Annotated in this window: 53 protein-coding genes and 1 pseudogene (2 of these 54 cut by a window edge); 27 read left to right on the top strand and 27 right to left on the bottom strand. The window is 70.3% G+C overall.

Going from position 1 to position 56,680, the window contains the following annotated elements; genetic code table 11:
* Window positions 1–1,173 carry the 3' portion of a ricin-type beta-trefoil lectin domain protein gene (locus IE277_RS17680; protein WP_189953496.1) on the top strand. The gene continues 333 nt to the left of window position 1, outside the view, so 1,173 of the gene's 1,506 nt are visible here — the last part of the coding sequence; its start codon lies off the left edge, out of view; its stop codon occupies window positions 1,171–1,173.
* Window positions 1,174–1,254: 81 nt separating this feature from the next.
* Here the strand turns inward: IE277_RS17680 and IE277_RS17685 are convergent, their stop codons facing one another.
* A complete protein-coding gene (locus IE277_RS17685) occupies window positions 1,255–2,925 on the bottom strand; it encodes a fumarate hydratase (RefSeq protein ID WP_189953499.1) in 1,671 nt (556 codons plus the stop codon).
* A 167-nt stretch (window positions 2,926–3,092) separates the two neighbouring features.
* On the opposite strand from IE277_RS17685, the gene IE277_RS17690 reads away from it, so the two are divergent.
* Window positions 3,093–3,827, top strand: coding sequence for a DUF1707 SHOCT-like domain-containing protein (locus IE277_RS17690; RefSeq protein WP_189953501.1), 735 nt, complete (start codon window positions 3,093–3,095; stop codon window positions 3,825–3,827).
* Window positions 3,828–4,001: 174 nt separating this feature from the next.
* A complete protein-coding gene (locus IE277_RS17695; RefSeq protein ID WP_189953503.1) occupies window positions 4,002–4,376 on the top strand; it encodes a WhiB family transcriptional regulator in 375 nt (124 codons plus the stop codon).
* 114 nt (window positions 4,377–4,490) lie between these two features.
* On the opposite strand, the gene glpX is transcribed toward IE277_RS17695, so the two are convergent.
* A complete protein-coding gene (gene glpX / locus IE277_RS17700; protein ID WP_189953505.1) occupies window positions 4,491–5,525 on the bottom strand; it encodes a class II fructose-bisphosphatase in 1,035 nt (344 codons plus the stop codon).
* 127 nt (window positions 5,526–5,652) lie between these two features.
* Here glpX and IE277_RS17705 point away from each other — a divergent pair, with 127 nt between their 5' ends.
* Window positions 5,653–6,180: a DUF4245 domain-containing protein gene (locus IE277_RS17705; protein WP_189953507.1), complete on the top strand. Its 528-nt coding sequence runs from the start codon at window positions 5,653–5,655 to the stop codon at window positions 6,178–6,180.
* Window positions 6,181–6,291: 111 nt separating this feature from the next.
* On the opposite strand, the gene IE277_RS17710 is transcribed toward IE277_RS17705, so the two are convergent.
* The 4 genes from IE277_RS17710 to IE277_RS17725 all read right to left on the bottom strand — a co-directional run bounded on the left by IE277_RS17710 (window position 6,292) and on the right by IE277_RS17725 (window position 10,076).
* Window positions 6,292–6,882: a malonic semialdehyde reductase gene (locus IE277_RS17710; protein WP_189953509.1), complete on the bottom strand. Its 591-nt coding sequence runs from the start codon at window positions 6,880–6,882 to the stop codon at window positions 6,292–6,294.
* A gap of 143 nt (window positions 6,883–7,025) precedes the next feature.
* Window positions 7,026–7,250 carry an exodeoxyribonuclease VII small subunit gene (locus IE277_RS17715; protein WP_189953511.1) on the bottom strand — a complete coding sequence of 75 codons (225 nt, stop codon included), beginning with the start codon at window positions 7,248–7,250 and terminating at the stop codon, window positions 7,026–7,028.
* Complete coding sequence (gene xseA, locus IE277_RS17720) at window positions 7,247–8,455, bottom strand: exodeoxyribonuclease VII large subunit (protein WP_189953512.1); 1,209 nt, start codon at window positions 8,453–8,455, stop codon at window positions 7,247–7,249. The genes IE277_RS17715 and xseA overlap by 4 nt, the downstream gene beginning before the upstream one ends.
* A gap of 253 nt (window positions 8,456–8,708) precedes the next feature.
* On the bottom strand, window positions 8,709–10,076 hold the full coding sequence (locus tag IE277_RS17725) for an APC family permease (protein WP_189953514.1): 1,368 nt from the start codon (window positions 10,074–10,076) through the stop codon (window positions 8,709–8,711).
* Between the two features lie 65 nt (window positions 10,077–10,141).
* Between IE277_RS17725 and IE277_RS17730 the strand changes: the two genes are divergently transcribed.
* Both IE277_RS17730 and ppgK read left to right on the top strand, forming a co-directional pair.
* Window positions 10,142–11,158, top strand: a complete 1,017-nt coding sequence (locus IE277_RS17730) for a 4-hydroxy-3-methylbut-2-enyl diphosphate reductase (protein WP_189953516.1) — start codon at window positions 10,142–10,144, stop codon at window positions 11,156–11,158.
* Window positions 11,159–11,187: 29 nt separating this feature from the next.
* Complete coding sequence (gene ppgK / locus IE277_RS17735; RefSeq protein ID WP_189953517.1) at window positions 11,188–11,934, top strand: polyphosphate--glucose phosphotransferase; 747 nt, start codon at window positions 11,188–11,190, stop codon at window positions 11,932–11,934.
* Window positions 11,935–11,985: 51 nt separating this feature from the next.
* On the opposite strand, the gene IE277_RS17740 is transcribed toward ppgK, so the two are convergent.
* On the bottom strand, window positions 11,986–12,312 hold the full coding sequence (locus IE277_RS17740) for a DUF6542 domain-containing protein (protein ID WP_373310816.1): 327 nt from the start codon (window positions 12,310–12,312) through the stop codon (window positions 11,986–11,988).
* Window positions 12,313–12,732: 420 nt separating this feature from the next.
* On the opposite strand from IE277_RS17740, the gene ychF reads away from it, so the two are divergent.
* The gene (gene ychF, locus IE277_RS17745) at window positions 12,733–13,821 is read left to right on the top strand and encodes a redox-regulated ATPase YchF (protein WP_189953521.1); all 1,089 of its coding nucleotides are present in this window, start codon (window positions 12,733–12,735) and stop codon (window positions 13,819–13,821) included.
* Window positions 13,822–13,927: 106 nt separating this feature from the next.
* On the opposite strand, the gene IE277_RS17750 is transcribed toward ychF, so the two are convergent.
* Both IE277_RS17750 and IE277_RS17755 read right to left on the bottom strand, forming a co-directional pair.
* Window positions 13,928–15,052, bottom strand: a complete 1,125-nt coding sequence (locus tag IE277_RS17750; protein WP_189953523.1) for a sensor histidine kinase — start codon at window positions 15,050–15,052, stop codon at window positions 13,928–13,930.
* Complete coding sequence (locus tag IE277_RS17755) at window positions 15,049–15,711, bottom strand: response regulator (RefSeq protein WP_189953889.1); 663 nt, start codon at window positions 15,709–15,711, stop codon at window positions 15,049–15,051. The genes IE277_RS17750 and IE277_RS17755 overlap by 4 nt, the downstream gene beginning before the upstream one ends.
* Window positions 15,712–16,124: 413 nt before the next feature.
* Between IE277_RS17755 and IE277_RS17760 the strand changes: the two genes are divergently transcribed.
* Together IE277_RS17760 and IE277_RS17765 are read left to right on the top strand one after the other, a co-directional pair.
* On the top strand, window positions 16,125–17,561 hold the full coding sequence (locus IE277_RS17760; protein WP_308433392.1) for a DUF418 domain-containing protein: 1,437 nt from the start codon (window positions 16,125–16,127) through the stop codon (window positions 17,559–17,561).
* Window positions 17,558–17,698 carry a hypothetical protein gene (locus IE277_RS17765; protein WP_189953525.1) on the top strand — a complete coding sequence of 47 codons (141 nt, stop codon included), beginning with the start codon at window positions 17,558–17,560 and terminating at the stop codon, window positions 17,696–17,698. Before IE277_RS17760 ends, IE277_RS17765 begins: the two co-directional genes overlap by 4 nt.
* Before the next feature lie 79 nt (window positions 17,699–17,777).
* On the opposite strand, the gene IE277_RS17770 is transcribed toward IE277_RS17765, so the two are convergent.
* From IE277_RS17770 to IE277_RS17780, 3 genes are all read right to left on the bottom strand, one after another.
* The gene (locus tag IE277_RS17770) at window positions 17,778–19,007 is read right to left on the bottom strand and encodes a cysteine desulfurase (protein ID WP_189953527.1); all 1,230 of its coding nucleotides are present in this window, start codon (window positions 19,005–19,007) and stop codon (window positions 17,778–17,780) included.
* On the bottom strand, window positions 18,994–20,376 hold the full coding sequence (locus IE277_RS17775) for a family 2B encapsulin nanocompartment shell protein (protein WP_189953529.1): 1,383 nt from the start codon (window positions 20,374–20,376) through the stop codon (window positions 18,994–18,996). Before IE277_RS17775 ends, IE277_RS17770 begins: the two co-directional genes overlap by 14 nt.
* A 313-nt stretch (window positions 20,377–20,689) precedes the next feature.
* Complete coding sequence (locus IE277_RS17780; protein ID WP_189953532.1) at window positions 20,690–21,673, bottom strand: SMP-30/gluconolactonase/LRE family protein; 984 nt, start codon at window positions 21,671–21,673, stop codon at window positions 20,690–20,692.
* Between the two features lie 188 nt (window positions 21,674–21,861).
* Between IE277_RS17780 and IE277_RS17785 the strand changes: the two genes are divergently transcribed.
* Window positions 21,862–22,302 carry a MarR family winged helix-turn-helix transcriptional regulator gene (locus tag IE277_RS17785; RefSeq protein ID WP_189953893.1) on the top strand — a complete coding sequence of 147 codons (441 nt, stop codon included), beginning with the start codon at window positions 21,862–21,864 and terminating at the stop codon, window positions 22,300–22,302.
* Here the strand turns inward: IE277_RS17785 and IE277_RS17790 are convergent.
* Window positions 22,265–23,491 carry a serpin family protein gene (locus IE277_RS17790; RefSeq protein ID WP_229881715.1) on the bottom strand — a complete coding sequence of 409 codons (1,227 nt, stop codon included), beginning with the start codon at window positions 23,489–23,491 and terminating at the stop codon, window positions 22,265–22,267. The two genes, IE277_RS17785 and IE277_RS17790, sit on opposite strands and share 38 nt — an antisense overlap.
* Before the next feature lie 279 nt (window positions 23,492–23,770).
* On the opposite strand from IE277_RS17790, the gene IE277_RS17795 reads away from it, so the two are divergent.
* The 5 genes from IE277_RS17795 to IE277_RS17815 all read left to right on the top strand — a co-directional run bounded on the left by IE277_RS17795 (window position 23,771) and on the right by IE277_RS17815 (window position 29,016).
* Complete coding sequence (locus tag IE277_RS17795; protein WP_189953534.1) at window positions 23,771–24,523, top strand: GntR family transcriptional regulator; 753 nt, start codon at window positions 23,771–23,773, stop codon at window positions 24,521–24,523.
* A 415-nt stretch (window positions 24,524–24,938) separates the two neighbouring features.
* Window positions 24,939–25,163, top strand: a complete 225-nt coding sequence (locus tag IE277_RS17800; RefSeq protein WP_268252578.1) for an SPOR domain-containing protein — start codon at window positions 24,939–24,941, stop codon at window positions 25,161–25,163.
* A 58-nt stretch (window positions 25,164–25,221) separates the two neighbouring features.
* A complete protein-coding gene (locus IE277_RS17805) occupies window positions 25,222–25,632 on the top strand; it encodes a (deoxy)nucleoside triphosphate pyrophosphohydrolase (RefSeq protein WP_189953897.1) in 411 nt (136 codons plus the stop codon).
* A gap of 99 nt (window positions 25,633–25,731) precedes the next feature.
* Window positions 25,732–26,160: an ATP-binding protein gene (locus IE277_RS17810; protein WP_189953538.1), complete on the top strand. Its 429-nt coding sequence runs from the start codon at window positions 25,732–25,734 to the stop codon at window positions 26,158–26,160.
* A 270-nt stretch (window positions 26,161–26,430) separates the two neighbouring features.
* On the top strand, window positions 26,431–29,016 hold the full coding sequence (locus IE277_RS17815) for a SpoIIE family protein phosphatase (protein WP_189953539.1): 2,586 nt from the start codon (window positions 26,431–26,433) through the stop codon (window positions 29,014–29,016).
* Window positions 29,017–29,092: 76 nt separating this feature from the next.
* Here IE277_RS17815 and IE277_RS17820 read toward each other — a convergent pair whose 3' ends face one another.
* Complete coding sequence (locus IE277_RS17820; protein ID WP_229881717.1) at window positions 29,093–30,679, bottom strand: hypothetical protein; 1,587 nt, start codon at window positions 30,677–30,679, stop codon at window positions 29,093–29,095.
* A gap of 175 nt (window positions 30,680–30,854) precedes the next feature.
* On the opposite strand from IE277_RS17820, the gene IE277_RS17825 reads away from it, so the two are divergent.
* Window positions 30,855–32,270, top strand: a complete 1,416-nt coding sequence (locus IE277_RS17825) for a hypothetical protein (RefSeq protein ID WP_189953541.1) — start codon at window positions 30,855–30,857, stop codon at window positions 32,268–32,270.
* Between the two features lie 109 nt (window positions 32,271–32,379).
* On the opposite strand, the gene IE277_RS17830 is transcribed toward IE277_RS17825, so the two are convergent.
* The 4 genes from IE277_RS17830 to IE277_RS17845 are packed head-to-tail and all read right to left on the bottom strand — an operon-like array spanning window position 32,380 to window position 36,281.
* Entirely contained in the window at window positions 32,380–33,150 is a 771-nt protein-coding gene (locus tag IE277_RS17830; protein ID WP_189953543.1) for a succinate dehydrogenase/fumarate reductase iron-sulfur subunit, read from the bottom strand.
* The gene (locus IE277_RS17835) at window positions 33,147–35,126 is read right to left on the bottom strand and encodes a fumarate reductase/succinate dehydrogenase flavoprotein subunit (RefSeq protein ID WP_189953545.1); all 1,980 of its coding nucleotides are present in this window, start codon (window positions 35,124–35,126) and stop codon (window positions 33,147–33,149) included. Before IE277_RS17835 ends, IE277_RS17830 begins: the two co-directional genes overlap by 4 nt.
* Window positions 35,127–35,140: 14 nt before the next feature.
* Entirely contained in the window at window positions 35,141–35,962 is an 822-nt protein-coding gene (sdhC, locus tag IE277_RS17840) for a succinate dehydrogenase subunit SdhC (protein WP_189953547.1), read from the bottom strand.
* Between the two features lie 28 nt (window positions 35,963–35,990).
* Window positions 35,991–36,281 carry an Rv0250c family protein gene (locus tag IE277_RS17845; RefSeq protein WP_189953548.1) on the bottom strand — a complete coding sequence of 97 codons (291 nt, stop codon included), beginning with the start codon at window positions 36,279–36,281 and terminating at the stop codon, window positions 35,991–35,993.
* Window positions 36,282–36,570: 289 nt separating this feature from the next.
* On the opposite strand from IE277_RS17845, the gene IE277_RS17850 reads away from it, so the two are divergent.
* The 7 genes from IE277_RS17850 to IE277_RS17880 all read left to right on the top strand — a co-directional run bounded on the left by IE277_RS17850 (window position 36,571) and on the right by IE277_RS17880 (window position 47,602).
* Window positions 36,571–38,874 carry an ABC transporter family substrate-binding protein gene (locus tag IE277_RS17850; RefSeq protein ID WP_189953550.1) on the top strand — a complete coding sequence of 768 codons (2,304 nt, stop codon included), beginning with the start codon at window positions 36,571–36,573 and terminating at the stop codon, window positions 38,872–38,874.
* A gap of 142 nt (window positions 38,875–39,016) precedes the next feature.
* Window positions 39,017–40,924 carry a translational GTPase TypA gene (gene typA / locus IE277_RS17855; RefSeq protein ID WP_189953552.1) on the top strand — a complete coding sequence of 636 codons (1,908 nt, stop codon included), beginning with the start codon at window positions 39,017–39,019 and terminating at the stop codon, window positions 40,922–40,924.
* A gap of 405 nt (window positions 40,925–41,329) precedes the next feature.
* Window positions 41,330–42,364, top strand: a complete 1,035-nt coding sequence (locus IE277_RS17860; protein WP_189953554.1) for an ABC transporter permease — start codon at window positions 41,330–41,332, stop codon at window positions 42,362–42,364.
* Between the two features lie 152 nt (window positions 42,365–42,516).
* Window positions 42,517–44,325: an ABC transporter substrate-binding protein gene (locus tag IE277_RS17865; protein ID WP_189953556.1), complete on the top strand. Its 1,809-nt coding sequence runs from the start codon at window positions 42,517–42,519 to the stop codon at window positions 44,323–44,325.
* Window positions 44,326–44,412: 87 nt separating this feature from the next.
* On the top strand, window positions 44,413–45,393 hold the full coding sequence (locus IE277_RS17870) for an ABC transporter permease (protein WP_189953558.1): 981 nt from the start codon (window positions 44,413–44,415) through the stop codon (window positions 45,391–45,393).
* 10 nt (window positions 45,394–45,403) lie between these two features.
* Window positions 45,404–46,468, top strand: a complete 1,065-nt coding sequence (locus tag IE277_RS17875; RefSeq protein WP_189953560.1) for an ABC transporter ATP-binding protein — start codon at window positions 45,404–45,406, stop codon at window positions 46,466–46,468.
* A gap of 12 nt (window positions 46,469–46,480) precedes the next feature.
* A complete protein-coding gene (locus IE277_RS17880; protein ID WP_189953562.1) occupies window positions 46,481–47,602 on the top strand; it encodes an ABC transporter ATP-binding protein in 1,122 nt (373 codons plus the stop codon).
* Between the two features lie 40 nt (window positions 47,603–47,642).
* Here IE277_RS17880 and IE277_RS17885 read toward each other — a convergent pair whose 3' ends face one another.
* Window positions 47,643–49,085, bottom strand: coding sequence for a glycosyltransferase family protein (locus IE277_RS17885; RefSeq protein WP_189953564.1), 1,443 nt, complete (start codon window positions 49,083–49,085; stop codon window positions 47,643–47,645).
* A 76-nt stretch (window positions 49,086–49,161) separates the two neighbouring features.
* Window positions 49,162–49,332, bottom strand: a complete 171-nt coding sequence (locus IE277_RS17890; RefSeq protein WP_189953566.1) for a hypothetical protein — start codon at window positions 49,330–49,332, stop codon at window positions 49,162–49,164.
* 152 nt (window positions 49,333–49,484) lie between these two features.
* Here IE277_RS17890 and IE277_RS17895 point away from each other — a divergent pair, with 152 nt between their 5' ends.
* Together IE277_RS17895 and IE277_RS17900 are read left to right on the top strand one after the other, a co-directional pair.
* Window positions 49,485–49,913 (top strand): hypothetical protein, encoded by a 429-nt coding sequence (locus tag IE277_RS17895; protein WP_189953568.1) that lies wholly within the window; start codon window positions 49,485–49,487, stop codon window positions 49,911–49,913.
* 14 nt (window positions 49,914–49,927) lie between these two features.
* Window positions 49,928–50,574 (top strand): annotated as a pseudogene (locus IE277_RS17900) (IS5 family transposase).
* Here IE277_RS17900 and IE277_RS17905 read toward each other — a convergent pair.
* The 5 genes from IE277_RS17905 to IE277_RS17925 all read right to left on the bottom strand — a co-directional run bounded on the left by IE277_RS17905 (window position 50,575) and on the right by IE277_RS17925 (window position 53,352).
* Window positions 50,575–50,895: a transcriptional regulator gene (locus IE277_RS17905; protein ID WP_229881719.1), complete on the bottom strand. Its 321-nt coding sequence runs from the start codon at window positions 50,893–50,895 to the stop codon at window positions 50,575–50,577.
* A complete protein-coding gene (locus IE277_RS17910; RefSeq protein WP_189953571.1) occupies window positions 50,892–51,383 on the bottom strand; it encodes a hypothetical protein in 492 nt (163 codons plus the stop codon). Before IE277_RS17910 ends, IE277_RS17905 begins: the two co-directional genes overlap by 4 nt.
* A 116-nt stretch (window positions 51,384–51,499) precedes the next feature.
* Window positions 51,500–52,237 (bottom strand): class I SAM-dependent methyltransferase, encoded by a 738-nt coding sequence (locus tag IE277_RS17915; RefSeq protein WP_189953574.1) that lies wholly within the window; start codon window positions 52,235–52,237, stop codon window positions 51,500–51,502.
* A 64-nt stretch (window positions 52,238–52,301) separates the two neighbouring features.
* Window positions 52,302–52,493, bottom strand: a complete 192-nt coding sequence (locus IE277_RS17920) for a DUF397 domain-containing protein (protein WP_189953576.1) — start codon at window positions 52,491–52,493, stop codon at window positions 52,302–52,304.
* A 7-nt stretch (window positions 52,494–52,500) separates the two neighbouring features.
* Entirely contained in the window at window positions 52,501–53,352 is an 852-nt protein-coding gene (locus IE277_RS17925; protein ID WP_189953899.1) for a helix-turn-helix domain-containing protein, read from the bottom strand.
* A gap of 205 nt (window positions 53,353–53,557) precedes the next feature.
* Here IE277_RS17925 and IE277_RS17930 point away from each other — a divergent pair, with 205 nt between their 5' ends.
* Together IE277_RS17930 and IE277_RS17935 are read left to right on the top strand one after the other, a co-directional pair.
* Window positions 53,558–53,974, top strand: a complete 417-nt coding sequence (locus IE277_RS17930; RefSeq protein WP_189953577.1) for an ATP-binding protein — start codon at window positions 53,558–53,560, stop codon at window positions 53,972–53,974.
* Window positions 53,975–54,006: 32 nt separating this feature from the next.
* Window positions 54,007–54,915, top strand: coding sequence for an RpnC/YadD family protein (locus IE277_RS17935; protein WP_189953579.1), 909 nt, complete (start codon window positions 54,007–54,009; stop codon window positions 54,913–54,915).
* 568 nt (window positions 54,916–55,483) lie between these two features.
* Here IE277_RS17935 and IE277_RS17940 read toward each other — a convergent pair.
* The gene (locus IE277_RS17940) at window positions 55,484–56,527 is read right to left on the bottom strand and encodes an ABC transporter ATP-binding protein (RefSeq protein WP_189953581.1); all 1,044 of its coding nucleotides are present in this window, start codon (window positions 56,525–56,527) and stop codon (window positions 55,484–55,486) included.
* A 23-nt stretch (window positions 56,528–56,550) separates the two neighbouring features.
* On the bottom strand, window positions 56,551–56,680 hold the 3' end of the coding sequence (locus tag IE277_RS17945) for an ABC transporter ATP-binding protein (protein ID WP_189953583.1). 896 nt of this gene lie beyond the right edge of the window; 130 of the gene's 1,026 nt are visible here — the last part of the coding sequence; the start codon falls outside the window, past its right edge — the gene reads right to left on this strand; its stop codon occupies window positions 56,551–56,553.

The following is a 56,680-nucleotide window of genomic DNA, read 5'->3' on the forward strand; positions in this document are numbered from 1 at the left end:
GCGGACGTCACCTACAACGTCGCCTGTTCGGGTGCCTCCACCGGCAACATCCGCATCGGCGGCAGCAAGCAGTACGCCGACGAACTCGTCCAGAGCGACAGCCTGGCGATCAAGGCCCGCAATACCCGCGTCACGATGATCGTGCTGGTCATCGGCGCCAACGACGACCTCCAGTTCGGGCCCGTCATGACCGACTGCGTCACCCGCTACGTCACCCTCCAGGGCCCCTGCGAACCCAAGTACGCGCCCGGCTGGCAGGCCCGCGTCGACGGCCTGGTGCCGAAGGTGGAGGCGACGGTCGCCGACCTGAAGACGGTCATGCGCGGCGCCGGCTACGGCGACGACGACTACAAACTCGTCCTCATGGGCTACCCGAGCCCCATCGGCCCCGACATCCACGACAACCCGAACTTCCCCGGCAAGCTGCCGGGCGGCTGCATGGGCTACGACTCCGACGCGGCCTGGGGCCGCGACACCGCCGTCCCGCTCTTCGAACGCGGAATGCGCACGGCGGCCGAGCAGAGCGGCGCGTACTACCTCGACGACTCCCGCCTCTTCCAGGGGCACGAGGTCTGCATGGAGGACACCTGGGCGCGCGGCCTGTACGTCGACCTCGGCAACCCCTTCCCGCCCGACTCCAACTCGGTACGGCAGTCCTTCCACCCCAACTACCGGGGCCACGGCGCCTTCGCGTCCTGCCTCACCCAGTTCTACGACTCCGGCTACCGCGAGGCGGGCTGCGCCGACCCGGCGAGCACCGGCAGCCCGAAGCTGTACCCGGGCGCCTGGGACGACGCGTTCCGTCCGCTCACCGACCAGGCCACCGGCAACTGCCTGGACGCGTCCGGGGGTTCGAGCGCGAACGGCACCGAGGTGATCGGCTGGGACTGCCACGGCGGCCGTAACCAGGGCTGGTGGTACGACCCCGCCGAGCGCTCCCTGCACCTGGAACTGACCCACGACCGCTGTCTGGACGTACCGGGCGGCTCCTACACGGCCGGCACCGGCCTGATCGTGTGGAACTGCCACGGCGGCACCAACCAGCAGTTCGTCCGGGACTCGGGGACGATCCGTCCGGCGGCGGCGGAGGGGCTGTGCCTCACGCAGGCCACCGCCAGGGACCGGATCCGGCTGCAGAACTGCGACGGCTCGGCGGCCCAGCGCATCGGCTGAGCCGGCGGCCCGGTCCGCGCCCGCTTCCGCGAACGCTGCGGAAACGCTCCGGAGGTGTCCCGGAAGCGGGCAGGGAGGCGATCAGGCGAGACCCGGGCCCCGTACCGGGATGCTGGTGAACGTCGGCTGCGGAGCCGGGTCCTGGAAGAAGTCGTTGCCCTTGTCGTCGACCACGATGAACGCCGGGAAGTCCTCGACCTCGATCTTCCAGACGGCCTCCATGCCCAGCTCCTCGTACTCCAGGACCTCGACCTTCTTGATGCAGTCCTGGGCGAGGCGCGCGGCGGGGCCGCCGATGGAGCCGAGGTAGAAGCCGCCGTGGGCGTCGCACGCGTCGGTGACCTGCTTGCTGCGGTTGCCCTTGGCCAGCATCACCTTGGAGCCGCCCGCGGCCTGGAACTGCTCCACGTAGGAGTCCATGCGCCCGGCCGTCGTGGGACCGAAGGAACCGGAGGCGTAGCCCTCGGGGGTCTTCGCCGGACCCGCGTAGTACACCGGGTGGTCCTTCAGGTACTGGGGCATCTCCTCGCCCGCGTCCAGCCGCTCCTTGATCTTGGCGTGCGCGATGTCACGCGCCACGACCAGCGGGCCGGTCAGCGACAGCCGGGTCTTGACCGGGTACTTGGTCAGCTCGGCGAGGATGGTGTCCATCGGCTGGTTGAGGTCGATCCGCACCACGTCGGACGACTCGTCGAGGTGCTCGTCCGTGGTCTCGGGCAGGAAGCGCGCCGGGTCCCGCTCCAGCTGCTCCAGGAAGACACCCTCGGCGGTGATCTTCGCGACCGCCTGGCGGTCGGCCGAGCAGGAGACGGCGATGGCGACCGGGCAGGACGCGCCGTGCCGGGGCAGGCGGATCACGCGGACGTCGTGGCAGAAGTACTTGCCGCCGAACTGCGCGCCGATGCCGATCTTCTGGGTCAGCTCGAAGACCTGCTCCTCCAGCTCCTTGTCCCGGAAGCCGTGGCCGAGCGGAGAGCCCTCGGCCGGCGCGTTGTCCAGGTAGTGCGCGGAGGCGTACTTCGCGGTCTTCAGCGCGTACTCGGCGCTCGTGCCGCCGACGACGATCGCCAGGTGGTACGGCGGGCAGGCGGCCGTACCGAGCGAACGGATCTTCTCCTCCAGGAATTTCATCATGGAGGCCTCGTTCAGGACCGCCTTCGTCTCCTGGTAGAGGAAGGACTTGTTGGCGGAGCCGCCGCCCTTGGCCATGAACAGGAACTTGTAGGCGCCGCCGTCGGTGGCGTACAGCTCGATCTGGGCCGGCAGGTTGGAGCCGGTGTTCTTCTCCTCCCACATGGTGAGCGGAGCCATCTGGGAGTACCGCAGGTTCAGCTTGGTGTAGGCGTCGTAGATGCCGTGCGACAGGTGCTTCTCGTCCGCGCCCTCGGTGAGGACGTTCTGCCCGCGCTTGCCCATCACGATCGCCGTGCCGGTGTCCTGGCACATCGGCAGCACGCCGGCCGCCGCGATGTTCGCGTTCTTCAGCAGGTCCAGCGCGACGAACTTGTCGTTGCCCGACGCCTCGGGGTCGTCGATGATGCGCCGCAGCTGCGCGAGGTGCGCGGGCCGCAGGTAGTGCTGGATGTCGTGGATGGCCTCCTCGGCCAGCTTGCGCAGCGCCTCAGGCTCCACCGTGAGGAACGTACGGCCGTCCGGGCCCTCGACGGTCGAGACGCCCTCGGACGTCACCAGCCGGTACGGGGTGGTGTCCTCACCTTGGGGGAGCAGATCGGTGTACGCGAACTCAGGCATCTCAGCCCATTCCTCACTCTGACGGACGGCCGCCCGCCGACGCTGGCGGGCCTCACCAGCCTAGAACCTGCCACCGACACGGAACCTGTGAGGTAAGGCTCAGTTCGACACGCCCCGGTTCTCCACACCCCTAGTCGCGATCTATCGCGTTTGGGTACGCTGATGCCGTGGACCTTCAGAAGCCCGCCCGTACCCAGGACGCCGCACCGGGCGTCACCGAACTGCGCGCCTCGGACGCCGACCGCGACCGGGTCGCCGACATCCTGCGCGAGGCCCTCGCCGAGGGCCGGCTGACCGCCGACGAGCACGCCGAGCGCGTCGAGGCCGTGCTGCACGCCAAGACGGTGGGCGAGCTGGACGTCTTCGTCCGGGACCTGCCCGCCGCCCACCGGGGCTCCGCCGGCCCGGCCTGCACACCGATACCGCCCCGCCCCGCCCCGGGTGAGATCCCGCCCGAGGCCGACGCCAATGTCGTCGCCGTCTTCAGCAGCGCGGTGCGCCGCGGCCGCTGGCGCGCCGGGCGCCGACTGCACGCGTACTCGGTCTTCGGCAGCGTCGAGATCGACCTCAGCGAGGCGATCTTCGAGTATCAACAGGTCGTGATCAAGGCCGTCTCGGTCTTCGGCGACATCCAGATCCGCGTCCCGGAGAACGTGTCGCTGCGCGGCACCGGAGGCGGCGTCCTCGGCAACTTCGAGGTGGACACGCTGGACTCGGTCGAGTCCGACGCGCCGGTCGTCTACATCGACGGCTGGGCGGTGCTCGGCAATGTCGAGGCCCGTCCCAAGCGCGGCAAGCGCGTGTCGGACATCCTGGAGCGGGTGCAGGACAAGGTCGACCGGAAACTGGAGCGGGTCCAGGACAAGGTCGACCGGAAGATGCGCAAACACCTGGGCCGTTGACGGTCGCGAATCCGCCGGTGAACGGAAGGGTCCGCTCCCCCTGGACGGCCACGGCAGGGGCGTGAACCAGCCGCCGCGCGCCCGCGGCTCGGAACGCTGTGCATAGGCGCGCGCACAGCGGGTAGGGCTTGCTGCATCGTCTCTCGCTCGCGAAGCCGTCGTCAGGAGTAGACCGTGCTGCAACCGCCGCATTCGTCTCTGCAGGTAGCCGCCGTTCCGGCCCAGCGGGGGCCAGTGCAGGACAGGGATCAAGACGCTCCCTGGCACACCGAGGCGGTGTGCCGGCGTGACGAGGCTGGCTTGTTCTTCGCGCCGTCAAAAGAGCCGACCGCCGCCCGGCTGTCGCGCGAGGAGGCGGCCAAGCGTGTCTGCGCCCGCTGCCCGGTGATGGTGGAGTGCCGCGAACACGCCCTCCTCCAGCCCGAACCGTACGGCGTCTGGGGCGGCCTCACGGCGGCTGAACGCCGGGTGGTCCTGGCGCGGCGCCGCCGTCGCGAGCTGGAACTGAAGAAGGCGGCACGGGCGACGACGAACCGCATGGCCGGTTAGGGCGACAGACCCTAGGACCCCGAAGCGACCGAAGCAGGGGCGCCCTCTCCGCACCGAGGGCGCCCGCTTCTTCTTGTCTCCTGTTGTCTCCCGGTCTCCTTGGCGGCCGCGTGTCTACTTGGCGCGGTCGAAATCGACCGCGCTGTAGGCCCGCAGCTTGCTGAGCCGGTGCTCGGAGTAGATCTTGCGCACCGTCCCCGACTTCGACCGCATCACGATCGACTCGGTCAGTGCCTTCTCCGACCCGTACTGAACGCCGCGCAGCAGCTCGCCGTCGGTGATCCCGGTGGCGACGAAGAACACGTTCTCGCCCGAGACCAGGTCATCGGTGGTGAGCACCCGGTCCAGATCGTGCCCGGCGTCGATGGCCCGCTGCCGCTCCTCGTCGTTCTTGGGCCACAGCTTGCCCTGGATCGTCCCGCCCAGACACTTCACGGCACAGGCCGAGATGATGCCCTCCGGTGTGCCGCCGACACCGAGCAGCAGGTCGACGCCCGTGCCCTCGCGCAGCGCGTAGATCGAGCCCGCGACATCGCCGTCGGAGATCAGCTTGATGCGCGCACCGGCCTCCCGGACCTCCTCGATCAGGCCCGTGTGGCGGGGCCGGTCGAGGATGACGACGGTGACGTCCTCCGGCGTGGCCTTCTTCGCCTTGGCGATCCGCCGGATGTTCACGGCCACGGGCGCGTCGATGTCGACGAAGTCGGCCGCTTCCGGGCCGGTGACCAGCTTGTCCATGTAGAACACGGCGGACGGGTCGAACATGCCGCCCCGCTCGGCGGCGGCGAGGACGGCGATCGCGTTCGGCATGCCCTTGGCCGTCAGCGTGGTGCCGTCGATCGGGTCGACCGCGATGTCGACCTCCGGACCGGTGCCGTCGCCCACGTGCTCCCCGTTGAAGAGCATCGGGGCCTCGTCCTTCTCGCCCTCGCCGATGACGACGACGCCGTTCATCGACACGGTGGAGACGAGGGTCCGCATGGCGCGCACGGCGGCGCCGTCGGCGCCGTTCTTGTCACCGCGCCCCACCCAGCGCCCCGCGGCCATGGCGGCGGCTTCGGTCACCCGGACGAGTTCCAGGGCAAGGTTGCGGTCGGGAGCCTCGGCGGGAACATCGAGCTCGGACGGCAGATGATGATTTTCGGTCATCGGAGCGCACCTTTCTGATACGACGACGGCCGGATGAGGGTATTGGTCCTGACTCTATCGTTAGGCAGACAAAATGAGCAGGGGGCCCCACGGATGAGCGCCGGGGGCACCTGCGACGATAGAGGGCGTGGCAGGTTCGAACGGCAAGCAGAAGACGGCCCGGGACATGGTGCTCTCCATGGCCCTGATCGGCATCGCGGCGATGGGCATCTGGTTCTTCGCCATCCCGCACGACGATCACGCTCCGAAGCTCGAGCGGAAGGACTACCGCGTCGAGCTGCTCACGGCCCGCCGCGGGGCGAGCTACCCGGTGGCCGCCCCCGAGGGCCTGCCGAGTGCGTGGAAGGCGACCTCCGTGCGCTTCCAGCATGAGAACAGCGACCGCTGGCACCTGGGCTTCCAGACCCCGGACAGCCAGTACGTGCAGATCGAGCAGTCCACGCAGAAGCCGGCCCAGTTCATCGACGACGCCAGTCAGGGCGGGTCCGCGACGCAGCAGACCGAGACGATCGCCGGCCGTACCTGGACCCGCTACTCGGGCGGTCGCTACGACGCCCTCGTCCTGAACGGCACGCAGGGCTCCACCACGGTGGTGGCCGGCACGGCGTCCTTCACGGAACTGACGAGGATGGCGGCGGCGCTGAAGATGCAGTGAGCCCCCGCGCACGCACCCCGCGCATACGGGACGCGCACGCACCCCGCGCATACGAGAAAGGCCCCCGGCGGTGCTGGGGGCCTATTCGCGTCTCCGGAGAATCCGGGCGGCTCAGACGGTCGTGACGACGTCGACGTACGCCAGGCGCGGCGAGCGCGGGTACCAGGCGTCCTGGCCCGGCCTGCCGATGTTGACGATCATCAGCGGGGTGTGGTCGTCGTCCAGGAACTCCTTGCGGACGCCCTCGAAGTCGAAGCCGGTCATCGGGCCGGCGGCGAGGCCCGCGGCGCGGACGCCGACGATGAAGTAGGCGGCCTGCAGTGCGGCGTTCAGCGCGGCGGAGCCCTCGCGGGCCGGGCGCTCGGCGAAGAAGACGTCCTTGGCCTGCGGGAAGGCCGGGAACAGGGCCGGCAGCTCCTCGTGGAACTCGTTGTCCGCGGAGAGGATCGCGACCAGCGGGGCGGTGGCGGTCTTGGGCTGGTTGCCCTCGGCCATGTGCTGGACCAGGCGCTCACGGGCCTCGGGGGAGCGGACCAGGGTGATGCGCAGCGGGGTCTGGTTGAAGGCGGTGGGGCCGTACTTGACCAGGTCGTAGATCGCTTGGACCTGCTCGTCGGTAACCGGCTCGTCGGTGAAGGTGTTCGCGGTGCGGGCCTCGCGGAACAGCAGGTCCTGGGCTGCGGGGTCAAGAACGAGAGACATGCGTGGACTTCCTAGGTGGCGCCTTGATCCGACGTACCGGACCGTGGTCCGGATCGGCTGACAGGGCGACTCTACGTCAGTGAAGTTCAACCTTCAACAAAGACGGGGGTGTGGTGACCCGCTTCACAACCCCGGGCCGACGCCTACTCGGCGTCCTCCTCCTCGGCCTCCTCTGCGAGCGCCGCGTCCAGCCGGGCCCGCGCGCCCTCCAGCCAGCGCCGGCACACCGTGGCCAGCTCCTCGCCGCGCTCCCACAGGGCCAGGGACTCCTCCAGCGTCGTACCGCCCGCCTCCAGGCGTCGTACGACCTCGATCAACTCGTCCCGCGCCTGCTCGTAGGAGAGCGCTTCGTCCACCTTGCTGGTCATTCGCCTACCTTCACCGTGAATTCACCGTCGGCCACGCGGGCCCGCAGGCTCTCGCCGTCGCTCACCTCGTCCGGCCCGCGCACCACATGTCCGTCCGCCTTCTGCAGCACCGCGTATCCGCGTCTGAGGGTGGCCGCGGGGGAGAGCGCCACCACGCGCGCGTGGGTGTGCGTCAGCTCCGAGTCCGCGCGGTCCAGGAGATGCCCGAGGGTGCGCCGGCCGCGCTCGGCGAGCGAGGCGACCTGCTCGGCGCGCTCGTCGACCATCCGGTGCGGATCCTCTATCGAGGGACGGGCCAGCGCGTGCGCGAGCCCCCGCTCCTCGCGCTCCACGAACGCCCGCACACACCGCCGGGCCCGGTCCCGCAGCATCCGCACCCGCTCGAACTCCTCGCCCACGTCCGGTACGACCTTCTTGGCCGCGTCGGTGGGTGTGGAGGCGCGCAGGTCGGCGACGTGGTCCAGCAACGGGTTGTCGGGCTCGTGCCCGATCGCGGAGACGACCGGCGTACGGCAGGCGGCCACGGCGCGCACGAGCTGCTCGTCGGAGAACGGCAGCAGGTCCTCCACGCTGCCGCCGCCGCGCGCGACGATGATGACGTCCACCTCGTCGGTCTCGTCCAGCTCCTTGACGGCCTGCACGACCTGCGGGACGGCATGCACACCCTGCACCGGGACGTTGCGCACCTCGAAGCGGACGGCAGGCCAGCGATGCCGGGCGTTCTCCAGCACGTCCCGCTCCGCGGCGGAGGCCCGGCCGCAGACCAGCCCGATCAGCTGCGGCAGGAACGGCAGAGGCTTCTTCCGCTCCGGCGCGAACAGGCCCTCGGCGGCGAGCGCCTTCTTCAGCCGCTCCAGCCGGGCCAGCAGCTCGCCGACGCCGACGGGTCTGATCTCGGCGGCGCGAAGGGACAGCTGGCCGCGCGGGGCGTACCACTCCGGCTTGGCGAGTACGACGACACGGGCGCCCTCGCCGACCACGTCCGCGACGGTGTCGAAGACCTGCCGATAGCAGGTCACGCTCACGGAGATGTCGTACGACGGATCCCGCAGCGTCAGAAACACGACCCCGGCGCCGGGCCGCCGCGACAACTGCGTGATCTGCCCCTCGACCCACACCGCGCCCAGCCGGTCGATCCACCCGCCGATCAGCCGGGAGACCTCGCCTACGGGGAGGGGCGCCTCGGGGGTCGTGTTCGCAGCCATGCGTCGAGCCTAGCGGCGGCCACTGACAGGGCAGCGCCGTCCGCTTGCCCAGGCCCTGTCGTCAAACTCCCTCCCCCACTGCCTTGAGGGCGTGGGAGGTGCCCCCAGGCCCGCCCTCCGGGCGGACGACCGGAGTTTGGCGACAGTGCCGAGTGCCGCTGGGGCGGCACGGGTGGGCGCCGGGGCCCCTCTGGGGGAGGCACCCGGCCCGGCCCGCGCCGGTAAGCGCCCGCCCGCCACCAGCCGGCCTCGGCTACTCGGAAGCCGTCACCCGCCCCCGCTGCCCCACCAGCACCAGTACCCCCACGGCCAGCCACACCGCCCCCACCACCTGCGCCACACCGCTCGCCGCCACGATCACCGCGACCGTGATCACCGCCCCCGCCCCCGGCACCAGCACATGCCGCCACCAGCTCGGCCGCCCGCCCCGCCGCCGTACCGCGAAATGGCCCACCACGCTCGCGTGCAGCAGCGTGAACGCCGTCAGCGCGCCGATGTCGACGACCGAGACGAGCTTGTCCAGGCCGTCGTCCCGGCGCGCCGCCCACCCCGCCGCGACCAGCGTGATCACCGCCGAGCACAGCAGCGCGACCCGCGGCACGCCCGCATCCGTGCGGGCCAGGGCGCGCGGCAGCCGGCGGCCGCGGCCCATCGCGAACAGCAGCCGCCCCGCCGCCGCCTGACCGGCCAGCGCCGCGAACGCCGCCCCGACCGCCTTGCTCACGGCCACCAGATCGTGCAGCCAGCCCCCGACCGAGACGTCCACGGCGTCGTAGAACGCCGAGCCCTGCTTGCCGGGCTCGGCGGCCAGCCGCGCGGACGTCGTCGGCTCCAGCAGCGCCACCAGATACGTCTGCGCCACGAACAGCGCACCCGCCAGCGCAAGGCAGCACAGCAGCGCCCGCGCCACCTTCGCCGAACCCCCGGTGACCTCCTCGGCGAACGACGCGATCGCGTCGAAGCCCAGATACGACAGCACCGCCACCGACACCGCGCCGAGCACCGCCGCGAGCGCGAAGGGGCCCTGTGTGCGGTCTCCCGACAGCGGCGACCACAGTCCCCGGTGCGCCCCGTCCCGCGCCAGCACCACGAGCGCCGCCACCACGAACACCAGCAGGACGACGATCTCCATGGCCAGGACGAGGAAACCCACGAGCGCCGCCGCCCGTACGCCCCACAGGTTCAGCAGAGTCGTCACGCCGACGGCCAGCGTGGTCCACACCCACCGGGACACCTGCGGGACCAGCGCGTTCATCGCGATCCCGGAGAAGAGATAGGCCACCGCCGGGATCAGGACGTAGTCCAGCATCGCCATCCAGCCCGCGATGAACCCGGCGTCCTCGCCGAGCCCCACGCGCGCGTAGGCGAACACCGAACCGGCCTGCGGTACCACCCGCACCATCTGCGCATAACTGAATGCGGTGAACCCCATGGCGACCGTGGCCACCACGTACACCAGCGCCACCGCGCCGTGCGACGTCGCGTCGAGCGTGCCGAAGACGCCGACCGGCGCCATGGGGGCGATGAAGAGAAGCCCGTAGACCACGAGGTCGCGGAAGCCGAGGTTGCGCCGCAGCCTCTGGTGCTCATCCGTCGAGGCCGTGGTCTCCGTGCCGGACATGACACCCAGTGTTCCCCGCACGGCACCGGGGACGCGATCCCGGCGCCGCCGAACGCACCCTTACGATGGGACGCATGACCGCTTCGCCTGGCCGCCGTGTCCTGCTCGCCGCCCCCCGGGGCTACTGCGCCGGTGTGGACCGCGCCGTCATCGCCGTCGAGAAGGCCCTGGAACAGTACGGGGCCCCGATCTACGTCCGGCACGAGATCGTCCACAACAAGTACGTGGTGCAGACCCTGGAGAAGAAGGGCGCCGTCTTCGTCGAACGGACCGAGGAGGTGCCGCCGGGCAACATCGTCATGTTCTCGGCACACGGCGTCGCCCCGGTCGTGCACGAGGAGGCCGCGCAGGGCCGCCTCGCCACCATCGACGCCACCTGCCCCCTGGTCACCAAGGTCCACAAGGAAGCCGTCCGCTACGCCAAGGAGGACTACGACATCCTCCTGATCGGCCACGAGGGCCACGAGGAGGTCATCGGCACCTCCGGCGAGGCCCCCGAGCACATCCAGCTCGTCGACGGCCCCGAGGACGTCGCCAAGGTCGAGGTCCGCGACCCCTCGAAGGTCGTGTGGCTGTCGCAGACCACCCTGTCCGTCGACGAGACCATGGAGACCGTCGACGCCCTGAAGACGAAGTTCCCCGGTCTCGTCTCCCCGCCCAGCGACGACATCTGCTACGCCACGCAGAACCGCCAGCTCGCCGTGAAGCAGATGGGCGCCGAGGCCGAACTGGTCATCGTCGTCGGCTCGCGCAACTCCTCCAACTCCAAGCGGCTCGTCGAGGTCGCCAAGCTCGCCGGCGCCCGCGAGGCCTACCTCGTGGACTTCGCCGACGAGATCGACGAGGCCTGGCTGGAGGGTGTGACGACCGTCGGCGTCACCTCCGGCGCCTCCGTCCCGGAGGTCCTGGTCGAGCAGGTGCTCCAGTGGCTGGGCGAGCGCGGCTACGGCGACGTGGAGATCGTCAAGGCGGCCGAGGAGTCCATCGTCTTCTCGCTGCCCAAGGAGCTGCGCCGCGATCTGCGCGACGAGGCGGCCGCCCTGGCCGCCGAGCGCGGCGGCAGCGGCCCTTCCGGGGAGTGACTGTCAGTCCCGCGTCGTAACGTAGTGCCATGCAGATCTTCGGCGTGGACATCGGCGGATCCGGGATCAAGGGCGCCCCAGTGGACCTGGACAAGGGCGATCTGGCTCAGGAGCGCTGCAAGGTGCTCACCCCCCACCCGGCGACACCGGACGGTGTGGCCGACGGCGTGAAGCAGGTCGTGGACCACTTCGGCTGGACCGGCCCGGTCGGGCTGACCTTCCCCGGAGTGGTCACGGGCGGCGCCGTGATCCGCACAGCGGCGAACGTCGACCCGAGCTGGGTCGACACGGACGCGCGCGCGTTGTTCACCGGCCGGCTGGGCGGCCTGCCGGTGGTCGTCCTGAACGACGCGGACGCGGCGGGCGTCGCCGAGATGCAGTTCGGCGCCGGCCGGGACCGCAGGGGCACGGTCATCCTGCTCACCTTCGGCACCGGCATCGGAAGCGCCGTCTTCGTGGACGGCGTCCTCGTCCCGAACACGGAACTGGGCCACCTGGAGCTGAACGGCCACGACGCCGAGAAGCGCGCCTCCAGCAAGGCCAAGGAGGACCACGACCTGAGCTGGGAACACTGGGCGCAGCGCGTCCAGAAGTATCTGGCGCATGTGGAGATGCTGTTCTCGCCCGAGCTGTTCATCATCGGCGGCGGCGTCAGCCGCAAGGCCGACAAGTTCCTGCACTTCCTCGACGACATCAAGGCCGAGATCGTCCCCGCGCAGCTGCAGAACAACGCGGGGATCGTGGGAGCGGCGATGAGAGCCGCCCAGCTGGCATAGACCACCAGCCCTCCAGGGCGCGGCCGCCACGCGGGCGCCCGGGTCCGGCGTTCAGGTGCGGCGCCGGCGCGCCCGTACCCACTGCGCCCGGCGTACGAGCCCGATCACTCCGGCGAGCAGCGTCCCGAGGTACAGCCAGCCGGCCTGGGTGGCGAGCCCGGTGAACAGCCCCATCAGCCGGCCGAGCAGCCCGCCCTGGCCGTCCACGGCGGGCACCAGACCCACGGCGAACGCGATCGGTACGACGACGGGGGCGGTCAGCACGTCCCCGGCCCGCACCCACAGCCCGGTCAGCACACACACCGGCAGGAACAGTACGCCGTACACCGTCAGCGCCCCGCCGAACAGCAGCGCGTCCAAGCAGCCGAGCAGGAACATCACGACGGCACAGAACAGTCCGCTGCCGAGCCCGGTGAGCCGAGGGTTCGGCAGCCGGGGGCCCGCCGCCGCCCCGGCGGCCCGCCCCTGCCGTGCACCGCGCTCCCACCGCTGCGCCCGCCGCGCCCCTGACCCCGGTCTGCCCTCCCCGCCCGGCCCACGCTGGGCCTGTGAGGGCAGCTGAGTGCCACGTCGCGGTCCGTCGGGCGAGGGTCGCGATCTGTGTTGCTCCACTGGACCAACTTAGGTCTGCTTATGTGTCGAATCACCCATCAGACACGCCGGTGGGAAGAGCTTGGCCAGCCGTTCGAAGCTCCCGGGAGCCGCCCGGCACAGACGCCGTAAACTGGGGGATCGGTCAGTGTCGGACTCTGGCCCCTGGCACCCCCCTGGCCCACTCATCTACGGGAAGTCGCAAACGTGTCGCTCACGATCGGAATCGTCGGCCTGCCCAATGTCGGCAAGTCGACCCTGTTCAACGCCCTGACCAAGAACGACGTGCTGGCGGCCAACTACCCGTTCGCCACGATCGAGCCGAACGTCGGCGTGGTCGGTGTCCCCGACGCCCGCCTGGCCAAGCTGGCTTCGATCTTCGGCTCGGAGCGCATCCTCCCGGCGACGGTCGACTTCGTCGACATCGCCGGCATCGTGCGCGGCGCCTCCGAGGGCGAGGGCCTCGGCAACAAGTTCCTCGCGAACATCCGTGAGTCCGACGCGATCTGCCAGGTCATCCGCGCCTTCAAGGACGAGAACGTCGTGCACGTCGACGGCAAGGTCTCGCCGAAGGACGACATCGAGACGATCAACACCGAGCTGATCCTCGCGGACCTCCAGACGATCGAGAAGGTCCTCCCGCGCCTCCAGAAGGAGTCGCGCATCAAGAAGGACGTGGCCACCAAGGTCAAGGCGGTCGAGGAGGCCCAGGAGATCCTGGAGAAGGGCGACACGCTCTTCGCGCACGGCATCGTCCAGGGCACCGAGCGCAACGAACTCCTGCACGATCTGCACCTGCTCACGACGAAGCCGTTCCTCTACGTCTTCAACGTCGACGAGGACGAACTGACCGACGAGGACTTCAAGGACGAGCAGCGCGCCCTGGTCGCCCCCGCCGAGGCGATCTTCCTCAACGCCAAGCTGGAGGCGGACCTCGCCGAACTGGACGAGGACGAGGCGCTGGAGTTGCTGGAGTCCGTCGGCCAGCACGAGCCCGGCCTCGCCACCCTCGCCCGCGTCGGCTTCAACACCCTCGGCCTGCAGACCTACCTCACGGCCGGCCCCAAGGAGTCCCGCGCCTGGACGATCAAGAAGGGCGCCACGGCCCCCGAGGCCGCCGGTGTGATCCACACCGACTTCCAGAAGGGCTTCATCAAGGCCGAGGTCATCTCCATCGCGGACCTGGTCGAAACGGGCTCGGTCACGGAGGCCCGCGCGAAGGGCAAGGCGCGGATGGAGGGCAAGGACTACGTCATGCAGGACGGGGATGTAGTCGAGTTCCGGTTCAATGTGTGATCGTTCGCTCGCCAAGCGCTGACCGATTCATCAAGCGCGCAGGTCAAAGGGCCGGGCTCTGCGGAGTCCGGCTCTTTCCGTGTCCCGGGGCTGGGACCGCCGCCCCTCAGTCGGTGTTGGTCGGGATGCGGAGGGTCAGTTCGTAGCCGCCGGTGGGGGTCGGGCCGGAGGTGACCGTCCCGGCGAGGAGTTCGGCGCGTTCCCTGAGGCCGATCAGGCCCTGGTGGGAGCCGGGGAGGGGGAGTGAGGGGCGGGTGGGCGGGGTGTTAGTGACGGTCACGCCGAAAGCGGTGCCGTCGTCGGTGTGCCAGAGCCGCACCGTCGCCGAGGCGCCCGGTGCGTGTTTGCGGACGTTGGTGAGGGCTTCCTGGACGGTGCGGTAGACGGCGCGCTGTGCGGTGGTGCTGATCTCCGGCGGGAGTTCGCCGGTCAGTTCGGTGTCGATCCCGCTGGTCGTGACCAGCTTGTGCAGGTCGGCGAGGGTGGGCTGCGGGGTCAGCTCGGTGGCCCGGCCCCCGGAGGCGCGCAGCAGGGTGACCATGTGGCGCAGTTCGTCGAGGGTGTCCACGCTGAGGGAGCGGATGGTGCGGGCGCCCTCCTTGAAGTCGGGGTCGGTGGCGGCGACTTGGAGGGCACCGGCCTGTACGGCGATCAGGCTGACCTGGTGGGAGACGACGTCGTGCATCTCGCGGGCGAGCTGGGCGCGTTCGCGGGCGAGGACGGCCTGGGAGTGCAGGAGCCGTTCGTGTTCGCGTGCCTCCTCGATCTCGGCGAGGCGGCGGGCCAGGTCCCTGCGGGCCTGGACGAGTTGGCCCAGCAGGACGGGGGCGGCGGCGGTGGCCAGTGTGTAGAAGAAGTAGACCAGGGTCCAGGTGCGCTCGTGCGTGGTGAGGTCGTTCGGCGGCCAGGGGAAGGCCGAGGCCAGGGCGAACAGAACGGCGCATACGACGAGCAGCCGGCGGTTGCGGGAGCGTTCGGCCAGCGTGAACAGTGCGGCGAACGGGGCGAACACGACGTCCAGCACGAGGCTGGCGGGCAGGGTGAGGAGGAAGACCGGGAGCGGGAAGCGCCGTCGGAGGGCGAGCGCGGCGCAGGCGAGCGCCGCCGTGGCCTGCGCCGCGGGGCCCGCCTCGTCCACGCTGAGCAGGACGTCGAGGACGGCGACCGCGACGACCATGGCGTCGACGAGCGGGTCGGGAATCCGCGCCCACCACGCCCCGGGCGCGGTCATCGCCCGGACTCCGGGCGCCGCTCTCCCGCGTCGAGCAGTCCCGCCCGCTGCGCGAGCAGCGCCGCCTGCACCCTGCTGCCGACGCGCAGCTTGGTCAGGATCGCGCTGACGTGATCCTTGACGGTGCCCGCGCTGAGATGGATCCGGGTACCGATCTCGGCGTTGGACAGCCCCTCCGCGATCAGTACGAGCACCTCGCGTTCGCGTTCGGTGAGCCGGCCGACGCGGCTGGTCTCCTCGTCGTCGACGACCGTCGCGCCGGGGTGACTCTGCCAGACGGCGCGGGACGCCTTCGGTGACATCACGACCCCGCCCGCGACCAGGGTCCGTACGAGCTGGGCGAGCTGGTCGGGCTCGGTGTCCTTGAGCAGGAAGCCGGCCGCGCCGGAGCGCAGCGCGGTGAGGATGTACTCGTCGGCGTCGAAGGTCGTCAGCATCGCCACCACCGGCGGCTGCGGAAGGGCGCGCAGCCGGCGCAGCACGGTCAGTCCGTCCACGTCCGGCATCCGGATGTCGAGGAGCACGACGTCGGGGCCGGTCCGCCGTACGGTGTCGACCGCGTCCGCGCCGGCCGTGGTCGCGACGACCTCGATGTCGTCGGCGGCGCTCAGGATGAGTTCGAAGCCGGAGCGCACCAGCGCCTCGTCGTCCACCACCATGACCCGGATCACGTGCGTCCCGCCTTGCCGTGCTTGCGCGTACGGCTCCGATCGCCGTACGTCGATGTCGATTGTCACCGTTCCGACCGTAGAGCGGGGCGCGCCGTCCCAGGTGTGGGCGGCGGGACGTTCCCGCCAGTCGGGGGGAGGGTTCCAGCCGGGCGGGGGGAGCCCGGGACCCGTGGACGGGGTGGTTCCGGAAGGGCGAGGGCCGGCGCCGGCGCGAACGCACCGGGGTCGGCTCGATGGTCGCCGCGCTCACGCAGATCGTCGTGGTCGCGGGCGCCCTCATCGAGTAGCCCGCGGCACCGACCGCCGACCCCTACCCGGTGGGCGTCACCCGCCGGGTGGCGGGGTGGGACCGGACAGTCGCCGGATACCCCGGGCCCCGGCCGGTCGCCAGCCTGGAAACCATGACCCACAACGCAGACGACCCGACGCTCACGACTCCGGTCGGCGCCCCGTCCGGGGCCGCGGAGAACTCACCGTCCCAGGCTGCGGAAAATCCCCCGTCATCCCAGGCTGCCAGGAACCTCCCGTCCCAGGCCGCGAAGGATCCCTTGTCCCGGGCGGTGCAGCCCAGCCCGTCCCTGGCCACGGAGAACCTCTCGTCCCGGGCCGTGCAGCCCAGCCCCTCCCTGGCCGCGGAGAACCCCTCGTCCCGGGCCGTGCGGCACAACCCGTCGCAGGCGACCGCGACCGGACGTGTCGCGGCGGGCCGGCTGATCGGTGTGGATCTGGCGCGGGGCCTCGCGGTCTTCGGGATGTTCGCCGCCCATGTCGGCCCCGACCCGTCCGATGGCGGCGTCACCGGGCATCTCATGGAACTGGCGCACGGCCGTTCCTCCGCGCTCTTCGCCTTCCTCGCCGGCTTCTCGGTCATGCTGATCACCGGCCGCCGTACCCCGAAGACCGGCCTGGCCGGCCGGCAGGCGGTCGCCAAGGTGGTGATCCGGGCGCTCGTCCTGCTGGTGGTGGGCACGGCGCTGACCATGACCGGCACCCCGGTCGAGGTGATCCTCGCCTTCTACGGCCTGTACTTCCTGCTCGTCCTGCCGCTGCACCGGCTCGGCGCCCGCCCGCTGGCCGTCATCGCCGCGGCCGGTGCCCTGGTGCTGCCGCAGGTCCTGTACGTCGTCCAGCACGCGCTCCCCGAGGACGGCGTCACCGGTGTCTGGGCCTGGCCCTCGGACGCCGACGGCATCGTCTCGCTTCTCTTCACGGGCGGTTACCCGGCCCTGACCTGGCTCCCCTTCGTCATCGCCGGTATGGCGGTGGCCCGCCTCGACCTGGCCGCCGGCGCCGTCCGCCTCCGTCTCGCGGTCACCGGCGTGTGTCTCGCCGTGCTGGGCTACGGCGGCTCCTGGCTGGCCCTGCATCTGGTACCCGGCGCCCTGACGAAGCTGAACGCCGTCGGCTGGCGCGACGGCGGCTCGGCCGCGTCGGCCTGGTGGTCCGACACCTGGGGCTATCCCGACGGCAGTACCCCGGCCGCGCTGCTGGTGGCCTCGCCGCACAGTGAGACGACCCTCTCGGTCCTGGCCAACGCCGGCGTGGCGATCGCGGTCCTGGCAGTCTGTCTCGTGGCGGTCGACGCCTTCGCGGGCCTCGCCCGCCTCGCCCGCCCGGTCATCGCGGTCGGGTCGATGTCCCTGACCGCGTACGTCCTCCACATCGTCGGCATCCGCCTCCTCGGCATCGAGGACCTGCCCGGTTCCCCGCTGTACGTCCTGGCCGGCTTCGTCGTCGTGGTCACCGTGTTCGCGACGCTCTGGTCCCGTCACTTCCGGCGCGGGCCGCTGGAGTGGCTGCTCGGCAGGGCCACCAAGGCCGCGGAGCTGGTGCGATGAGCCGCCCGTCGCAGGGCCGTGGGGAGCTGTGGTGGCTGGCCGTGGCCGCGGCGGCCGGTGTCCTCGCCGTCCTGCGCCCGGATCTGTACGCGGCCGTGGTGCAGCACGTCGTCACCGTCGCCGTCGGACACCACTGACCCCCGGCCCCCTGGAGCCGGCGTGGCGGAGCGGACCGCCCGTACGACCCCCGCCCCGGGGTCGTACGGGCGCCCGTTCTCAGGCGGCCTGCAACTCCAGCAGCGAGGCCACCAGCCGGTCCACCTCCTCCCGCGTGTTGTACAGCGCCAGCGACGCGCGGGCCGCCGAGTCGAGGCCGTAGTGGGCCAGGGCCGGCTGGGCGCAGTGGTGGCCGGCCCGCACGGCGATGCCGTCGCCGTCCAGCCGGTCGGCGATCTCGCCCGGGGTGTGGCCGGGCAGGGTGAAGGTCAGTACGCCGATCCGCCCGGCCGCGGGGCCCAGCAGCTCCAGGCCCGGGACCTGGGCCAGGGCCTGTTGCGCATAGGCCGTCAGCCGCGTCTCGTAGTCCGCCACCGCCGTGCGGTCGAAGGCCGTGAGCCAGTCCAGGGCGGCCAGCAGGCCGGCCACACCGGAGATATGCCCGGTGCCGGCTTCGAAGCGGTGCGGGACCGGGGCGTACGTCGTACGGTCGAAGCTCACCGACTCGATCATGTTGCCGCCCGCCTGCCACGGCGCCATGGCCTCAAGGATCTCCGGCTTGGCGTACAGGGCGCCGATGCCGGTGGGGGCGTAGATCTTGTGGCCGGAGAAGGTGTAGAAGTCGGCGTCCAGGTCCGTCACGTCGACGGGGAAGTGCGCCACCGCCTGTGCGCCGTCCACCAGCACCCTCGCCTGGTAGCGGTGCGCCAGCGCCGTCATCTCCCGTACCGGTGGCACGGTGCCGAGGACGTTCGAGGCATGGCTGATGACCACGAGCCGGGTCCGCATGGAGAGCAGATCGGCGTACGCGTCCTGGTCGATGGAGCCGTCCGGCCGCAGGGGTACGGGCACCACGCGGGCCCGCGTCTGCTCGGCGACCCGCTGCCAGGGCACGATGTTCGCGTGGTGCTCCAGCACCGGCACGAGGATGTCGTCCCCGGGGCCGAGGTCCGCGCGCCCCCAGCTCTGCGCGACCAGGTTGATGGCCTCGGTCGTGCCCCGGACGAAGACGATGCTCTCGGGCGAGGGCGCGCCCAGGAACCGTGCGACCGTGGCCCGGCCCGCCTCGTACATCTCCGTCGCCTCGCGCGCCATGGTGTGCGCGCCCCGGTGGATGTTGGAGTTGGCGCAGGCGTAGAACGCCGTCAGGGCCTCGATGACCTGTCGGGGCTTCTGCGTGGTGGCGCCGTTGTCCAGCCAGACGAGCGGGTGGCCGTTGACCGTCCGGTGCAGGATCGGTATGTCCCGGCGGGCCGCTTCGGGCGAGAAGCCGACGTCAGGAGTAGTCATGGTACTTGGACACCTCGACGTTCTGGAGCACCGCGAGCGCGTCCTCCACCAGTACCGCCGCGTTGAAGTACGCCGTCATCAGGTACGACGTGATGCCCTTCTGGTCCACGCCCATGTTCTTCATCGCCAGGCCCGGTTCGACCTCGTCGGCGACCTTCGACGGCCGCAGGCCCACCACACCCTGCTCGGCCTCGCCCAGCCGCATCAGCAGGATCTCGGTCGTCCCCACGCCCGCGCCGCCGGAGAACCGCACCTTGTCCGACGGCAGCAGCGGCACCCCGCGCCAGGTCAGCAGCGGGCTGCCGAAGCGGGTCTCGATCACCGGGGGCACACCCCGGCGCGTACATTCGCGGCCGAACGCCGCGATCGCCTTGGGGTGGGCGACGAAGTACCCGGGCTGCTTCCACACCCGTGTCAGCAGTTCGTCGAGGTCGTCGGGGGTCGGCGCGCCGGTGCGGGTCTGCACGCGCTGCCCGGGGGCGACGTTGTTGAAGAGCCCGGACTCCGGGTGGTACAGCATCGAGGCCTCCTGCCGCTCGCGCAGTGCGTGCACGGTGAGGTTGGCCTGGGCCCGGGTCTGGTCGATCGGCCCGTTGTAGAGGTCGGCGACCCGGGTGTGCACGCGCAGCACGGTCTGTGCGAGCGTCATGTGGTACTCGCGGGGGGTGTCCTCGTAGTCGACGAACGTCCCCGGCAGATCCGGCTCGCCGACGTGGCCCGCGGTGAGGTCCACGGGGACCTCGGCACCGGCCATGACACCGGCGCCGGCGACATACGCGTCCACCGCGCCCCGCAGCGTCTCGTCCCGCTCGCCGAGCCGCGTGAGTACCGCGCGGTCCAGGCAGAGGGCGACACCGGCGGTCGAGGCCTGCACCCGGTACGGCATGACCTCGGCGCGGGTCCACGCGCCGAGGTCGAAGAACTGACCGTCGCCGATGACGTCGAGGAGCGCGTCCGCGCCGTACTGCCCGGTCGCGAGCTTCTCCGCGCGCCCGTGCACCATCACCCATAACCGGTCCGCGGGCGCGCCCTCCTGGGCCAGCACCTCGCCCGGCCCGAACGTCACCTGGGTGAACGCGCCGGCCAGTTGCTCCAGCAGCGCGTCGTCCGCCTTGCGCAGATACGGCAGTTCGCGGAGGTCGCCCGCGACGACACACGGCGTGCCGTCGTCCGTCGTGCTGATGCGGTCGTCGCCGAGGACGTACGTACGGCGCCGGTTGACCCGGTAGACGCCGGACTCGACGTCCACCCAGGGCAGCGCGCGCAGCAGATAGCGCGGCGTGATGCCGCGCATCTGCGGAGGCGTCTTGGTGGTGCTGGCGAGTTGCCGTGCGGCATCCGGGCCGAGACTCAACCGCTGCTCGCTCATGACGAACTCCTCCCAGGTCGGGGGTGGGAACGAGGAGCGATCGTCTTCCTGCCGTCCGGTCGGCCACAAGTGTGGATTTATCTGCCCATGGCAGGAATCCTCGCTTTTGCCCGGATTGTAGAAATCGCAAGCAAGCCCGGGCGGCGTGTGTCGTCGCAGGTCGCGGTGGGCGAGGGCGGCAGGGGATCCCTGTCCGGGTGGAGGTGGTCGTATCCCTGAATCGTCCGTAGAGGACCGAATTTCATCTCATATGAATGCTTTGTGAATCCCAAAGGGGTGATTATCGCGCCCGCATATGTCCGTCATGTGCCGGTCATAGGCCCGTCACCCGTGCCACCGTGAACGGCGGCGTCGGTGTGCCCGGTCCCATCGGGCCGCCCTTGTCGAACTGGGAGCGGACGACGAGCAGGCCGCGGGGGGTGTGGGCCAGGGTGGTGGGGATCTGCAGGGCGGGGTCGGTCAGGGTGCGGGTCAGCCGGGCCGCGCCGCCGTCGGGCGAGAGCCGCCAGCGGGTCAGGGTGTTGCTCAGGTTGTGGGCGGCCCACAGGGTGCGATGGGACAGTTCCAGTCCGTCGCCGTGCGTCAGGTCGCCGCCGTGCAGGGCCACTTGGCGCACCGAGCCGTCGGTCACATCGACCCGGTACAGGCCGCCGCCGGTCATGTCGACGACGAACAGCCGGCGTCCGGTGGGGTCGGCGGTGATGCCGTTCAGGGCGTAGGCGTCCGGCGCGCGCGGAGGGATCGCTCCGCTCAGGTCGAAGCGGGCGGCCAGGGGTGCCCGGCCGCCGCGGGCGCGGGCCAGGTCGGCCGGGGTGATCCGGTAGACCAACGGCCGGACGCTGTCGGTGGCGTAGGCCGTGCCGTCCGGGGTGATCACGAGGTCGTTCAGGAAGTGCTGCCCGCCCGCCGGTATCTCGAAGCGGGCGAGCAGGGTGCGGTCGTCCAGGTCGTACACGTCGATCCCGGCGGTGTGGTCGATGACCCACAGCCGGCCCGCCCGGTCGGCCTTCAGCCCGTTGGCCGTCGTACGGCCGTCCGAGCCGGCCGGCAGGAAGACCTCGGCGGCGCGGCTGCCGGCGGCGGCGCGGTAGACGGCGCCGGTGGTGAAGGAGCCGACGTACGCGTCGCCCGTGCGGGGGTCCAGGGCGATGCCCTCGGGGTAGGCGCGGTCGTCGGGGAGGGTGAAGGCGGTGGAGATGCGCGGGCCGGTGGCCGCGGTCGCCCTGGGTGCGGCGACGGCGACGGCCGCGGCGGCGGCCCCGGTCAGGAAGGTGCGGCGATGGATCGAACGGGACACGGCGGGTGCCTCTCGGTTCGGCTGCTCACTATGTGACGTATGCAAACCTAGATTAGAACTCTAATCATCGCCAGTGTATTAATCTCCGCACGTGCGTTGATCTCCGCACGTGCATTGACCTCCGTCGGGGTGTTCATCCGGGCCGAGGCGTCAATGGCCAAGGCGTTAATGTGGTCCGGGTGACCTCCATGCCCGCGTCCGAGCGCCTCGGCTCCCACCTGAAGCGGGCCGAGCAGGCCCTCAACGCGACGAAGGCGGCGGTCCTGAAGCCGGCGGGCCTGACCGTCGCCCAGTACGCGGCGCTGCTGCACCTCGACGAGAACCCCGGCATCTCCGCCGCCGCCCTCGCCCGGCTGTGCGGGGTCACCCCGCCGACCATGAACACGGTCCTGAAGAACCTCCAGGACCGCGAACTGATCACCCGCAGCCCGCACGAGTGGCACAGGAACGTCCTGGAGACCCGCCTCACGGACGAGGGCCGGGCCGTCCTCAAGAAGGCCGACACCTCCGCCGTGCGCGTCGAGCGGGCCCTCGCCGCGGAGTTCACCGCGGCCGAGCGGGACGCCCTCACCGGGCTGATCGCCCGCTGCGTCAGAGTCCTGGAGGAACAGCGCCCGGGAAGCTCATGACGGGCTCCGGCGCCGGATCCGTCACCCAGCCCGCCACCAGCACCAGCCGGGACTCGCGGTCGACGGCGAAGAAGCCGAAGGGCCGGTCGAAGACGGCCCGGACGACCGTGGACTCGTAGTCGTAGCGGACCTGCGGCGGCGCGCCGCCCGGTGCCGTCACGACGGCCGTCACCGCCGCCGCCCGGAACCCCAGCGGGCCGAACCGTGCCAGCGCCGACTGCTGGGCGGCCCCGATGGCGAGCGGGTAGCCGCTGATGCCGGGGAAGTGGGCGTGCCGGGCGTCCGTGGCCGCCGTCAGGCCGAACAGCGGGGCCAGCGCCAGCAGATCGTGGTCGGCGCGCACCTCGTACGCCACCGTCCGCACATCAAGCGACAGCGGCTGCGGCGCCATGGCCGGCTGCTGCTCCACCCACAGACCCGGCCCCACGTGCCCGTGCGGCAGCGCCCCGCCCCCGGTGAGGGCGAGCGTGCGCTCCACGATCCCGACCCCGGCGGCCAGCACCTGACCCGGCGTCATGTGCTCCTCGCCGAGCACCAGATGCACGTCGATGCCGTTGTCACCGGGCACCGTCAGCGCCGTGACGTAACCGTCCGGCGTGCCCGTCACGCCCACCCGGTCCGGCCGTGGGCCGCGCCGGTGCAGCCCGCGCAGGGTACGGCCCTGCCAGGGGCCGGTGTCCGGCCGCAGCGGCCGCTCGTCGAACGGCTGCCGCCAGGTCGTGTGCAGCGCGAGGGCGCTCGCCAGCACCATCCGCGCGTCCCGGGTCAGCGCCACCGGCATGCGCTCGACGAGTCCGCCGGTCCGCTCGGCCGCCCAGGCGTCCAGCCGCTCCTGCGCGGTGACGAGGTCGTCCCCGAACACCCCGTAGGTCCCCGCCGGCACCCCGGCCCGCCACTCCTCGCGCAGCGTCAGCCCCTCGTGCGTCCACAGGCCGAGCGCCGCGTCCAGACCGGAGACCGCGGCGAGCGCCGCCAGCAACTCCCGTGCCGCGCCCGCCGCCTGCTCGGCCGGCACGCCCAGCGCCGCCGCCAGCTCCGTCCGCGCCGGGCCCGCCGCGCCGTCCGCCAGAAAGGCCAGCAGCGGCCAGACCCCGGGCGCGGAGTAGACCGTGCCCTCGGGCAGGGCCTGCGCCCAACGGGCCGTCAGCCCGTTCACCCGGCGGACCGTCTCGGCGCTCACCTTGCTCACTCGTCGCTCTCCCACGCGTTGTTCATGCGACTCCCCGTCCGGGTGTGCCGGGACCGGTGGCGGATCGTCCCCCGTCCAGGAGCACGGTACCGGGCCTCGTTCCGGGGTGAGCGGAGCCGGGTTCAGGTGTGAGTGCACCTGTACGGGGGAGAAAGTGCCTGGGTAAAGCCTGCCCAGGCGCCATGTCATCACATCGAGTGATTCTCTGGCCTTTGCTTGCATGGCACAACCCACGGTTGCCAGGCTGTTGCTGTCTGTACAACCTGATGGGAGCGGCCAGTGACTTTCGGTGAGCAGCCGGCGTACCTGCGTGTCGCGGGTGATCTCCGCAAGAAGATCGTCGACGGTTCACTGCCGCCCCACACCCGGCTGCCGTCCCAGGCCCGCATCCGCGAGGAGTACGGCGTCTCGGACACGGTCGCGCTGGAGGCCCGCAAGGTGCTGATGGCCGAGGGCCTGGTCGAGGGCCGTTCCGGCTCCGGGACATATGTGCGCGAGCGGCCCGTGCCCCGCCGGGTGGCCCGCTCGGGGTACCGGCCGGCCGCCGGGGCCACGCCCTTCCGGCAGGAGCAGGCCGACGCCTCGGTGCGCGGCACCTGGGAGTCCAGCAGCGAGCAGGCCGAGGCCGGGGCCGTCCTCGCCGAGCGGCTGGCGATCCAGCTCGGCGACCGGGTCATGCGCACCAAGTACCTGTACCGGGAGGCGGGTGAGCCGATGATGCTCTCCACGTCCTGGGAGCCCCTCGCCGTCACCGGCCGCACCCCGGTGATGCTGCCCGAGGAGGGACCGCTCGGCGGCATGGGCGTGGTCGAGCGCATGCGCGCCATCGACGTCATCGTGGACAACGTCACCGAGGAGGTAGGGGCCCGCCCCGGACTCGCCGAGGAACTGCATGTGCTCGGCGGCGTACCCGGCCATGTGGTCATCGTCGTCCAGCGCACCTACTACGCCTCCGGCCGCCCGGTGGAGACCGCCGACGTGGTCATCCCGGCCGACCGCTACCGGGTCGCGTACCACCTGCCGGTGAAGTGACGTCCGCTCCCGGGTGCGGGCGGGGACCGGGGCCTCGCGGGTGTGGCCGTCGCGCTCCTGGCGCGTGACCCGTGCGTCTGCGGGCGGAAACGGGCGCCCGCCGGGTGAGGTAGCGCACACCCTGGCGCCCCGCAGGGCGGTGGACCTCGCTGGCGTGGCCTTCGCCGAGGAGTGGGCGGCCGCCGCAATCCGGCCGTTTTCCCAGGTGACCATGGGTCACTCCGGTATGCCCCCGACTCGGGACAGCTGCGCTCACGACGGCGCGTTCACTCCCGTGCGCCCCCGGTGTTCTGGCTGGTTGCGTACCTCTTTGTGAAAAGGCGTATTCGCTGCGTAAAGGTTGGGCGTACGCTCGGGCATATGCGGATTGCGGTTTCCTTAGGGGGAGCAGTCGAGCGTGGGGGAGAGTGGGGCGGTGCGAGAAGGAGCTGCGCGGGCGGTGGGGGACATGAGTGAGGGGACGGTCTCCCTGCCCTGGATCGTGATACGCCAGGACGACAACGGCAATCGCTACCGCGTCGGCCGGTACGCGACCCGGGCCGAGGCCCAGAAGATCGCCGACAGCCTCGACGACCGGGGCCACAAACAGCTCTACTGGGTCGAGCGCATCGGTCAGAACGGGGACGGCAGCCGCAACTGACCGCGCCACACACTCCCGTAGGCTCCGCTCCATGACGCCCACGACGCCCATGACACCCATGGCCGACCCGATCGTGGTGGTGGGAGCCGCCCTGCTCGACGGAGGCCGCCTGCTCGCCGCGCGCCGCAGCGCCCCCGCCGACCTGGCCGGCCGCTGGGAGCTGCCCGGCGGCAAGGTCGAGCCCGGCGAGCGACCCGAGGACGCCCTCGTGCGTGAACTGCGCGAGGAACTCGGCATCGACGCCGACCCGGTCGAGCGCGTGCCCGGCCAGTGGCCCCTGCGGGCGCCGTACGTCCTGCGGGTGTGGACCGCCCGGCTGCGCCCCGGCTCCCCCGCGCCCCGGCCGCTCCAGGACCATGACGAGCTGCGCTGGCTCACCCCCGCCGAACTCTGGGACGTGCCCTGGCTGGACCAGGACGTCCCCGCGGTCCGTGACGTCGCACCCCGGCTCACCGCCGCCGGTCGCTGAGCCCCGCATACGCCGTTCGTGCCACAGTGCGCCCTCCCGCGCGGTACTGCCCCCGGGATATCGGGTATGTGCCCATTAACCCCACGAAACCGGACATGGGTGGACTCGCTGGCCTGGGAAGTGATCGGCGTGATCGACACCGATGGCGACTGCGCCGAGTGGACCTTTCCCGCGGAACCGGGCGCCGTGCGCACCGCACGCGTGGCCGTCCGCGGACAACTGCACGGCTGGGACCTCGACTGTCTCGCCGACCTCGCGGCGCTGCTGGTCAGCGAGTTGGTCACCAACTCGCTGCGGCATGCCACCGGACCCATCGGCGTACGGCTCGTCCGTCCCGCGGACCTCGACGACACCCTGCTGGTGGAGGTGTCCGACCCGCTCCCCGACCCGCCGCGTGAACGCGTCGCCCGCGACGAGGACGAGAGCGGCCGCGGTCTGCAGCTGGTCGCGGGCTCCTCGCGCCGCTGGGGCACCCGGCCCGGAACGTGCGGAAAGACCGTCTGGTTCGAGCTGGCGGTGCCGGGGTGAGCCGGAAGCACCAGGGGAGCAGGGGGTGTACGGCAGGCGCTGACGGGTCCCCTGTGCGCCCCGGGCGCGTGGCCGGCCTCGGCCCGCGTGATTCGAGGGCGTGTTCCCTGGTTAGAAGAGTGGAAGTGTTGTCGCGGAACGGTCCTGAAATCATCTGGACCGAGCTGTGATCGTGAACACCGTGTCGTGCGGCACCGTAGTGCTGGATACTGCGGGCAGCCGCCCCTGGTGACCGGTGCCGGGCGCGGTGAGCTGGAGGGGACGGTTCGCGTGAGCGAGATACCAGCGAAGGCCACGGAGTCGGAGGACCCGTCGGACGGCGCGAGGAACCAGGCCGCGGAGGCCACCGCGGCACCCGGCGACGCCATGTGGCAGAGCAGTCCGCCCGGTTCGATCTACGACTACATCAAGGTCGCGTCCTTCTCCATCGGCCCCGGCGGGCTGGTCGACCAGTGGAGCCTGCGCGCCGAGCAGCTCTTCGGCATCCCCGCCGCACGCGCCGTCGGCATGGATCCCATAGAGGCCTTCATCGACCCCGATCTGCGCGAGCGCGGTCAGCGCAAGATGGCCGAGATCCTCGACGGACGGGAGTGGACCGGGGTCGTACCCTTCCGGATGCCGGACGAGGCCGACGGCACCCGCGGCGAGGAGGGCCTGGCCGAGGTCTACGTCATGCCCACCCGGACCGCCGAGGGCGACCACGCCGCCGTCTGCATCGTCGTGGACGTCCGCACCCTGCGCAGCATCGAGACCGACCTGGCCGCCTCCCAGGCCATCTTCGGCCAGTCCCCGTTCGGGTTCCTGCTGATCGACGTCGATCTGAGGGTCCGTCGGGCCAACGAGCGGTTCGCCTCCATCTTCGGCGGCACCCCGGACGACCACCGGGGCAAGGGAGTGCAGGACTATCTGCCGCGCCCCGAGGCCGAGCGGGTCTCGGCCACCCTGCGGCGGGTGCTGGAATCCGGCCAGTCCATCACCGACATGCATGTCACGGGCCATGTCCCCGGCTCCGAGGAACGCCGGCACTGGTCCATCAACCTCTACCGCGTGCACAGCGGCAGCGGCCGGCCCATCGGCATCGCCTGGCTCGGCACCGACATCACCGCCCGCCGGGCCGCCGCCCGCGAGGCCGCCAACGCCCGGCGCAACCTCGCCCTGCTCAACGAGGCCGGCGCCCGCATAGGGAACTCCCTCGACCTGGAGACCACCGCCCGGGAACTCCTCGACGTCGTCGTCCCCGGCTTCTGCGACCTCGCCACCGTCGACCTCTACCAGGGCCTGCTCACCGGCGACGAGACCCCGCCCGGCCTCACCGACGGCAGCGCCGAACTGCGCCGAGTCGCCTTCGCGAGCGCCGTCTCGGACGTCCCCTTCACCGGCTCCGCCGACCCCGTCGCGGTCGGCGCGGTCCACCACTTCCCCTTCAACTCGCCCTGCGCGGACGCCCTGCGCACCGCCCGCCCGCAGCACGTCCCCGCGGAGGACGGCAGCCTCGTGCAGTCCACGCTGGCGGTGCCGATGGTCGCCCACGACACCGTCGTCGGCCTCGCCCGCTTCGCCCGCACCAAGGGCAGCGAGCCGTTCGGCGACCGCGACCGGGACCTGGCGGTGGAGCTGGCCGCACGCGCGGCCGTGTGCATCGACAACGCACGCCTGTACCGCAGGGAACACGAACGCGCCCTGATCCTCCAGCGCTCCCTGCTGCCGCCGGGCGACCCCGAGGCCTCCGGCCTGGACATCGCCTGCCGCTATCTCCCCGGCAACGCGGCGACCGAGGTCGGCGGCGACTGGTTCGACGTGATCGAACTGCCCGGCCACCGCACGGCGCTGGTGGTGGGCGACGTGATGGGCCGGGGTCTGCGAGCGGCGGTCGCGATGGGCGAACTCCGCACCGCCGTAAGGACATTGGCGCTCCTCGATCTCGAACCGGCCGAGGTCCTCTCCGCGCTGGACGAGATCGCGCGCGGCCTCGGCACCCCGGGCGGCGTCCAGCAGGCCACCCGCACGGCCCGCCAGCCCCGCGACGCCGACCTCTCCGAGGTCTACCTGGCGACCTGCGTCTACGCCGTGTACGACTCCGTCACCAGACGCTGTACGTTCGCCAACGCCGGCCATCTGCCCCCGGTGCTGGTCGAACCCGGCGAGGCGGCCCTGATGCTGGACGTGCCGCCCGGCATGCCGCTCGGGGTGGGCGGCGAACCCTTCGAGGAGGTCGAGGTCGAACTGCCGGAGGGCGCGCTGCTGGCCCTCTACACGGACGGCCTGGTCGAATCCCGCGACCATCCCCTGGACGAGGGCCTGCAAGCCTTCGTGGGCGCACTGACGGACCCCTCCAGCCCCCTGGAGGACGTCTGCGACCACATCCTCAACACCCTCGACACCCACCACGGCGAGGACGACATCGCCCTGCTGATGGCCCGGGTGCAGGGGCTGCCGGCCGACTCCGTCGGCGACTGGACGCTGCCACGCGAACCCCGCAGCGTGGGCCGGGCCCGGGAGTACGCCCGTGCCCAGTTGCTGAGCTGGGACCTGGAACCCCTGGTCGACACGACGGAACTCCTGGTCAGCGAACTGGTCACCAACGCCCTGCGGTACGGCGAGGGCGAGATCCGGCTACGGCTCCTCCTGGACCGCACCCTGGTCTGCGAGGTCTGGGACTCGGGCCTGGTCCAGCCCAGGCGCCGCCGCGCCCGCGACACCGACGAGGGCGGCCGGGGGCTGCAGCTGGTGGGCCTGCTCAGCGCGGCCTGGGGCTCCCGCCGGACGCCTCGCGGCAAGACGGTCTGGTTCGAACTGCCCCTGCCGGGCGGCGAGTCCCTCACCGACCCGGCGGAGGCCCTGCTCAGCCTGTTCTGACGCCGCTCAGGTCTGGTACTCGCCGACCATCGTGCAAATTGGTTCAGGTGGAGTCAGAAGGCGGAGGCAGACGCGGTCATGTGGCGAGGCGGGTCCGGGTCTGGGGGCCGCCGTAGCTCGGGGACGTGTCGGGGTCGGTGTCCGCCGACGCGTTGCCATGGGCCCGTACGTCGCGTTCGGCTGTGTCCCGGGCCGCCCGGGACTCGGCATCGGCCCGGGTGGAGTCCCCCGTGCCCAGCGCCCGTTCCGCCGCCGCCAGTTGCGAACGGGCCTCGGGGCCCACCGCCGCCCGGTGCACCGTGACGAAGTCCTCCGTCCCGGCGACGGAACTCCGGGCCGCGAGCCGCGCGGCGCTGTCCAGGACGCCTGAGTGGCCCACGTCCAGGCGTTCCACGGCCCGGGTGATCCGGCGCAGGGCGTCCAGCGGGTCGTACGGCCCCGAGGTCAGCTCCTCCCGTACGGCGGCCAGCACGCCGTTCGCGTGAGCCAGCCGTGCGTGCAGGTCACCGGTGGTCAGATGGGCCCGCGTCCGTCCCTGCCGGGCCTCCGCGAGCTTCGCCTCCGCGCCGGTCAGCGCGGCCGGTACCAGGTCGGCCGCCTCCCGCAGTTCCGCCGCGAGGCGTTCCACCGCGCCGACGAGCGCCGTGGCCTGGGCCACCGCGGTCTCGCCGGCGCGCAGCAGTCCCGCGGCCCGTGCCGTCTTCCCGGCGTCCCCGGCCTCCCCGGCCTTCTCCGTCTCGCCCGCCGAGGCCCCCGAGCCTCCCGCGCCCGTCTCGTCCGTGCCCCCTGTCTGCTCCGCGTCGGCCGCCTGGCGGGCCTCGTTGAGGCGGACGGTGGCGAACACCAGCCGGTCCTTGGCCTGTTCGAGCCAGCCGGTGACCGGCTCGGCGGCCGAGCGGGCGTACCGCTCGTGCAGCGCCTCCAGCGTGTCCTGTGCGGCGACCGTCCGGGCGGTCAGGTCGCGGAAGCGGGTCTCGGCGGTCTCCAGGGCCGGGCGCAGGCCCTCTCCGGCCAGATCGCGGAGCCGGTCCAGGGCCGGTGCCTCCGCGTCCAGCCGGCGCCCCGCCTCCGCACACCGGCCGACCACCCCCACCAGCGTCTGGCGCCGGGCATCCGGATCCTCCGGCAGCCCCTCCTCGTACCGCCGCCAGATCGCGAACGCGGCCGCCAGCTCGGTCTCGGCGGCCCGCAGGGCGTGGACCAGGGGCTCCGTCTCGGTCTTGGTCTCGGTGTCCGTGAACCTCTCCTGGACGAAGGAGAGTTCCTCCCGGCTCGTGCGGACACAGTCGTCGGCCAGAACCAGCGCCGAGCGGGCCTGGCGCTCGAAGTCGGCCGCGGTGGGGGTCGGCGGGGCCACGGAGACGGTTCCGGGGGTGGTGCGGGTGCGGGCACGGCGGGTGCGGCGCAGATAGCCGTATCCGGCCAGCACCAAGGCCGCGACCCCCGCGACGAGGGGCAGCACGAGGTCGGCGGTCGACCCCCCGCCCTGCTCCGACACGGAGGCGGCGGACGCCACCGGGACCGGATCCCGCGCCCCGGCCGGCCCCGCCGCCGACAGCAGCCACCCGGCCCCGATCACGGCACCGAGCACGGCACGCGCCACCCACGCACATATGCGCGCCGTGGCGCGCCGGGGCCGGACGCGGATCAGGGAGGAGGTCACATTTCGGAGCGTATGGGCAGGTAGGCGCCTTCGCGAGCGGAACGGATACGGGTGGGGGACGAGACGGACAGGGGGTCAGGAATGGACGGCGGAGCAAGGCCGTCCATGGCCAAAGGAAGATCGTCATTCCGTTAAGATCACCCCCGGTCATGTCATGAACACGGGGGAGAGCTCTGTGAACCACAGGAGCGGGATACGTCCGCGGGCGCGCGGCGCGGTCGTCGGGATGTCGCTGGCCCTGGCGCTGCTGACCGGTTGCGGCGGCGGTGGCGGTACGGCCGACGGTGATACGGCCGGCGGTGGTACGACGGCGCCCGACCCGGCAGCCGAGGGCGCCGCGAAGGGGCCCGCCTACCGAGGGCCCGCGCTGCCCGGCTTCACCGCCCGGCCCGCCTGGAGCCTGCGGGGCGAGGGCACCTCGGCACCCGGCGTCCTCGACCTCGGCTCCACCCTGCTGCTGGCCAAGGACGCGCGGGGTCACTACGCGAGCTCGGGCGGGCTCACCGAGGGTGTGCTGTACTCCGCCGAGGAGGACGATCCCCTCACGCTGGAGTTCCGCGACGTGAAGACCGGTGCCGTCCGCACGTCGCGGAAGGTGCGGGCCAGGACGGTCGAGGCGGTCACCTGGCACCACGGCGCCCCCGCCGTGGCCGTGACCACCTCCGCGACCAGTGAGTCCGACGGCCTCACCGAGGCGAAGACCACCACCACGGCGACCCTGTACGGCGCCGACGGCCGCGAACTCGCCAAGGTCCCCTCGTACAAGCGGGGCACCCTGCTGGACGGCTACCGCGTCGCGGAGGCCGACGACACCCTCCGCCTCACGCCCGTCGACGGCGGCCCGTCGCGCACGGTCACCTGCACCGGCACCGCCGCCAGCTGCACCTACGACGCCGAGAGCGGCACGGCCGACGCCTCGGTCGCCCATGCCCCGCTCATCAGCGGCGACTACTACGCGGGCTTCCTGAACGCCAGCGACTACCAGACCGACCCCGAGCAGGTCACGCTCAGCGAACTCGCCACCGGCAAGCAGGTGTGGAGCACCGCCGGCGCGAAGATCCCCCCAGGCGTGGAACTGGACGACAAGGGCCACCCGAAGAGCGAGGAGATCCGTATCCTGCGGATCGCCGACGGCAAGGTCCTCGTCGGCTGGAAGGCCGGCGTCTCCCTCTCCTCCGGTGGCTGGATCGATGCCTGGTACGACCTGAAGAGCGGGGCGCTCCTCACCTCGTACAAGGGCGCGCAGGAGGTGCTGTTCTCGCCCTCCGGCAACCTCGCCGCCCGGGACGTGGTCAAGTTCGAGGACTTCCCCGGCACCGCCGTGTGGCAGACCGCCGACGGCAAGCGGCTGTGGGAGCAGCAGGACGGCGAACACGCCCTGGACCCGGTCCGCTTCACGGCCGACGGGTCGGTGCTGTACGGGGTGACGGACGACGGGAGCGCCACGAACACCGGCATCGCGGTGGACACCCGGACGAAGAAGGTGCTGGCGAAGAACCTGCCCGAGGAGAGCATCCCCTCCGTCGACGCCGCCACCGGTTACGGCTACGTCGGCACGGGGGCGGGCCTGTTCGTCTTCGCACCGGCGTGACCCGGACCTGATGACCTGGACCGGAAGCCCCGGTCCGGAAGAATGGGCGCGGGCTGGGCCTTCAGCGGCTGGGCCTTTCGGTGGCCGGCCCGGAGCCCCGGCCGCGGTACTACGTCGTCCGCCTCCTGATCTTCGAGCCCAGCCACACCAGCGGGTCGTACTTGCGGTCGACCGCCCGCTCCTTCATCGGGATCAGGGCGTTGTCCGTGATGCGGATGCCCTCGGGACAGACCTCCGTGCAGCACTTGGTGATGTTGCAGTAGCCGAGGCCGTGGTCGTCCTGGGCCGAGCGCCCCCGGTCCAGGCCGGATTCGGCCGCCGCGTCCAGCGGGTGCATATCGAGTTCGGCGACCCGCATCAGGAAGCGCGGGCCCGCGAAAGCGGTCTTGTTCTCCTCGTGGTCGCGGACGACATGGCAGGTGTCCTGGCACAGGAAACACTCGATGCACTTGCGGAACTCCTGCGAGCGGTCCACGTCCTCCTGCATCATCCGGTACTGCCCGGGGCCGAGCCCCGCCGGCGGCACGAACGCCGGGACCTCCCTGGCCTTCTGGTAGTTGAAGCCGACGTCGGTCACCAGGTCCCGGATCACCGGGAAGGTGCGCAGCGGGGTGACCGTGATGGTCTCCTCGCGCGTGAACACCGACATGCGGGTCATGCACATCAGCCGGGGGCGGCCGTTGATCTCCGCCGAGCACGAACCGCACTTGCCGGCCTTGCAGTTCCAGCGCACGGCCAGGTCGGGGGTCTGGGTCGCCTGGAGGCGGTGGATGATGTCCAGGACCACCTCGCCGTCGTGGACCTCGACCGTGAAGTCCTGAAGGCCACCGCCCTCGACATCACCCCGCCACACCTTGAAGCGGGCCTCGTAGCTGCTCACTCGTACAGCTCCTCTTCGGCGAGGTACTTGACCAGCTCCTCCTTCTCGAAGAGGGCGAGCAGGTCCGGGCGGATGGGTTCGGTGTTCTCGCGGGTGAGGCGGATCTGGCCGCGGCCGGGGTCGGTCACCGCGAGGGCGCCGGCGGGGTCGGCGAGCGCGCAGAGCAGGTTCACATTGCGCCAGGCGCGGTCCATCGTCGGGTGGTCCTCGCGGGTGTGGCCGCCGCGCGACTCGGTGCGCTCCAGCGCGGCCCGCGCCACACACTCGCTGACCAGCAGCATGTTGCGCAGGTCCAGCGCCAGATGCCAGCCGGGGTTGAACTGGCGGTGGCCCTCGACCCCGGCCCGGCGGGCCCGCACGCGCAGCTCGCCGAGCTTGTGCAGGGCCTGCTCCATCTCGCCCTCGCGGCGGATGATGCCGACCAGGTCGTTCATGGTCTGCTGGAGTTCCTGGTGCAGGGTGTACGGGTTCTCCGGCGGGCCCGCCTCGCCGCCCTCCCGCGCCCGCTCCGGCTCCGCGGAGAAGGGGCGCAGGGCCTCGGCGGCGGCCGTGTCGACCTGGGCGTCGTCCACCGCCGGGCGCTCGTGGGCCTGGGCGTACTCCGCCGCGTGCCCGCCCGCGCGGCGGCCGAACACCAGCAGGTCCGACAGGGAGTTGCCGCCGAGCCGGTTGGAGCCGTGCATACCGCCGGCCACCTCACCGGCCGCGAACAGCCCCGGCACACCGCGCGCCGCCGCCGTGTCGGAGTCGACCGCGATCCCGCCCATCACGTAGTGACAGGTCGGCCCGACCTCCATCGCCTCGGCCGTGATGTCGACGTCCGCCAGCTCCTTGAACTGGTGGTACATGGAGGGCAGCCGGCGTCGGACGACCTCCGGGGGCATGCGCGTGGACACATCCAGGAAGACCCCGCCGTGCGGGGAGCCGCGGCCCGCCTTCACCTCGGCGTTGATGGCGCGGGCCACCTCGTCGCGGGGGAGCAGTTCGGGCGGCCGGCGGTTGTGGTCCGGGTCCTCGTACCACCGGTCGCCCTCCTCCTCCGACTCGGCGTACTTCTCCTTGAAGACGTCCGGGATGTAGTCGAACATGAACCGCCTGCCCTCGGAGTTCCGCAGGACCCCGCCGTCGCCGCGCACCGACTCGGTGACGAGGATGCCCTTCACCGACGGCGGCCAGACCATGCCCGTCGGATGGAACTGCACGAACTCCATGTTCAGCAGCGGTGCCCCGGCCAGCAGCGCGAGGGCGTGTCCGTCGCCGGTGTACTCCCAGGAGTTGGAGGTCACCTTGAAGGACTTGCCGATCCCGCCGGTCGCGAGGACCACGGCGGGGGCCTCGAGGACGAAGAACCGGCCGGACTCGCGGTCGTAGGCGAAGACCCCGGAGACCTTCCCCCAGCCTTCGGCCGGGGGGACCCCCATCTCGCTTCGCTCGCCGTCCTTCAGGATCCTGGTGACCGTGCACTCCTGGAAGACCTTCAGCCGGGACTCGTGGTCCCCGGTCTCCTTGAAGTCCTCCTGCTGGAGGGCGACGATCTTCTGCTGGAGCGTGCGGATCAGCTCCAGGCCCGTGCGGTCGCCGACGTGGGCGAGGCGCGGGTACTCGTGGCCGCCGAAGTTGCGCTGGGAGATCCGGCCGTCCTTCGTACGGTCGAACAGGGCGCCCCAGGTCTCCAGCTCCCACACCCGGTCCGGGGCCTCCTGCGCGTGCAGCTCGGCCATCCGCCACTGGTTGAGGAACTTGCCGCCGCGCAGGGTGTCACGGAAGTGGACCTGCCAGTTGTCGTGTTCGTTGACGTTGGCCATGGCCGCGGCGATGCCGCCCTCGGCCATCACCGTGTGCGCCTTGCCGAACAACGACTTGCAGATCACCGCCGTACGGGCGCCCCGCTCCCGCGCCTCGATCGCGGCCCGCAGCCCGGCGCCGCCCGCACCGACCACGACGACGTCCCACTCCTGCCGGTCCACCACGGACATCAATCAGTTCCTCACTAGAAGAAGCGCGGATCGTCGAAGACCCCGGACGCGACCAGATAGACGTAGAAGTCGGCGAGCGCCACGCTCAGCAGCGACGCCCAGGCCAGCTGCATGTGGCGGGTGTTGAGCCGGCCGACGAACTGCCAGGCCTTGTACCGCACGGGGTGTTTGGAGAAGTGCTTGAGCTTGCCGCCGACGATGTGCCGGCAGGAGTGGCACGAGATCGTGTACGCCCAGATCAGCACGATGTTGACCAGGAAGACCAGGGTGCCCAGGCCCATGTGGCCCCACCGGTAGTGGGTGTCGCGGAAGGACAGCACCGTGTCGTAGGTCAGCACTCCGGCGACCAGCAGGGCGAAGTAGAAGAAGTACCGGTGGACGTTCTGCAGGATCAGCGGGAAGCGGGTCTCACCGGTGTACTTCTGGTGCGGCTCGGCCACCGCGCAGGCGGGCGGCGACGCCCAGAAGCTGCGGTAGTACGCCTTGCGGTAGTAGTAGCAGGTCAGCCGGAAGCCGAGCGGGAAGATCAGGATGATGATCGCGGGCGAGATGCCCCACCAGCTCCCGAAGAGGTCGGCGTTCGGGCCGGCGTGCATGGTCCGGCAGTTCTGCGCCAGGCACGGCGAGTAGAACGGCGAGACGTACGGCGCCGCGTAGTAGTGCGCGTTGGAGAAGGCCCGCCAGGTCGAGTAGACGACGAAGGCGAACAGACCGGCCGCGGTGACGGCGGGCGCCAGCCACCAGCGGTCGGTCCGCAGATGCGGGGCGGCGATCGCGGCGCGCGTACCGGTGCGTACGCCGCCGCTGTTCTGTTGGGGTTCCGTACCAGTGGCCAAGGGTTGACTCCGGTCGGTTCGGGTCGGTTCAGGGAGCGCGGCGGTCGCGGGCGCCCAGTCCCTCGTCGTCCGAGTCCGTCCACAGACTGATGTCGTAGGGCGTGTCGGAGATGGTGACGAGGTCGGGGCGGCGGGGTGCGTCCGGTGTGGCGGCCGCCTCGCGCAGCAGCGCCACGCTCTCGCGCAGATGGTCGGCGTCCATTCGGACGCGGCGCATCTCCAGGCCGCCGCTGCCGATCTGGTGCTCCAGACGTCCCAGCGACCGGTGCAGATCGTCGAGACAGCGCTGGACCGAGGTGATGTCGTCGTGCACGGACATGACTTGCCCTCACTTCCGCGGGTCCGGCGGGCCCTGGGCGGCAACGTTCATGCGCCTTGGAGTGTTGCGCGCCGCACCTGCCGATGTGAAGGCATGTGCAGCGATTGGCGGAGGCGTACTGGCGCATCACCGGTGGTGTTGCGCCACATGGGTGGGGTTACCCCCTGTCATCGCCGTGTCGCCCGCTGTTGCCGGATCCTTTCCTCTTCAGTGGGCCGCATAGATCTGATCAGCTCCATATACCGCCAAACGTGATCATAACGCCCGCGGCTTCCCGGAGGTAGCAGAGATGTCCCACGACGGCGCCGGCCCTCACGCGGTCACAGCAGGCCGGGTGCCGCGTGCCACGGACGGCGCGGCGCGGCACCTTCCCGCGGGCCGCTCGCGGCGGAGCGTGACGCGCTCGGTGGCCTTCCTGACCGCGGGTGTGCTCGCCGTGCCGTTCCTCGCCGGCTGCGGCTCGGACGACGACGGGGCCTCGAAGCCGCTCGCCGGGCAGGACATCGTCCCGGCCGCCCGGGAACTGGTCACCGAGGGCGGCAGCCTGAAGTGGGCCGTCGACGCCGTCCCCGAGACCCTCAACGCCTTCCAGGCCGACGCCGACGCCGGCACCAACCGCGTCGCCCAGGCCGTACTGCCGTCCATGTTCCGGCTGGACGCCGAGGGCCGGCCGGTGCCCAACCCCGCCTACCTGGAGTCGGCCAAGGTCATCGAGACCGAGCCCCGCCAGGTCGTGCTGTACAAGCTGAACCAGCAGGCCGTCTGGAGCGACGGCCGGGAGATCGGGGCCGCCGACTTCCTCGCCCAGTGGCGCGCCCTGTCCGGGAAGAACAGCGCCTACTGGACCGCCCGTAACGCCGGCTACGACCGCATCGAGAAGATCGAGCGCGGCGCCAGCGACCTCCAGGTCCGGGTCACCTTCTCCCGCCCCTACGCCGACTGGAAGGCACTGTTCTCCCCGCTGTACCCGAAGGACGTCATGGGCACCCCGGACGCCTTCAACGACGAGGCCCGCCGCAAGCTGAAGGTCACCGCAGGACCCTTCACGGTCGACAAGATCGACACCGCCAACAAGGACGTCGTCCTCACCCGCAATCCGCGCTGGTGGGGCAGGCCCGCCAGACTGACCGAGCTGGTGCTGCACGCCGTACCGCGCGACAGGCGGGCCGCGGCGCTCGCCGCCGGCACCGTGGACGTCGCCGATGTCGACCCCGCCGACGCCCGGCGGATCGGGCTCGCCGCCCATGCCACCCAGAGCCCGCTGCAGGGCTCCGGCCGGGCGTCCGTGAAGAAGCTGCGCGCCTGGGCGCTCGAACACGACGTCGCGGCCGACCCGGCGAAGGCGGGCCGGACGACGCTGCGCAAGGCGATCGCCGACTACCTGGACGAGCAGCAGGCGCTGCGCGATGTCGAGGTCCGCAGGTCGCTGGAGCCCGCCTACACCCAGCTCGCCCTCAACGGCTCCGAGGGCCCCCTCGCCGACGAGCGGGTCCGCCGGGCCGTCGCCCGCGCCCTGGACCGCCAGGAGCTGGCCCGGCTGGTGCTCACCCCGCTGGGGCTGCCCGCCGTCCCGGTCGGCAGCCATCTCGCCCTGTCCGGGCAGGCCGCCTACGCCGACAACAGCGGCGCGGCCGGCGGACTGGACACCAAGGGGGCGCAGTCGCTGCTCGCCGACGCCGGCTGGGTGTCCGGCGGCCCGGTCAAGGAGCAGAAGGGCCCGGTCAAGGGGCAGAAGAAGGGCGAGAAGGCGGCCGGCGCCGAGAGCGAGCGGGAAGGCAACGAGAACGAGCCGCAGGGCGAGGAGGACAAGTCCGACGGCGGCAGGGACGGCGAGTACATCGTCGGCGAGGACGACAAGAACGGCGGGGGCGGGAAGAACGGGGACGGCAGGCGCGGCGAGGACAGGACCGGCGGCCGGGACGACGAGGGCGACCGGCACCTGGCGCGGCAGGGCAGGCACGGGGGCGCGCCCGGCGCCTACGCCCCCAAGGGCACGGCCGCCCCGGCCGCCGCCCCGGCGGCCCCGCTCGCCAAGGACGGCAAGGCACTCACGCTGCGCTTCGTGCTCCCGTCCGGCTCCGGCTCCGAGACGCTGGACTCGGTCGCCGAGCGGATCTCGGCCATGCTGGAGCGGCTCGGTATCCGCACGACGATCACCAGGGTCTCGGACGAGAGCTACTTCAAGGACCACATCGCCTCCGGCGACTACGACCTCGCGCTGTACTCGTGGCCGTCCTCCGCGTTCCCGGCGACGGACGACCGGCCGGTCTTCGCGAAGCCGGTGCCGGCCGCGGACGGCTCGGTGAACGTCGAGCAGAACTACACCCGGGTCGGGACCGACCAGGTCGACCAGCTCTTCGACGAGGCCGCCTCGACGCTGGACGAGGGCGAGGCGGTCTCGCTGATCCGCAAGGCGGACGCGCGGATCTGGGCGGCGGCGGGATCGATCCCGCTGTATCAGCGGCCCCAGCTGGTGGCGGTGCGAAAGGCCCTGGTCAACGTGGGGGCATTCGGTTTCCAGACGCCGGTGTACGAGGACATGGGTTTCCTGCGCAAGGGCGCGAAGGTCTCCGCCTCCCCGACCGGGAACTGAGGCCCGGGAGCGCCCCAGCGAGCCCTTGTCGTGGAGGGCACGTAACATGGGGTGAGGCCGTGGCGTGTCAAGCCCGGCAGGCCCGCGTCACACGGACGTACGCAGCAGGGCCTTCTCACTTCTCCTGGGAGTACGCCGCAATATGGCCACGCGCCACGACATCCGCAACGTCGCCATCGTCGCCCACGTCGACCACGGCAAGACCACCATCGTCGACGGCATGCTGAAGCAGGCCGGCGCGTTCGCCGCCCACCAGCTCGGCCAGGTCGACGACCGGGTCATGGACTCGAACGACCTGGAGCGTGAGAAGGGCATCACGATCCTCGCCAAGAACACGGCGGTCAAGTACCACCCGAAGGACGGCGGGGAACCGATCACGATCAACATCATCGACACCCCCGGCCACGCCGACTTCGGCGGTGAGGTCGAGCGCGGTCTGTCGATGGTGGACGGTGTCGTCCTTCTCGTCGACGCGTCCGAGGGCCCGCTGCCGCAGACCCGTTTCGTGCTGCGCAAGGCCCTCCAGCAGCGGCTGCCCGTCATCCTGTGCATCAACAAGACGGACCGCCCGGACTCGCGCATCGACGAGGTCGTCAACGAGACCTACGACCTCTTCCTGGACCTGGACGCGGACGAGGACCAGATCGAGTTCCCGATCGTCTACGCCTGCGGCCGTGACGGCGTCGCCTCGCTGACCAAGCCGGACGACGGCACGGTCCCGGCCGACAGCGACAGCCTGGAGCCGTTCTTCTCCACGATCCTGGAGCACATCCCGGCCCCGACGTACGACGAGGAAGCCCCGCTCCAGGCCCACGTCACCAACCTGGACGCCGACAACTTCCTCGGCCGTATCGCGCTGCTCCGCGTCGAGCAGGGCGAGCTGCGCAAGGGCCAGACGGTCGCCTGGATCAAGCGCGATGGCTCCGTCAGCAACGTGCGCATCACCGAGCTGATGATGACCGAGGCCCTCACCCGCAAGCCCGCCGAGAAGGCCGGCCCGGGTGACATCTGCGCCGTCGCCGGTATCCCGGAGATCATGATCGGCGAGACCCTCGCCGACACCGAGAACCCGATCCCGCTGCCGCTGATCACGGTCGACGAGCCCGCGATCTCCATGGTCATCGGTACGAACACCTCCCCGCTGGTCGGCCGTGGCGGCACCGGCAAGGGCGCCGACGCGAAGGCGGCCGTCAAGGACCGCAAGGTCACCGCCCGCCAGGTCAAGGACCGCCTGGAGCGCGAGCTGATCGGCAACGTCTCGCTCCGCGTGCTCGACACCGAGCGCCCGGACGCCTGGGAGGTCCAGGGCCGTGGTGAGCTCGCGCTGGCCATCCTGGTCGAGCAGATGCGCCGCGAGGGCTTCGAGCTGACCATCGGCAAGCCCCAGGTCGTCACCAAGCAGGTCGACGGCAAGACCTACGAGCCGGTCGAGCGCATGACGATCGACGTGCCCGAGGAGCACATGGGCGCCGTCACCCAGCTGATGGGTGTCCGCAAGGGCCGGATGGACAACATGTCCAACCACGGCTCGGGCTGGGTGCGCATGGAGTTCGTCGTGCCCTCCCGTGGTCTGATCGGTTTCCGGACCGAGTTCCTGACCCAGACGCGCGGCACCGGTATCGGCCACTCGATCCACGAGGGCCACGAGCCCTGGTTCGGTACGCTCCAGACCCGTAACAACGGCTCGCTGGTCGCCGACCGCTCGGGTTCCGTCACCGCGTTCGCGATGACGAACCTCCAGGAGCGCGGCGTGCTGTTCACCGACCCGGGCACCGAGGTGTACGAGGGCATGATCGTCGGCGAGAACTCGCGCTCCGACGACATGGACGTCAACATCACCAAGGAGAAGAAGCTCACGAACATGCGGGCTTCCTCGGCTGACTCGTTCGAGGCGATCGTTCCGCCGCGCAAGCTGTCGCTGGAGCAGTCGCTGGAGTTCTGCCGTGACGACGAGTGCGTCGAGGTGACCCCGGAGGCCGTTCGCATCCGCAAGGTGAACCTGGACGCCCGCGAGCGCGCCCGCGCCGCGAGCCGCGCCAAGCACGGCTGATCCTCGGGCAGTTGAAGCCCGGGTGCCCCCATCGTGGGGGTGCCCGGGCTTTTTGCAACCCATTTTCCGCGGGCGTATGTCCGGCATGCGGAGATCCTTGCCCGATACCCAGGTAACAAGTCCGTTTCATGCCGTCTTCCGTCGAACACTTTGTCCAGATTTTGGAAGGTCCAGCCGCGATCCGTGACTGAATTGAGATCTACCGGCAGTGGTCGGTGGTCGACCCATGGCAGATAGTTAGCCGCACAGCGCTCGGGTCAATGGGTCCCGCACTGTGGGGACAGTGCGCCGACTCGCGAGCACCAGGGGGTGCCTGACCCTCCGTCAGGGGTGTCGGAGGAAAGGCAGAAACCCTCTCTTGTTGGTGAATGCGTGGAGTCACTCATACCTTGAAACGGACGAACCGTGACAAGTCCTATCGACATTGAGGGCGGCGGGACTTCGGTCGTCGTCGACGGCGAACCAGGGCCGTCGGCGAAGGGCGAAACCGTCAAGCTCGAAGGCCGGTCTCCCGGCCAGCTGATGTGGCTGCGTTTCAGACGCGACCGCACGGGCGTGATCTCGGCCTACGTCGTGGGCTTCTTCTTCCTGGTCGGACTGCTCGCCCCGCTCATCGCCAAGCTGTACGGCAAGAACCCGTACACGGTGTACGCGGACGACCGCCCGGAACTCTTCGACAGCGCCGGTGTCCCGGTGCAGCCCAACGGCGGTATCAGCGGCGACTTCTGGTTCGGCCTCGAACCCGGCAACGGCTACGACGTCTTCACCAAGCTGATCTACGGCATCCGTACCTCACTGATGATCTCGGTCGCCGTCACCGTCGCCGTGGTCGTGACCGGCATCCTGCTCGGTGTCGCGGCCGGCTATATCGGCGGCCGGACCGACTACTTCATCGGCCGGGTCATCGACTTCCTGCTCGCCTTCCCGGCCCAGCTGTTCTTCATCGCGAGCATGCCGGTCGTGGTCTCGCTGTTCGTCAGCCCCCGGGACGAGACCCCCACCTATGTCCGGGTGGTGGCCCTGATCCTCGTCCAGTGGTTCCTGGGCTGGATGGGCCTCGGGCGCATCCTGCGCGGCACCGCACTCGCCCTGCGGGAGCGGGAGTTCATCGAGGCGGCCAAGGTCAGCGGGGCCTCGCCGTGGCGGATCATCCGCAAGGAGATCCTGCCGAACATCGTCACCCCGCTGCTGGTGCAGTCGACGTATCTGCTGCCCAACTTCGTGACGGCCGAGGCCGGTCTGTCGTACCTGGGCGTGGGAATCGTCGAACCGACGCCGGACTGGGGACAGATGTTCTCCAAGGCGTCCACCGAACTGGTGATGCAGAACGACATCACCTACATGTTCTTCCCCGGCATCTCGATGATCATCTTCGTCGTCGCCTTCAACCTGCTCGGGGACTCGGTCAGGGACGCCTTCGATCCCAAGACCGCGCGCTGATCTTTCACCGCAGCAATTCCACTGCACCTGCAGCAATTCCACTGCACACCTGCATCAACTCCACTGCACCGCAACGCACTTCCAGAAGTCCGTTTCGCACTGGTGACACATAGATCGCACTGGTGACACACAGATGGGTGGGAATCTTCGTGATGAGTAGGGGCGGACGCCACGCATACGGCGCACTCTCCGTGCTCGCGGCCGGAGCTCTTGTGCTCACCGGTTGCAGCAAGGGCGGCAGCGACAGCGGCACCAACGGCAAGAAGGACCAGCAGGACGCCAAGCGGCAGCAGGCGTTGATCAAGTTCGGCAGCGCGGCCGACTCCACCGGCCCGGCGGCGCCCGTGCCCGGCGCCAAGTCCGGCGGTGCGATGGAGGTGCTGCAGCGGGACTCGTACGCGCACCTCGACCCGGGCCAGATCTACGTCTCCGACATGATGTCCGTCGCACAGCTGCTGCACAGAGGCCTGACCGGCTACAAGGCCACGAGCGACAACGGGCATCAGCACGAGGTGGTCGGCGACCTCGCCACCGACTCCGGCACCACCACCGACGGCGGCAAGACCTGGAAGTACACGCTCAAGGACGGCATCAAGTTCGACGACGGCACGCCGATCACGTCCGAGGACATCCGCCACACCTTCGAGCGGCTCTTCGCGCCGTTCATCAACCAGGGCCCCACCTACATCCAGCAGTGGCTGGCCAACACCCCCGGCGCCGCCTACCGCAAACTGCTGCCGGACGGGCCGTACAAGGGCAAGCACCTGCCCGACTCCGTCCTGCAGACGCCGGACGCCAAGACGATCGTCTTCCACTTCAAGACGCCGCACCCGGACCTGCCCTACGCGCTGGCCATGGCCGGCTACTCGGCGGTCTCCGAGAAGGGCGACACCAAGGAGAAGTACGACAAGAACCCGGTGACGTCCGGCCCGTACAAGATCCAGTCGTTCAAGTCCGGCAAGTCGATGGTGCTGGTCAAGAACACCAACTGGGACCCGAAGACGGACCCGATCCGGCACCAGTACGTCGACCAGTTCAACATCACCTTCAACCAGCAGTTCGAGACCTCCACGAAGGCCCTGCTCGCCGACAGCGGCGCCGACCGGAGCGGCATCAGCTTCAACAACCAGGTCGACGCGGGCAACCTCTCCAAGGTGCTCGCCGACCCGAAGATGAAGTCCCGCACGGTCTCCGGCTACCAGCCCTACGTCGGCCAGATGAACGTCAACATGAGCCACCCGGCCATGAAGGACAAGACGGTCCGTGAGGCCATCGCCTACGCGCTGCCGATCACCCCGTTCGTGCGCGCCTACGGCGGCACCGACGCCATGGAGGTCGCGGGCGGCCTGATCTCCCCGACCGTCTCCGGCTACAACCCCTCCTTCGACCCGTGGGGCAAGAAGAAGAAGCCCGCCGGTGACCCGGAGAAGGCCAAGGCGCTGCTGAAGAAGGCCGGCAAGCTGGGCATGAAGCTGACCTTCGGCTACATCAACACCCCCGAGGGCCAGCAGTACTCCACCGCCATGGCGGCGGGCCTGGCGAAGGCCGGCTTCAACGTCCAGCGCCAGGAGATCCCGGCCGAGACCTACTACGACCAGGTCTCCAAGCTGAACAACAACTACGACATCTTCCACACCGCGTGGGGTGCCGACTGGCCGTCCGCCCTGACCGTGATCCCGCCGCTGTACGACGGCCGGGTGATCGCCGACGGCGCGCAGAACTACTCCCAGGTCAACGACCCGAAGATCAACAGCGAGATCGACCGGATCGGCAAGATCACCGACCCGGTCAAGTCGGCGGCCGAGTGGGAGAAGCTCGACGAGTACATCGTGCAGGACAGCGTCAACGTCGTCCCGACCGGGGACTACAAGCAGACCCAGATCGCCGGCTCCAAGGTCGGCGGCCTCGTCTACGACGACGTGATCGGCGGCGTCGACCCGCGTCGCCTCTTCATCAAGTAACCGTGCCCGTCCGGTGCCCGGCGCACCCCCGCGACAGGGGTGCGCCGGGCACCGCGAAGGCCGCCGACGTCTGAGAGCTGCCCTGTCATGCTGCGCTTCCTCGTGCGCCGGTTCATCGGTGCCGTCGTCATTCTGTTCCTGCTGAGCATGGTCACGTTCGTGCTGTTCTTCGGGGTGCCCCGGGACCCGGCGCTGCTGATGTGCGGCAAGACCTGCAACCCGGACAGCATCGCGAACATCCACCATGTGCTCGGCCTGGACAAACCCATCACCGAGCAGTACTGGATCTTCCTGCACAACCTCGTCATGGGCAGCGACCAGTTCGCCCAGGGGCCCTGTCCCGCCCCCTGCTTCGGGTACTCGTACCACACCAACGAGCAGGTCTGGGGCACCCTGATGGACCGGCTGCCCACCACCGTCTCGCTCACCCTGGGCGCCGCCGTGTGCTTCCTGTTCATCGGCCTCGGCACCGGACTGCTGGCCGCCTGGCGGCGCGGCACGCTGATCGACAAGACGGCCACCGCGGGCGCCATGGTCATCAGCTCGCTGCAGATCTACTTCCTCGGCCCGCTGGCCCTGGCGCTCCTCGTCTACCAGACCCACTGGTTCGACAAGCCCGCCTACACCTCGGTCACCCAGGACCCCGCCGCCTGGTTCACCGGGCTGATCATCCCGTGGGTGATCCTCTCCACGATCTTCGCCGCGCAGTACACCCGTATGGCACGGTCCTCGATGATCGAACAGCTCCAGGAGGAACACGTCCGCACCGCCCGCGCCAAGGGCATGTCCCGGCGGTACGTCTTCTTCCGCTACGCCTGGCGCGGCTCGCTGATCCCGATCGTCACCATCTTCGGCATCGACCTCGGCTCGCTCTTCGGCGGCGCCATCATCACCGAGTACACCTTCGGCCTGCCCGGTCTCGGCAACCTCGCCGTCCAGTCCGTCTTCTTCAGCGACCTGCCGCTGCTGCTCGGCGTGATGCTCTTCTCCGCCAGCATGATCCTGCTGTTCAACATCATCGTCGACGCCGCGTACGCCTTCATCGACCCGCGCGTGCGGCTGGCCTAGGAGCACTGTCGTGACCACTCTGACCAAGGAAGCCGGTGCTCCGCACCCGGCCGGCGCCGGTCCGCTGCTCGCGGTGCGGGACCTGTACGTCAGCTTCAGGACCGAGGACGGCGTCGTACGGGCCGTGGACGGGCTCTCCTTCGACCTGGAGCGCGGCAGGACGCTCGGCATCGTGGGGGAGTCCGGCTCGGGCAAGTCGGTGACCAACCTGACCATCCTCGGTCTGCACAACCCCGTGTTCACCACGGTCGATGGTGAAATCCTGCTGGACGGACGGGAGTTGACGACCGCCCGCGAGTCGGAACTCGAAAGGCTGCGCGGCAACAAGGTCGCCATGATCTTCCAGGACCCGCTCACCGCGCTCTCCCCGTACTACACGGTCGGCCGGCAGATCGCCGAGCCGTACATGAAGCACACCGGCGCCGCCAAGAAGGAGGCCTGGCAGCGCGCCGTGGACATGCTCGGCAAGGTCGGCATCCCGAACCCGCGCGAGCGGGCGAAGGACTATCCGCACCAGTTCTCCGGCGGTATGCGCCAGCGCGCGATGATCGCCATGGCGCTGGTCTGCGACCCCGACCTGCTCATCGCGGACGAGCCGACGACGGCCCTCGATGTGACGGTCCAGGCGCAGATTCTCGATCTGCTCAAGGACCTGCAACAGGAGTTCGGATCCGGCATCATCTTCATCACCCACGACCTGGGGGTGATCGCCGACATGGCCGACGACATCATGGTGATGTACGCGGGCGGCGCGGTGGAGCGGGGCACCACCGACGAGGTGCTGCGCGCACCCCGGCACCCGTACACCTGGGGCCTGCTGAACTCGATGCCGCGCCTGGACTCCGACCTCGGCGCCCCGCTGTCGCCGATCCCCGGCACCCCGCCCTCACTGCTCAACCCGCCGTCCGGCTGCCGCTTCCATCCCCGCTGCACCTTCCAGGACCGGGTCGAGGGCGCGGGCCGCTGTGTACGCGAGCGTCCGCTGCTGGCCCCGGACCGGTCCTCCGCATGCCATCTGACGGAGGATCAGAAGCGGACCATCTTCCTCGAAGAGATCAAGCCCGGCCTGGGCTAGGAGGACATTGTCATGACAGAGGAGAACGTCCTCACGGCCCCGCGCGGGAAGGACGCCGGCGCGGACGGCGAGCCGTTGCTGCGGGTCTCGGGCCTGACCAAGCACTTCCCCGTCAAGGGCGGCTTTCCGATCCGCCGGACCGTCGGCGCGGTGCAGGCCGTCGACGGCATCGACCTGACCGTGCACGCCGGGGAGAGCTTCGGGCTGGTCGGCGAGTCGGGCTGCGGCAAGTCGACCACGGGCCGACTGATCACGCGTCTGCTGGAGCCGACGTCCGGATCGATCGCGTACCGCGGCCGCGACATCGGCCACGCCACGCGCAAGCAGCTCGCGCCGATCCGCTCCGAGATCCAGATGATCTTCCAGGACCCGTACTCGTCGCTGAACCCGCGGCAGACGGTCGGCAAGATCATCTCCGGCCCGATGGAGATCAACGACATCAACCCGGAGGGCGGCCGCGAGAAGCGCGTCCGTGAACTCCTGGAGATCGTCGGCCTCAACCCGGAGCACTTCAACCGCTTCCCGCACGAGTTCTCCGGCGGTCAGCGCCAGCGCATCGGCGTGGCCCGTGCGCTCGCCCTGGAACCGAAACTGATCGTCGCCGACGAACCGGTCTCGGCGCTCGACGTCTCGATCCAGGCCCAGGTGGTGAACCTCCTCCAGAAGGTCCAGCGGGAACTGGGCATCGCGTTCGTCTTCATCGCCCACGACCTGGCCGTGGTCCGCCACTTCTCGCAGCGCGTCGCGGTCATGTACCTCGGCAAGATCATCGAGGTCGGCGACCGCGACTCCATCTACACCCGCCCGCGCCACCCGTACACCCACGCCCTGCTGTCCGCGGTGCCCGAGGTGAACCTCGCGGACGACGATTCGGGCGGCCGCGAGCGCATCCGCCTGGCCGGCGACGTCCCCTCCCCGATCTCCCCGCCGTCCGGCTGCCGCTTCCGCACCCGCTGCTGGAAGGCTCAGGACAGGTGCGGGACCGAGGAGCCACCGCTGGTCCGGATCCCCGGCAACCGCGAAGGTCATCTGACGGCCTGCCACTTCCCGGAGGAGCCGACGATCGAGGCCCGCGACGAGGACATCGTCCTGGACCCGGCGCTGGCGGCGCTGGAGGAGGGACAGGCGGAGTAGGGAACAGGAGAGGGGGCCGCCCCGCGGCGCCGACGACGGATCACTGCCGTTCGTACACCGTCACCCGCCGGCCGCGGATCTGCTGGTCCGTCACCACGGTGAAGTACCGCTTCAGTACGGCGGTCTTCGTCCTGTCCTGCTCCGCGGAGAGCGGCTGGGCCGTCTCGGCCGCATCGGTGACCAGCAGGATGCGCCGCTGTGCCAGCATCGCGTCCCGTATCCGCCCGGGGCCCGCCTCCTCGCCCTTCAGCGTCCCGGACTCCGCGGGGCTCTTCGTCAGCGCGATGTCGCTCAGGCCCGTGAAGGCGCCGGGGGAGACCAGTGCGGCATCACGCCGGTCCGCGGGTACGAAGAGCACCGCGTCCCCGGCCTGCTTCAACTGCCGTACGTTCTCGGCCACCGCCAGGACGTCGTCCACCCGGCTGGCCGGGGACCGGGTGGACAGCGACTGCGGCAGCAGCGCCACCACCGCTGCCACGAGCGCCACCGGGACGAGCCACGGTGCCGCCCGGGGGAAGCGCGGGAGGGCGGACCGCACCGCCGCACGCAGCGCGGCACCGATCATCAGAGCCAGACCCAGCATGCTGAACAGGGCATAGCGGTCCTGGAACAGAGGGTGGACCAGCGAGACGGCGATGAGGCCGAGCTGCGGAACCGCCAGCAGTGGCAGTCCGACGGCCGCGAGGGAAAGACGGCCCGCCCGCGGCCGGTCCAGCAGGGCCCCGAGGCCGCCGAGCAGCAGGAGCACGGCAGGGCCGACCAGCATGTGCCAGGTCAGCGGCGGTATCCAGGCCACCTGCTGGGACTGGCTCCGACTGAAGAGGATCAAGGGCAGTGTGCCGGTGACGGCGGTCAGCGCGGCCGCCGCCCAGTGCATCCGTATGCCGCGCCCGGCCTTGCTCCACATCAGGGTCGCGAAATGCGCGGGCAGGATCAGCAACGACAGCCAGTTCAGCAGCGCGCACGCCAGGATCGTGCCGCCGTACGCCGTCCAGCGCACCGCGCCGCCGCGTCCCTGGACCAGGCTCACCAGCAGCAGCGTGGAGATTCCCGCGCCCGCGGCCACCAGCGCGTACGGGCGGCCCTCCTGGAGCTGGAACTGCACGGCGGGCAGCAGCCCGAACGCCAGCCCTCCTGCCACGCCGGCCGAGACGCCGGCCAGCCGGTGGCCGACGGCCGCGACACAGGACGCCGCGACCGCCATGGCGAGCACCGAGGGCAGCCGCAGGGTCGTGGTGCCCGGTCCGAAGCAGGCGAACAGGCCGTGCATCAGCAGGTAGTAGAGCCCGTGTACGGCATCGACGTGCCCCAGCGTGTGCCAGATCTCGGGCACGGACCGCTGGGCCATCTGCCAGGTCACGGCTTCGTCCCGCCACACACTCCGCTGCCGGGACAGCCCCCACAGGCCGAGCGCGAGGGTCCAGGGCAGCGGTATCAGCCATACGGGCAGGCGGAACCGTAACAGGGCGGGGAAGGAGTTCATGAAGGGGTTCGGGTCCTCGGGTCGGTGCCATGTGACTGAGCCGGATTCTTCCAGGGCGAGCCGACCGGCCTCCGGTTCACTTGGCCACGGTGAAGTAGTGGTGCCCGGGTGAGTCCCCGAGCCTCTTGACGGCGGCGAGGCTCGCGATCCGCTCGCGCATCCTCTTCTCCTCCGCCTCCCTGGCGTCCCCGGTGCGGACGGTGCCGAGCCGGGAGTGGTTCATCCGGCAGGATGCGGCGTTCCTCACGAGGCGCGGTCGGCAGTTCCGGTATCGGAATCGCTCGGAGATCACGTAATATCCGGGACGAATTGGCTAACTGTCGCAGTTGCCCGCTTAGTTGGAGAATCCTCCACGCCTCGACCAAGGGTGACCGCGCAAGGGGGAAGGAACAAACCAAGATGACGCCATCCAGTCTCCGCAGACGTGTCGCCGGAACCGCAGCCACCGTATTTCTGATCGGTGCCGGCGCCGTGGCGACCGCGCCTTCGGCAGCGGCCAAGGCCAACCTGCTGTCCATCGACAGCGTCTCGCGGCACACCCCTGGCCTGCAGGTGAAGGTCACCTACTCCTGCGACGTGGGCATGGACCATGAGCTCGTGGCCAACGCGACGACGCTCAACCACAGCCCCCACGACCAGTCCATCGCCGCGGGCACCGTCAAGAAGGACCGGCTGGTCTGCGACTACCACGACCATGTCGCGCTGGTGACCCTGCGCCCGGCCGCGGGTTCGCACTTCGACAAGGGGGACAAGGTCGAGGTCACCGTCTTCTACTTCGACAACGACGGGTTCCGGTACGCCGACCAGGAGAAGGCCGCCGTCCTGTAGGGCGGCTCCCGCACGTGCGGGAGCCGCTGCTGCCGGTGAGCAACAGGCGGTGCGGCCGGTGGCGGGACCACCGTCAGGTGATCAACGGGGTCCTTTACCGGTTGAGCACCGGGGTGCGGTGGCGTGAACTGCCTGAACGCTTCGGTCCATGGAAGACCGTCCACAAAAAAGGGGCCCAACGAAGATCGGTTCAGCCCCTGTCGTCGGCGGTACTCTGCGCGGCCTCCTGGAGGAGGTCGTGCAGCTGGCGAAGCCCTCGGCCGGACCCGCGGCGGACTGACCATCAAGATTCATTTGGCCGCGGAAGGCAACTGCCGGCCCCTGTCCCTGCTCATCACCCCAGGTCAGCGGGCCGACTGTACGCAGTTCGAGCCAGCCATGGACAAGATCCGAGTTCCCCGTCGCATACCTTCGCAAGCGTGGCATCCGGCACGTGATTCCGGAGAAGAGGGACCACAAGGCCGCCTGGATACGCCGGGGTTCACGGGGCGGACGCCCTCCGAACTTCGACAAAGAGCGGTACAAAGACCGCAATACGGTGGAGCGGGCCATCGGAAAGCTGAAGCAGTTCAGAGCCGTGGCCACCCGCTATGACGAACGCGGATACGTCTACCTCGGCACGGTCACCGCTGCCGCGCTCCTCATCTGGCTCCGATCGTGATCAGAGAGCCGGATCCGACGGCCCCACGATCGCCCGCAGCGCGGCAAGGTGCCCCCGGTAGGCATCCCGGCCTCGTCCGGTCAGGTGGAGCCACACGCGCTGCCGGGTGTCACGGACGGCCTTGCGCTGCCCGACGTAGCCGGCGTCCATCAGCACGGTGATGTGCTTGCTCAGCACGGAGGCGGAGAGACCGAGTTGCTTTTGGACCAAGCCGAACTCCGCCTCGCCCGCGGTGTCCAGGAGGGCGCAGATGCGCAGCCGGTTCGGGGCGTGGATGGTGGTGTCAAAACCCTCCAGAGGGTCGTGGCTTTCGGCGCTCACGCGACCTTCCGGTGCAGGCGGACGAAGGCAAGGTGGAAGCCGACGGACGCGACGGCACTGATCAGCGAGGCCGCGAACAGCCACACCGGCCATCCGGTGACGCGGAACGCGAACGCTGCCCCCACCAGCAGCACGGGCAGGCCGACCGCGAGCGGCACGGTCGCCCGCTTCGGCAGCACGTCAAACCGCAGCGCCACCCCGGTCTTGTTACGCCAAGTCTTGGCCGCGACGGCGAAGAGCGCCCCGTACACCGCAGTCATCGCCAGCATGATGCCCATCCAGGCGGGGCCCGGCAGCAGCCAGTCCGGGTCCGCCATGGCGCCTCCGTAGGTGATCGGCAGCGCGGCAGTGTAGAGGGTAAGCGTGATGAAGAACCAGTTCGGCCACGGTGTGGCCGACAGTGCGGCAGCGGAGGCCCGGATGTGCTCGGTGTCGGCCAGCGCGGAACGAGCCTGCTCTGGCGTCAGTCGTACGCCGTTAGTTTCCATGACGGAAAGAGTATCCGCTAGTTTCCAGTAGGGAAAGTGGCAAGTTTCCAGTACGGCAAGTGACGAGCTTGCCCACTTGGGTTCCGTCTCTCCGCTCGTGATCGGAGAGACGCGACCTAGGCTCGCCGTGCCACGGTGATGATCTCGGGGCTGTCGGGGGTGAGCGGTGTCCGGTCCCAGTCGCCGTACTGCTCGACGACGGTCAGCCCGGCTTCGGCGAGGAAGCCCTCCAGCGACTCCCGGCCCAGGAAGCGGAGGGTGCTGCGGCACACCTTCGGGCTCGGCCAGGGTTCACCGGCGTAGGTCTCCGTGAAGCGTACGAGCCCCTCACGGGGCGGCCCCAGCACCTCGTGCCACACCCGCACCGGCCGGCCTTCGGCGTCGGTGATCTCGTACACCCGGTCCGGTGTCCACCGCTCCCAGGCCCGGGCGGCCGGATTACGACTCTCGAAGACGAACCGCCCGCCGACGGCGAGCGCTGCGCGGACCGCGCGCAGACAGCCGCGGATCTCCTCGTCCGTGACGAGTTCCTGGAACGCGTGCCCTGTCATGACGGCGAGGTCGAACTCCCCGTCCCACGACCGCACGTGTGTGTCACCGAGCACCCACTCGACGTCCGACCGGGCCCGTCGCGCCTGTACGAGCATGGCGGCGGCGGGATCGAGTCCCATCAGCCGGCCCCGGTGCCCCTCGGTCCGGGCCTGCCGCAGCAGTCGTCCGGTGCCGCAACCGATGTCCAACACCGAGCGGGCCTCCCGCACCAGACCGAGGTAGAAGTCGTCACCCGGTCCCCAGGGGTTGAGGCTGTCGTAGAGCGCGGCGAGCGAGAGATCGGTGAACGAATGATCTACCACCGCGGCAGTCTGACACACGATGCTGAACGGTGCGTCAGGTTCCGGCGGACTTCTTGAGGGTCTCTCAACTCTGGTTCTTCAGGGCGTTGATGAAGGAGGTGAAGGTGGAGGGTGGGAGGGTGAGGGTGGCGGCGCTGGCGGGGGCTTTTGAGTCTCGTATGGCTACGCGGGCGGGGCTGATGGAGATCTCCACGCAGGCATTGCCCTCACCGCCGCCGGAGTAGGACGACTTGCGCCAGTGGTCGCGGGTGGCCATGCGTGCCTCACAGTTCCTTCGCCAGTCCGTGGATGAAGTCGCGTGAACGGCCGGGTTCGAGCGACACCGCTTCCAGCCTACGGAAGAGCGCGCGGAATCGGTTGAGTTGAGCTTCGCCGTCGATGAATCCGGTCCTGTGAGGTCCGTCCCGTACCACAGTGTCCAATTTGGGAACCGAGCCACCGGCGTACACCATGGCGCTTCCGGCTCCGCCGAAGTTGTCCAGGTCGAAGGGGATGACGCGCACGGTGACGTGGTCGGCTTCGGAAAGTTCCAGAAGTTTGGCGAGATGGGCCCGTGCTGCGGCGCGGTCTCCGACCCTGATGCGCAGCGCCGCTTCGTGGATCAGAGCCTCGTACGGAATCGGGTCGGCGCGCTGGATGACGACCCTTCGCCTCATCCGGTGTTCGACCCACAGCTCCACCTCGCTCTTGGGGTGCTCCGGATTTAGGTACGAGAAGAGTCCACGGGCGTAGTCCTCGGTCTGGAGAAGACCTGGGACGTGCAGGAAGTCGACGTCCCACCGGTAGCTGGCGTGGTGCTCCAGCTCGGACAAGTCCAGGAACGGCGTCGACAGGCGACCTCGGAACTCCTCCCACCAGCCTCGCGTGCGGTCGGTCGCCATGGTCACCAGAGCCTCGATGAGTGCGGGGTCCGAGCAGGCGTAATTGGCAGCGAGGCGGCGTAGCCGGTCCTCGCTCACGCCCGTGAACCCAGTCTCGATCTGGCTGATGTGGGGAGGACTCACTCCGAGCAGTCTCGCCGCCTCCCGCGCGCTGAAGCCTGCCGCGTCGCGGAGCCTGCGCAGCTCTGTCGCCAGGCGCAGCTGACGTGCCGTCGGCTCAGCTCTCAGCGCCATCGGCTGCACCTCTCAACATGTCGGTGAAATCAACTCGTTAGGGCGCCAGATTACGCGACCAGCTTGCGGTGCATTAACAATAAGCCCTACCGTCGGTGACGTACCGCACACGCAGCGGAAGCGCGCCGCTCCGTCGTGCCGTGACGGCTGCGGCAATGCCACCGTGTGCGCGAAATCCCCCTGACATCAACGGAGTTGATGACGCATGCCCGAAATCGAAGCCTGGGACTACACGCTCTACGTTCCCAACGACCTGAGAGCGGTCACGGTGTGCCGGCGCACGCTGCGGCTGATCCTGACCCTGCACGGGCTGGTCGGGATCGTGGATACCGCGGAGCTGCTGGCGGCGGAGTTGGTCTCCAATGCCGTGCGGCACACGAAGGGTCCGGCCGCGTTGCGGGTGCGTCGTACCCCGGAGGGCACCGTGTGGATCGGGGCGTGGGACACCGACCCCGCCCCGCCGGACCCTCCCCGCCCGCTGGAGCAGGTGGCGGAGCTGGGGCTGGAGGACGGGCGGGGCCTGGGACTGGTGAAGGCCTGTTCGGAGTACTGGGGGTGGCAGCCTACGGCCCGGTTCGGGGATCGGGGGAAGTACGTGTGGTGCGAACTTGCGGCGGCGTAGCTCGTTGATCACCGTGATGGAAAGGAGAGCAGATGGTCGGCTCGTCGCATGAGGCGTTACACCAGATCTTCCAGAAGGATCCGACGCTGCTGACGAAGGCGTTACAGAAGGTCCTGCACGTGCCCTTCCCCGAACCGAGGGAGATCGCCGCGCTGAACGTGGACCTCACCGAGATCGAACCGGTCGAGCGCCGCGTGGACACGCTGCTGCGGGCGGAGACGGACGAGGGCACGTACCTGCTGGTCGTGGAGTCGCAGGGGAAGGTGGACGAGCGTAAGCGGGGCAGTTGGCCGTACTACCTGAGCTATCTGTACGAGAAGTACCGCTGCGAGCCCGTGCTCATCGTCATCACCCAGAGCAGCAGGACCGCCGAGTGGGCCTCGCGCCCGATCCGGTTCGGGTTCCGGGACTGGCACTCGTTGACGGTACGGCCCCTTGTCCTCGGTCCGGACAACGTGCCGGTGATCGCCGACGAGCGGCAGGCCGAGAAGGACGTACCTCTTGCGGTGCTCTCGGCCATGACGCACGGACGTGGCCCGCAGGCTCCGGCCATACTGGAATCGCTGGCAGCCGCCCTGCGGACCATTGACTCAGAGACCGCCGCGGTCTTCGTGCAGTTTGTCGACTCCTGCCTGGCCGACCCCCAGGCGAAGCAGATGTGGAAGGAACTGATGACGGCAATCCAGTACTTCTGGCGACACGAACTCGCCGAACAAGTGCGAGCGGAAGGCAGGGTGCAAGGCCTGGAGCAAGGCCGGGAGGAGGGCCGTATCGAGGATCGTAGGGAGATGATCCTTCGCATCCTGGAGTGGCGGGGAATACCGGTGGCAGATGGGGTCCGCGAGCGAGTCACCGCCTGTACGGACCTCGGACAACTGGAGGTCTGGGCCCAGCGAGCCGTACTCGCCACAGACGCGGCGGAGTTGTTCGACACGGAGTGAGCAGGGGACCGTTGGGCCGCTCGCTTCTCGGTGATTGTCGGGCTTCCGCGAGGTGAGTCAAGGGCGCTGTGCGTCGCCTTCGGCGATGGCCCTCCGGGCCACCCTTGACACACCTCGCTCCAGCCCGGGGGAGAAGCGAGCGAGCGGCCCGGAAGGGCGGTGGCCCTGGCCGGTACCGGGCCCTCGGTGAGCTGAGTCGCCACTGTGGGGGTGGGGGCGCGGTCGCGTCTCGCATGCACGCCGGGTCGGTTCGGCGGTGCGCCACGGGTGGGAGGGCAGGGCAGGGTTGTGGGTCGTGGGGAAGGGATTGGCGGACTTGAGCCGGGTGGGGAAGGGGGATGGGGGCCTTCGGCGGGGGCCTCGGCGGTGAGGTCACCTGGCAGGTGGCGCATATCTGCCAGTCGGTCCCTTCGGGTGAAGGGGCTGGGTAGTCCGCGCCTGGGTGTGCCGAAGGCCCGCGTCAGGGAAGACGCGGGCCTTCGTTCCCTGGAAGCGGACGATCAGGGGCTCGGGTCAATAGGCCGGTGACAGTCCGTTCCGCGAGGGGCGGCTGACGGAAAGGGGTGTGTCAGGCCGCTGCCTCGGGGTCCTTGGCGAGGCGGGGGGCCGGGACCGTGTCCGCCGTCTCGGGGTAGTGGCATGCCGTGAGGTGGCCGGGCTTGTTGCCCTCGACCTGCACCAGCGTCGGTGCCTCCGTCGCGCACTTCTCCGTCGCCTTCCAGCAGCGGGTGCGGAAGCGGCAGCCGGTGGGCGGGTTGATCGGGGACGGGACGTCGCCGGCCAGACGGATCCGCTCGCGCGGCTCCGCGTCCACCGTCGCCTCGGGCACGGCGGAGAGCAGAGCCCGGGTGTAGGGGTGGCGGGGGTTGCCGTACAGGTCCTCGCGGTCGGCGATCTCGACGATCTTGCCGAGGTACATGACCGCGACGCGCTGCGAGAAGTGGCGGACGATCGCCAGGTCGTGGGCGATGAAGACGAACGCGATCCCCAGTTCCCGCTGGACCTTCTGGAGGAGGTTCACCACCTGGGCCTGGATCGAGACGTCCAGGGCCGAGACCGGTTCGTCGGCGACGATCAGTTTCGGTTCCAGGGCGAGCGCACGGGCCACGCCGATGCGCTGGCGCTGGCCGCCGGAGAACTCGTGCGGGAAGCGGTTGAAGTGCTCCGGGTTGAGGCCGACGATCTCCAGGAGTTCACGGACGCGCTTCTCGCGGCCGCCCTCCGGGTTGATGTCGTTGATCTCCATCGGGCCGGAGATGATCTTGCCGACCGTCTGCCGCGGGTTCAGCGAGGCGTACGGGTCCTGGAAGATCATCTGGATCTCGGAGCGGATCGGCGCCAGACCCTTGCGGCCCGCGTGCGTGATGTCCTGCCCGCGGTAGGTGATCTTGCCGCCGGTCGGCTCCAGCAGACGGGTGATCAGCCGGCCCGTGGTCGACTTGCCGCAGCCGGACTCGCCGACCAGGCCGAGGCTCTCGCCCTCGGCCACCTGGAAGTCCAGGCCGTCGACCGCCTGCACCGCGCCGACCGTACGGCGGATGGGGAAGCCGCCCTTGATCGGGAAGTGTTTGGTGAGCCCGGAGACGTCCAGGAGGGGGTTCGTGTTGCTCATGGTGTGAAGTCCTCTGGGGTCCGTCAGTTGTGCCGGGTTGCGGCGAAGTCGGCGAAGAGGTCCCGCTTCTGGTCGGCGGTGAGGTGGCAGGCGGAGCCGCGGCCCTCGGCCACCTCCAGCGCCGGGCGCTCGGTCGAGCACAGACCGCCCGTG

This window comes from Streptomyces alanosinicus (genome assembly GCF_014650595.1).
Classification (GTDB): Bacteria; Actinomycetota; Actinomycetes; order Streptomycetales; family Streptomycetaceae; genus Streptomyces; species Streptomyces alanosinicus.

Bases quoted from the DNA above. Each gene is read 5' to 3' on its own strand.
- IE277_RS17685 (WP_189953499.1), bottom strand. From the start codon at position 2,925: ATGCCTGAGTTCGCGTACACCGATCTGCTCCCCCAAGGTGAGGACACC.
- glpX (WP_189953505.1), bottom strand. From the start codon at position 5,525: ATGACCGAAAATCATCATCTGCCGTCCGAGCTCGATGTTCCCGCCGAG.
- IE277_RS17710 (WP_189953509.1), bottom strand. From the start codon at position 6,882: ATGTCTCTCGTTCTTGACCCCGCAGCCCAGGACCTGCTGTTCCGCGAG.
- IE277_RS17715 (WP_189953511.1), bottom strand. From the start codon at position 7,250: ATGACCAGCAAGGTGGACGAAGCGCTCTCCTACGAGCAGGCGCGGGAC.
- xseA (WP_189953512.1), bottom strand. From the start codon at position 8,455: ATGGCTGCGAACACGACCCCCGAGGCGCCCCTCCCCGTAGGCGAGGTC.
- IE277_RS17725 (WP_189953514.1), bottom strand. From the start codon at position 10,076: ATGTCCGGCACGGAGACCACGGCCTCGACGGATGAGCACCAGAGGCTG.
- IE277_RS17730 (WP_189953516.1), top strand. From the start codon at position 10,142: ATGGGACGCATGACCGCTTCGCCTGGCCGCCGTGTCCTGCTCGCCGCC.
- ppgK (WP_189953517.1), top strand. From the start codon at position 11,188: ATGCAGATCTTCGGCGTGGACATCGGCGGATCCGGGATCAAGGGCGCC.
- IE277_RS17740 (WP_373310816.1), bottom strand. From the start codon at position 12,312: ATGTTCCTGCTCGGCTGCTTGGACGCGCTGCTGTTCGGCGGGGCGCTG.
- IE277_RS17750 (WP_189953523.1), bottom strand. From the start codon at position 15,052: ATGACCGCGCCCGGGGCGTGGTGGGCGCGGATTCCCGACCCGCTCGTC.
- IE277_RS17755 (WP_189953889.1), bottom strand. From the start codon at position 15,711: ATGGTGGTGGACGACGAGGCGCTGGTGCGCTCCGGCTTCGAACTCATC.
- IE277_RS17760 (WP_308433392.1), top strand. From the start codon at position 16,125: ATGACCCACAACGCAGACGACCCGACGCTCACGACTCCGGTCGGCGCC.
- IE277_RS17765 (WP_189953525.1), top strand. From the start codon at position 17,558: ATGAGCCGCCCGTCGCAGGGCCGTGGGGAGCTGTGGTGGCTGGCCGTG.
- IE277_RS17770 (WP_189953527.1), bottom strand. From the start codon at position 19,007: ATGACTACTCCTGACGTCGGCTTCTCGCCCGAAGCGGCCCGCCGGGAC.
- IE277_RS17775 (WP_189953529.1), bottom strand. From the start codon at position 20,376: ATGAGCGAGCAGCGGTTGAGTCTCGGCCCGGATGCCGCACGGCAACTC.
- IE277_RS17785 (WP_189953893.1), top strand. From the start codon at position 21,862: ATGCCCGCGTCCGAGCGCCTCGGCTCCCACCTGAAGCGGGCCGAGCAG.
- IE277_RS17805 (WP_189953897.1), top strand. From the start codon at position 25,222: ATGGCCGACCCGATCGTGGTGGTGGGAGCCGCCCTGCTCGACGGAGGC.
- IE277_RS17835 (WP_189953545.1), bottom strand. From the start codon at position 35,126: ATGTCCGTGGTGGACCGGCAGGAGTGGGACGTCGTCGTGGTCGGTGCG.
- IE277_RS17845 (WP_189953548.1), bottom strand. From the start codon at position 36,281: ATGTCCGTGCACGACGACATCACCTCGGTCCAGCGCTGTCTCGACGAT.
- IE277_RS17850 (WP_189953550.1), top strand. From the start codon at position 36,571: ATGTCCCACGACGGCGCCGGCCCTCACGCGGTCACAGCAGGCCGGGTG.
- typA (WP_189953552.1), top strand. From the start codon at position 39,017: ATGGCCACGCGCCACGACATCCGCAACGTCGCCATCGTCGCCCACGTC.
- IE277_RS17865 (WP_189953556.1), top strand. From the start codon at position 42,517: ATGAGTAGGGGCGGACGCCACGCATACGGCGCACTCTCCGTGCTCGCG.
- IE277_RS17870 (WP_189953558.1), top strand. From the start codon at position 44,413: ATGCTGCGCTTCCTCGTGCGCCGGTTCATCGGTGCCGTCGTCATTCTG.
- IE277_RS17880 (WP_189953562.1), top strand. From the start codon at position 46,481: ATGACAGAGGAGAACGTCCTCACGGCCCCGCGCGGGAAGGACGCCGGC.
- IE277_RS17885 (WP_189953564.1), bottom strand. From the start codon at position 49,085: ATGAACTCCTTCCCCGCCCTGTTACGGTTCCGCCTGCCCGTATGGCTG.
- IE277_RS17895 (WP_189953568.1), top strand. From the start codon at position 49,485: ATGACGCCATCCAGTCTCCGCAGACGTGTCGCCGGAACCGCAGCCACC.
- IE277_RS17910 (WP_189953571.1), bottom strand. From the start codon at position 51,383: ATGGAAACTAACGGCGTACGACTGACGCCAGAGCAGGCTCGTTCCGCG.
- IE277_RS17920 (WP_189953576.1), bottom strand. From the start codon at position 52,493: ATGGCCACCCGCGACCACTGGCGCAAGTCGTCCTACTCCGGCGGCGGT.
- IE277_RS17925 (WP_189953899.1), bottom strand. From the start codon at position 53,352: ATGGCGCTGAGAGCTGAGCCGACGGCACGTCAGCTGCGCCTGGCGACA.
- IE277_RS17930 (WP_189953577.1), top strand. From the start codon at position 53,558: ATGCCCGAAATCGAAGCCTGGGACTACACGCTCTACGTTCCCAACGAC.
- IE277_RS17935 (WP_189953579.1), top strand. From the start codon at position 54,007: ATGGTCGGCTCGTCGCATGAGGCGTTACACCAGATCTTCCAGAAGGAT.
- IE277_RS17940 (WP_189953581.1), bottom strand. From the start codon at position 56,527: ATGAGCAACACGAACCCCCTCCTGGACGTCTCCGGGCTCACCAAACAC.